Origin of the sequence: Vibrio sp. Of14-4 (assembly GCF_022347625.1) — a bacterium.
Lineage (GTDB): Bacteria > Pseudomonadota > Gammaproteobacteria > Enterobacterales > Vibrionaceae > Vibrio > Vibrio pristinus.
This window is the reverse complement of the sequence record NZ_JAKRGI010000022.1, coordinates 1-57,671: the sequence shown is the minus strand read 5'-3', so window position 1 is coordinate 57,671 and position 57,671 is coordinate 1. Positions and strand designations below refer to the sequence as shown.

At 42.0% G+C, this 57,671-nt stretch carries 52 protein-coding genes and 5 tRNA genes (1 of these 57 running past the window's edge); 35 read left to right on the top strand and 22 right to left on the bottom strand.

The window, feature by feature from the left end:
- From MHN79_RS17945 to MHN79_RS17935, 3 genes are all read right to left on the bottom strand, one after another.
- Positions 1–878 carry the 5' portion of an aerolysin family beta-barrel pore-forming toxin gene (locus MHN79_RS17945; RefSeq protein WP_239173991.1) on the bottom strand. It extends 568 nt beyond the left edge of the window, so only the first 878 of its 1,446 coding nucleotides appear in the window; its start codon is at positions 876–878; its stop codon lies off the left edge, out of view.
- Between the two features lie 204 nt (positions 879–1,082).
- Positions 1,083–1,556: a hypothetical protein gene (locus MHN79_RS17940; protein ID WP_239173989.1), complete on the bottom strand. Its 474-nt coding sequence runs from the start codon at positions 1,554–1,556 to the stop codon at positions 1,083–1,085.
- Positions 1,553–2,314 (bottom strand): winged helix-turn-helix domain-containing protein, encoded by a 762-nt coding sequence (locus MHN79_RS17935; protein WP_239173987.1) that lies wholly within the window; start codon positions 2,312–2,314, stop codon positions 1,553–1,555. Before MHN79_RS17935 ends, MHN79_RS17940 begins: the two co-directional genes overlap by 4 nt.
- Before the next feature lie 268 nt (positions 2,315–2,582).
- Between MHN79_RS17935 and MHN79_RS17930 the strand changes: the two genes are divergently transcribed.
- Positions 2,583–3,404 carry an HDOD domain-containing protein gene (locus MHN79_RS17930; RefSeq protein WP_239173985.1) on the top strand — a complete coding sequence of 274 codons (822 nt, stop codon included), beginning with the start codon at positions 2,583–2,585 and terminating at the stop codon, positions 3,402–3,404.
- Positions 3,405–3,409: 5 nt separating this feature from the next.
- Here MHN79_RS17930 and MHN79_RS17925 read toward each other — a convergent pair whose 3' ends face one another.
- Complete coding sequence (locus tag MHN79_RS17925) at positions 3,410–4,315, bottom strand: DMT family transporter (protein WP_239173983.1); 906 nt, start codon at positions 4,313–4,315, stop codon at positions 3,410–3,412.
- A 132-nt stretch (positions 4,316–4,447) separates the two neighbouring features.
- Here MHN79_RS17925 and rmuC point away from each other — a divergent pair, with 132 nt between their 5' ends.
- The 7 genes from rmuC (at position 4,448) to tatC (ending at position 10,602) form a co-directional block, all read left to right on the top strand.
- Complete coding sequence (gene rmuC / locus MHN79_RS17920; RefSeq protein WP_239173981.1) at positions 4,448–5,998, top strand: DNA recombination protein RmuC; 1,551 nt, start codon at positions 4,448–4,450, stop codon at positions 5,996–5,998.
- Between the two features lie 56 nt (positions 5,999–6,054).
- Positions 6,055–6,837: a bifunctional demethylmenaquinone methyltransferase/2-methoxy-6-polyprenyl-1,4-benzoquinol methylase UbiE gene (ubiE, locus tag MHN79_RS17915; protein WP_160932472.1), complete on the top strand. Its 783-nt coding sequence runs from the start codon at positions 6,055–6,057 to the stop codon at positions 6,835–6,837.
- Positions 6,838–6,851: 14 nt separating this feature from the next.
- Positions 6,852–7,457, top strand: coding sequence for an SCP2 domain-containing protein (locus tag MHN79_RS17910; protein ID WP_239173979.1), 606 nt, complete (start codon positions 6,852–6,854; stop codon positions 7,455–7,457).
- Positions 7,454–9,088, top strand: coding sequence for a ubiquinone biosynthesis regulatory protein kinase UbiB (gene ubiB, locus MHN79_RS17905; RefSeq protein WP_239173977.1), 1,635 nt, complete (start codon positions 7,454–7,456; stop codon positions 9,086–9,088). Before MHN79_RS17910 ends, ubiB begins: the two co-directional genes overlap by 4 nt.
- A gap of 43 nt (positions 9,089–9,131) precedes the next feature.
- Positions 9,132–9,368, top strand: a complete 237-nt coding sequence (gene tatA / locus MHN79_RS17900) for a Sec-independent protein translocase subunit TatA (protein WP_239173976.1) — start codon at positions 9,132–9,134, stop codon at positions 9,366–9,368.
- A 3-nt stretch (positions 9,369–9,371) separates the two neighbouring features.
- Complete coding sequence (tatB, locus tag MHN79_RS17895) at positions 9,372–9,800, top strand: Sec-independent protein translocase protein TatB (RefSeq protein ID WP_160932480.1); 429 nt, start codon at positions 9,372–9,374, stop codon at positions 9,798–9,800.
- A gap of 61 nt (positions 9,801–9,861) precedes the next feature.
- Positions 9,862–10,602, top strand: coding sequence for a twin-arginine translocase subunit TatC (tatC, locus tag MHN79_RS17890; protein WP_160932482.1), 741 nt, complete (start codon positions 9,862–9,864; stop codon positions 10,600–10,602).
- A 609-nt stretch (positions 10,603–11,211) separates the two neighbouring features.
- On the opposite strand, the gene MHN79_RS17885 is transcribed toward tatC, so the two are convergent.
- On the bottom strand, positions 11,212–11,973 hold the full coding sequence (locus tag MHN79_RS17885) for a TatD family hydrolase (RefSeq protein ID WP_239173975.1): 762 nt from the start codon (positions 11,971–11,973) through the stop codon (positions 11,212–11,214).
- A gap of 148 nt (positions 11,974–12,121) precedes the next feature.
- On the opposite strand from MHN79_RS17885, the gene hemB reads away from it, so the two are divergent.
- The 3 genes from hemB to polA all read left to right on the top strand — a co-directional run bounded on the left by hemB (position 12,122) and on the right by polA (position 17,099).
- On the top strand, positions 12,122–13,165 hold the full coding sequence (gene hemB, locus MHN79_RS17880; RefSeq protein ID WP_152431548.1) for a porphobilinogen synthase: 1,044 nt from the start codon (positions 12,122–12,124) through the stop codon (positions 13,163–13,165).
- A gap of 68 nt (positions 13,166–13,233) precedes the next feature.
- Entirely contained in the window at positions 13,234–13,677 is a 444-nt protein-coding gene (locus MHN79_RS17875) for a GNAT family N-acetyltransferase (protein WP_239173974.1), read from the top strand.
- Between the two features lie 629 nt (positions 13,678–14,306).
- A complete protein-coding gene (gene polA, locus MHN79_RS17870) occupies positions 14,307–17,099 on the top strand; it encodes a DNA polymerase I (RefSeq protein WP_239173973.1) in 2,793 nt (930 codons plus the stop codon).
- Between the two features lie 568 nt (positions 17,100–17,667).
- Here the strand turns inward: polA and yihA are convergent.
- Positions 17,668–18,336: a ribosome biogenesis GTP-binding protein YihA/YsxC gene (gene yihA, locus MHN79_RS17865; RefSeq protein WP_160932492.1), complete on the bottom strand. Its 669-nt coding sequence runs from the start codon at positions 18,334–18,336 to the stop codon at positions 17,668–17,670.
- 148 nt (positions 18,337–18,484) lie between these two features.
- Here yihA and MHN79_RS17860 point away from each other — a divergent pair, with 148 nt between their 5' ends.
- From MHN79_RS17860 to hemN, 5 genes are all read left to right on the top strand, one after another.
- Positions 18,485–19,102, top strand: a complete 618-nt coding sequence (locus MHN79_RS17860) for a c-type cytochrome (protein ID WP_114787692.1) — start codon at positions 18,485–18,487, stop codon at positions 19,100–19,102.
- 795 nt (positions 19,103–19,897) lie between these two features.
- Positions 19,898–20,536 carry a class I SAM-dependent methyltransferase gene (locus MHN79_RS17855; protein ID WP_239173972.1) on the top strand — a complete coding sequence of 213 codons (639 nt, stop codon included), beginning with the start codon at positions 19,898–19,900 and terminating at the stop codon, positions 20,534–20,536.
- Positions 20,536–21,102: a Der GTPase-activating protein YihI gene (gene yihI, locus MHN79_RS17850; protein ID WP_160932496.1), complete on the top strand. Its 567-nt coding sequence runs from the start codon at positions 20,536–20,538 to the stop codon at positions 21,100–21,102. The genes MHN79_RS17855 and yihI overlap by 1 nt, the downstream gene beginning before the upstream one ends.
- 8 nt (positions 21,103–21,110) lie before the next feature.
- Entirely contained in the window at positions 21,111–21,599 is a 489-nt protein-coding gene (locus MHN79_RS17845; protein WP_239173971.1) for a DUF2489 domain-containing protein, read from the top strand.
- A gap of 167 nt (positions 21,600–21,766) precedes the next feature.
- Positions 21,767–23,155 carry an oxygen-independent coproporphyrinogen III oxidase gene (gene hemN / locus MHN79_RS17840; protein ID WP_239173970.1) on the top strand — a complete coding sequence of 463 codons (1,389 nt, stop codon included), beginning with the start codon at positions 21,767–21,769 and terminating at the stop codon, positions 23,153–23,155.
- 32 nt (positions 23,156–23,187) lie between these two features.
- On the opposite strand, the gene ilvY is transcribed toward hemN, so the two are convergent.
- The gene (gene ilvY, locus MHN79_RS17835; RefSeq protein ID WP_239173969.1) at positions 23,188–24,078 is read right to left on the bottom strand and encodes an HTH-type transcriptional activator IlvY; all 891 of its coding nucleotides are present in this window, start codon (positions 24,076–24,078) and stop codon (positions 23,188–23,190) included.
- Between the two features lie 143 nt (positions 24,079–24,221).
- On the opposite strand from ilvY, the gene ilvC reads away from it, so the two are divergent.
- Entirely contained in the window at positions 24,222–25,706 is a 1,485-nt protein-coding gene (gene ilvC / locus MHN79_RS17830) for a ketol-acid reductoisomerase (RefSeq protein ID WP_239173968.1), read from the top strand.
- A gap of 151 nt (positions 25,707–25,857) precedes the next feature.
- Here ilvC and MHN79_RS17825 read toward each other — a convergent pair whose 3' ends face one another.
- The 4 genes from MHN79_RS17825 to MHN79_RS17810 form a co-directional block, all read right to left on the bottom strand.
- Entirely contained in the window at positions 25,858–26,109 is a 252-nt protein-coding gene (locus tag MHN79_RS17825; protein ID WP_160932506.1) for an accessory factor UbiK family protein, read from the bottom strand.
- Between the two features lie 132 nt (positions 26,110–26,241).
- On the bottom strand, positions 26,242–29,376 hold the full coding sequence (locus MHN79_RS17820; protein WP_239173967.1) for a multidrug efflux RND transporter permease subunit: 3,135 nt from the start codon (positions 29,374–29,376) through the stop codon (positions 26,242–26,244).
- Between the two features lie 12 nt (positions 29,377–29,388).
- Entirely contained in the window at positions 29,389–30,495 is a 1,107-nt protein-coding gene (locus tag MHN79_RS17815; RefSeq protein ID WP_239173966.1) for an efflux RND transporter periplasmic adaptor subunit, read from the bottom strand.
- A gap of 18 nt (positions 30,496–30,513) precedes the next feature.
- Positions 30,514–31,080, bottom strand: a complete 567-nt coding sequence (locus MHN79_RS17810; RefSeq protein WP_160932512.1) for a TetR/AcrR family transcriptional regulator — start codon at positions 31,078–31,080, stop codon at positions 30,514–30,516.
- Positions 31,081–31,302: 222 nt separating this feature from the next.
- Between MHN79_RS17810 and rep the strand changes: the two genes are divergently transcribed.
- The gene (gene rep, locus MHN79_RS17805) at positions 31,303–33,321 is read left to right on the top strand and encodes a DNA helicase Rep (protein ID WP_239173965.1); all 2,019 of its coding nucleotides are present in this window, start codon (positions 31,303–31,305) and stop codon (positions 33,319–33,321) included.
- Positions 33,322–33,380: 59 nt separating this feature from the next.
- Here the strand turns inward: rep and MHN79_RS17800 are convergent, their stop codons facing one another.
- Complete coding sequence (locus tag MHN79_RS17800; protein ID WP_160932516.1) at positions 33,381–33,794, bottom strand: cytochrome c5 family protein; 414 nt, start codon at positions 33,792–33,794, stop codon at positions 33,381–33,383.
- A 297-nt stretch (positions 33,795–34,091) separates the two neighbouring features.
- On the opposite strand from MHN79_RS17800, the gene MHN79_RS17795 reads away from it, so the two are divergent.
- From MHN79_RS17795 to MHN79_RS17750, 10 genes are all read left to right on the top strand, one after another.
- A tRNA-Arg gene (locus MHN79_RS17795) sits at positions 34,092–34,168 on the top strand.
- 34 nt (positions 34,169–34,202) lie between these two features.
- Positions 34,203–34,278: transfer RNA gene (locus MHN79_RS17790), tRNA-His, on the top strand.
- 4 nt (positions 34,279–34,282) lie between these two features.
- A tRNA-Pro gene (locus MHN79_RS17785) sits at positions 34,283–34,359 on the top strand.
- 48 nt (positions 34,360–34,407) lie between these two features.
- Positions 34,408–34,483 (top strand) — tRNA-His (locus MHN79_RS17780).
- Positions 34,484–34,546: 63 nt separating this feature from the next.
- A tRNA-Pro gene (locus MHN79_RS17775) sits at positions 34,547–34,623 on the top strand.
- A 388-nt stretch (positions 34,624–35,011) separates the two neighbouring features.
- The gene (locus tag MHN79_RS17770; protein WP_239173964.1) at positions 35,012–36,718 is read left to right on the top strand and encodes an ABC transporter ATP-binding protein; all 1,707 of its coding nucleotides are present in this window, start codon (positions 35,012–35,014) and stop codon (positions 36,716–36,718) included.
- 84 nt (positions 36,719–36,802) lie between these two features.
- The gene (locus MHN79_RS17765) at positions 36,803–38,356 is read left to right on the top strand and encodes an ABC transporter substrate-binding protein (protein WP_239173963.1); all 1,554 of its coding nucleotides are present in this window, start codon (positions 36,803–36,805) and stop codon (positions 38,354–38,356) included.
- A gap of 150 nt (positions 38,357–38,506) precedes the next feature.
- The gene (locus tag MHN79_RS17760) at positions 38,507–39,484 is read left to right on the top strand and encodes an ABC transporter permease (RefSeq protein ID WP_152431530.1); all 978 of its coding nucleotides are present in this window, start codon (positions 38,507–38,509) and stop codon (positions 39,482–39,484) included.
- Between the two features lie 2 nt (positions 39,485–39,486).
- Positions 39,487–40,425 (top strand): ABC transporter permease, encoded by a 939-nt coding sequence (locus MHN79_RS17755; protein WP_239173962.1) that lies wholly within the window; start codon positions 39,487–39,489, stop codon positions 40,423–40,425.
- A 156-nt stretch (positions 40,426–40,581) separates the two neighbouring features.
- Complete coding sequence (locus tag MHN79_RS17750; RefSeq protein WP_239173961.1) at positions 40,582–41,451, top strand: SPOR domain-containing protein; 870 nt, start codon at positions 40,582–40,584, stop codon at positions 41,449–41,451.
- 24 nt (positions 41,452–41,475) lie between these two features.
- Here the strand turns inward: MHN79_RS17750 and MHN79_RS17745 are convergent, their stop codons facing one another.
- Positions 41,476–42,291, bottom strand: a complete 816-nt coding sequence (locus MHN79_RS17745; RefSeq protein ID WP_239173960.1) for a chromosome partitioning protein ParA — start codon at positions 42,289–42,291, stop codon at positions 41,476–41,478.
- A gap of 106 nt (positions 42,292–42,397) precedes the next feature.
- Between MHN79_RS17745 and MHN79_RS17740 the strand changes: the two genes are divergently transcribed.
- Positions 42,398–43,294: a response regulator gene (locus MHN79_RS17740; RefSeq protein ID WP_239173959.1), complete on the top strand. Its 897-nt coding sequence runs from the start codon at positions 42,398–42,400 to the stop codon at positions 43,292–43,294.
- Positions 43,295–43,577: 283 nt separating this feature from the next.
- Positions 43,578–44,624: a hypothetical protein gene (locus tag MHN79_RS17735; RefSeq protein WP_239173958.1), complete on the top strand. Its 1,047-nt coding sequence runs from the start codon at positions 43,578–43,580 to the stop codon at positions 44,622–44,624.
- A 52-nt stretch (positions 44,625–44,676) separates the two neighbouring features.
- On the opposite strand, the gene MHN79_RS17730 is transcribed toward MHN79_RS17735, so the two are convergent.
- The gene (locus tag MHN79_RS17730; protein ID WP_239173957.1) at positions 44,677–46,572 is read right to left on the bottom strand and encodes an ATP-binding protein; all 1,896 of its coding nucleotides are present in this window, start codon (positions 46,570–46,572) and stop codon (positions 44,677–44,679) included.
- Positions 46,573–46,652: 80 nt separating this feature from the next.
- On the opposite strand from MHN79_RS17730, the gene MHN79_RS17725 reads away from it, so the two are divergent.
- Positions 46,653–47,411, top strand: a complete 759-nt coding sequence (locus tag MHN79_RS17725) for an ABC transporter substrate-binding protein (RefSeq protein WP_239173956.1) — start codon at positions 46,653–46,655, stop codon at positions 47,409–47,411.
- 225 nt (positions 47,412–47,636) lie between these two features.
- On the opposite strand, the gene MHN79_RS17720 is transcribed toward MHN79_RS17725, so the two are convergent.
- Positions 47,637–48,131: an NADAR family protein gene (locus MHN79_RS17720; protein WP_239173955.1), complete on the bottom strand. Its 495-nt coding sequence runs from the start codon at positions 48,129–48,131 to the stop codon at positions 47,637–47,639.
- Between the two features lie 442 nt (positions 48,132–48,573).
- Complete coding sequence (locus MHN79_RS17715; RefSeq protein WP_239173954.1) at positions 48,574–49,755, bottom strand: serine hydrolase domain-containing protein; 1,182 nt, start codon at positions 49,753–49,755, stop codon at positions 48,574–48,576.
- A gap of 198 nt (positions 49,756–49,953) precedes the next feature.
- Here MHN79_RS17715 and MHN79_RS17710 point away from each other — a divergent pair, with 198 nt between their 5' ends.
- Complete coding sequence (locus MHN79_RS17710; protein WP_239173953.1) at positions 49,954–50,514, top strand: GNAT family protein; 561 nt, start codon at positions 49,954–49,956, stop codon at positions 50,512–50,514.
- A gap of 221 nt (positions 50,515–50,735) precedes the next feature.
- On the opposite strand, the gene MHN79_RS17705 is transcribed toward MHN79_RS17710, so the two are convergent.
- From MHN79_RS17705 to MHN79_RS17695, 3 genes are all read right to left on the bottom strand, one after another.
- The gene (locus MHN79_RS17705; RefSeq protein ID WP_239173952.1) at positions 50,736–50,903 is read right to left on the bottom strand and encodes a hypothetical protein; all 168 of its coding nucleotides are present in this window, start codon (positions 50,901–50,903) and stop codon (positions 50,736–50,738) included.
- On the bottom strand, positions 50,890–52,410 hold the full coding sequence (locus MHN79_RS17700; RefSeq protein WP_239173951.1) for an anti-phage dCTP deaminase: 1,521 nt from the start codon (positions 52,408–52,410) through the stop codon (positions 50,890–50,892). Before MHN79_RS17700 ends, MHN79_RS17705 begins: the two co-directional genes overlap by 14 nt.
- Positions 52,411–52,535: 125 nt before the next feature.
- Positions 52,536–52,853 carry a helix-turn-helix transcriptional regulator gene (locus tag MHN79_RS17695; protein WP_239173950.1) on the bottom strand — a complete coding sequence of 106 codons (318 nt, stop codon included), beginning with the start codon at positions 52,851–52,853 and terminating at the stop codon, positions 52,536–52,538.
- 102 nt (positions 52,854–52,955) lie between these two features.
- Here MHN79_RS17695 and MHN79_RS17690 point away from each other — a divergent pair, with 102 nt between their 5' ends.
- The 3 genes from MHN79_RS17690 to MHN79_RS17680 all read left to right on the top strand — a co-directional run bounded on the left by MHN79_RS17690 (position 52,956) and on the right by MHN79_RS17680 (position 55,907).
- Positions 52,956–53,480: a hypothetical protein gene (locus MHN79_RS17690; protein ID WP_239173949.1), complete on the top strand. Its 525-nt coding sequence runs from the start codon at positions 52,956–52,958 to the stop codon at positions 53,478–53,480.
- A 151-nt stretch (positions 53,481–53,631) separates the two neighbouring features.
- Positions 53,632–55,497 carry a DEAD/DEAH box helicase family protein gene (locus tag MHN79_RS17685; protein ID WP_239173948.1) on the top strand — a complete coding sequence of 622 codons (1,866 nt, stop codon included), beginning with the start codon at positions 53,632–53,634 and terminating at the stop codon, positions 55,495–55,497.
- Entirely contained in the window at positions 55,491–55,907 is a 417-nt protein-coding gene (locus tag MHN79_RS17680; RefSeq protein ID WP_239173947.1) for a hypothetical protein, read from the top strand. Before MHN79_RS17685 ends, MHN79_RS17680 begins: the two co-directional genes overlap by 7 nt.
- A gap of 205 nt (positions 55,908–56,112) precedes the next feature.
- Here MHN79_RS17680 and MHN79_RS17675 read toward each other — a convergent pair whose 3' ends face one another.
- From MHN79_RS17675 to MHN79_RS17665, 3 genes are all read right to left on the bottom strand, one after another.
- Complete coding sequence (locus MHN79_RS17675) at positions 56,113–56,556, bottom strand: hypothetical protein (RefSeq protein WP_239173946.1); 444 nt, start codon at positions 56,554–56,556, stop codon at positions 56,113–56,115.
- 140 nt (positions 56,557–56,696) lie between these two features.
- Positions 56,697–57,302: an endonuclease NucS domain-containing protein gene (locus MHN79_RS17670; RefSeq protein WP_239173945.1), complete on the bottom strand. Its 606-nt coding sequence runs from the start codon at positions 57,300–57,302 to the stop codon at positions 56,697–56,699.
- Between the two features lie 47 nt (positions 57,303–57,349).
- Positions 57,350–57,671, bottom strand: a 322-nt coding sequence (locus tag MHN79_RS17665; RefSeq protein WP_239173944.1) for a hypothetical protein, incomplete at its 5' end; no start/stop codon positions are given.

Sequence of the window (57,671 nt, the reverse complement as noted above, 5' to 3'; positions counted from 1 at the left end):
TCTGATCCGCCATTGGTACTGGCAAAGCTTTGGTTGGATTCAAGGTTGATGGTCAGCTTAGTATCGCCAACCAGAGGCCATTTAAAGGTATTTTCGGTCGTCACTTTCTGCGCAAAACCAAAGCTGTTTGATTTTGACCAGTTTGTAGACTCGTTAACTTTTAGATCAACCACCACCTGTTGGGGGATGTCGGTATAGTTTCTCGCCACAGCAGTAATGGTTTTGACCAGCTCGCGAGATGACTCGGTGACGTCGCCATGCCAAAAATCATCTTTATTAAGGGTGTAGGCAAAATTACTTATGGTCATTTTGGTCTTTTCGTTGCATCGATATCCGTTACAGGTACCATCTTGATTGCCTTGAATTACCCAATTATCACCTTCACGCCTTATATCCATATCTTCTCCGACATATTGGCCGTGATTGCCGCCTACCCACGCATAACCTAAATAGTGTGCTAGATAGCTAAGTGGTTTAACGAAATTTTCTTGATTGGTTACAAGTCGGTACTGGATATCAAGCTCATTACCTTCGCTTATTGATCTGGATTGATAGTGAGGGATGCCAGAGATGGCTTTCTTGGGGTAGCACCAAGTCTGGTGGTTTGATAAATCCTGCTTAATTTTTCCATAGTAACCGGGGCCCATAATCACCCAGTTGTCGTCAAGTCCAGTAATTTGCCATTTGCCCATTCGAGCCACGAGATAATCCTTGTGTTGAGCTGCCTCGAACCTATTTATTGGGCGATACTCTGACCGGCAAATATCTTCACCAAGCGTATCAATAACAAGCTGATCGGGATAAATCTTTGCATGAAGACTTGTGCTTGAAAAAATGAAGATAGCAATAGAGAACAAGGGCACTTTGATGGTTGGCATGGATATTCCCCTTTATGTCTGTGACGTTGGTGAGGTTACACACTGTTGTTAACGACTTGTTAACGCTAGGATGTTTACCTTTCCATACTCAGAAATATTGAGGTATTGAAAAGAATTGAAATTTATTCCAACTTAAAATCAGATGCTTGTAGTGTTTAGATTGTTAACAAGGATAACAATATGTTGCGCGAAGTTGGATTGACTTTATTGAGCTAGTTCGCGCTTGGCCAGCAGCTTTACTCGGCCGCTGGGTTGCTCTCGGATAAGGATGTAATCTTCCGCTGTATATAAAATCTTAATATCTACCGAGTAGGGATCATTGTTGAGTAAGAGGTAGGGAGAGATGCTTGTATCATCTATGACTGGTCGTAAACTTTGTACTGACATTAAATCAAGTGTTCCGGACAGAGAGAAACCAAATTGGTCAAATGACTTAGCCTTACCAGAAAAACGAATCACTACTGGATCTTGCATCGAACTGTCTTTTAGCGAAGCAAGGTGGACGACATGATTATTTTCAATTCGGGTGATCCCGTCTGAGCGAAAGACCTTCTGGTTTTGTTGGATACGTACTTCGGTATGTTGATAGTGATTTCCCTCTACCTGATTGGACCAAGGGAGAGCGAGGACAAAAAGAAATACGATTACGGAGCAGATGAGAGTCAGATAGGGGATCATAATTGACTGTCTTCAAGAAAACCTATTATCTGGCTTGAGACTATATGTGGCTGCCCTTGAGTGTAAAAGATATTGATGGAGCGGCGACTATTTCTGTCCATTACTGATAGCTCCGCATACTGATCATTCTGTTCGAAGTACACAACACAGTGGCATTGATGCTCGGAAAGTAAGGCGAGAAGCTCAGGACTTAGATGAGTATCTGGAGTACTAATCACATCAATCATATCTATTTTTCTTATCATTAGTGAGTGCTTGCTATTTACGTTTTCCCAGTGCCAACCATAAGATTTACTAAAAGCGAGTAGGCTCGAGGAAAATAATAAGATAAAAGCTGAGAGATAGCAGATAGAGAATCTGTAATGGTGAAAAATGGTGTCATGTTGATCGTTAACTGTGACTTTAGGTGTTGATGTGTCGACAAAAGCTTTTTGTATGGTCTCTATCTGGACCGGTTTTTGCGTATCGCAAGCGATACAGTCGTTAATTAGTCTATAACCTACTTTGGGCACGGTAACTATGGGCGATTCGTTGGCACCTAACTTCAGCAGTGCATGCCGCAGTGAGCTGATACTTTTAGCAAGAGAAGTCTCGCCAACATATTGATTTCCCCATGCATGTTGAATGATGTCGCATTTCTTAACAACATTGGGAGAGTGTTGGATTAGAAGTTCCAATACTTGTGCTTCTCGATAACCGATCTTGGTGCTTTTATTACGATTGGAGAGCTTGTTACTAAGGGTATTAAATAAAATCATATCATCAAATTTAGGCAGTAACTTGAAGGTTCACTGAACACCACCAATAGAATGTTTTACTCAAGGTAAGTACATGAATGTACTTTGATCAATTAAGGAATAACTGGCTTTGAACTGACATGTATAATTTGTGTGAGTGCTATCAATTATATGAAACTATTTGCTTTTTTTTGCGCTGTGGCTTGTATGCGAGGGCTCTAGCTTATTGTTCCGTTGAGTGATTTCTGTCCTATATTAAATGAGAAAGATGTTGCTTACGGGGGATGATATGAGCTATCAAGGGCTGATTTCAAGAATCAATGAACTACCCAGAATAGAGAGTGTACTTCAAGAGCTTCTTGAGATGGTAAATAGCGATCAGATTGATTTTAGTGAGCTGGCAAAAAAGATGGCGATGGATCAAGTTTTGTTAGCTAGGGTGCTGAGAATGGCCAATTCTGCTCAGTTCGGTGGCGTCAAGGGTGTGTCGAACATCAATGATGCAATCGTGCGAATCGGTATTGGGGCCATTCGCAATTTAATATCCTCATCAATTCTGGCTTCTACCTTCCCTAAGTTGGAAACACTCAATATTAAAGATTACTGGGCCAGCACCTTTGAGGTTGCCACTATCGCTGGTGCGTTAGCGAAGGAAGTCAAAATTGACCCAAATGAAGCTTTTATCGCTGGGATACTACATAATATCGGTGAGCTTATGATTCACTCTCTTGAGCCAGAAAAAGCGTTGGAGATCAATCGGCGTGTTGAAAAGGGTAGTAATCCTATAGAGGTACAGAGAGATGTCCTTGGAGCCGATGCTCAGCAGCTTGGAGCTGCTTTAGCTGAGAGTTGGAAGTTTCCTGCCGAACTGATTGATGCGATTGCCAATGTTAATCACCCCAGCAAGGCTGTAGAGTCGAAAAGATTGGCCTGCCTAGTCTTTCTGGCTAGGGATATTCACCAAAGCTGGGATTCAATGAGCACTAAAGAGAAGCAGGGGTATTTAAAAAAACATAAGGCTGCTATAGCGTTGAACTTGGACTCTAATCTAACAGAAAAAATTGATGCAGTTAGAGGCCAAGGGAGTGAAATGGCATACCAGCTATTTTAGTACCGCTAACACGAAGGCTCGTATTGATTCTTTCTCCTAAACCTCATTTGTTGGATGACTAAGCCTGCAATAATAAGTACAAGCCCTATCAAGGTGGTTGGGTGGATGTGTTCTTTGATGATGGTTGCAAGTAGCACTAGGGAAATAAAGGGAGACGCAAAAATAAGATTACTGATCCGTGCGGTATTTTGGGTAAGCTTTAATGCACTTAGCCAGAGAACGAAGGTGATACCCATTTCAAATAAGCCCACGTATGTTGCCGCTAGCCAGCCTTGTGAAGAAATATGATTCCAATTAGCGCCCTCTATCCAGCTAATTAGTAGTGCACACGGCGTTGCGACGAGAAAGCCTAGCAAAACCGCTACTATAGGGTCGGCTTTATTTTTAGTATTGAGTATCCAGTAACCCGCCCATAATAAAGTCGATAATAGAGCCAGGCCTACTCCAAGCGGACTGTCGAAGGTCATATTTAAAATGTCACCTTTAGTCGCAATAACAATGACCCCAAAGTAGCTTAAAGCACACGCAACCCAGTCTTGCCTGCGTATTGTTTGCTTGAGAAATACAGCAGCCATAACAGTAAGTGTGATTGCCCAACTGTAATTGATCGCTTGAGCTTGTGAGGCTGGCAGCAGGTCATAGGCTTTGAACAGAATAAGGTAGTATGACAAGGGGTTAATTACCCCAAGCAATATGTAATAGAAAGGATTGGCGAGAAAAGTTGAACTAATGGAAGATAACTTTCCTTGCCAAGCGCATATTAAAGTTAATGCAAGTGTCGAAACTGTACTTGCGACAGTGAGCATTTGTATAGGTGTTAACTCTGCTAAGGTGAGTTTGAAGGCGGTGGCCACAGTCGACCATAAAAGTACAGCAGATAGTCCTAAACCGATTGCACGACGTTCGTTCATGACATTCCCTTGCCTAGATAGATACAACTCAAGGCGCTAGTCTATCGGTTTGATATTCAACCATCAAACTGGACATTTATCCAGTGGTAAAATACCATTTAACATATGGAAAATATGAGTTAACCCCTGATTATGCAGTGGATTCTAGATAATTTGACCCTAGTTATGGTCGTAATAGGTTGTACGCTTCTAAGTGGTGTTGCAGTTGGCTGGTGGGTAAAGCAGAAAATGACCTTAGGTCATCAGCTTTTAAAACAGCAAATGGAATCTGCTCGAGAATTATCAAATGAGCAGATTAGCCAGTTAAAAAAAAACCTAGAACAAGCAAATCAAGAGCTTGATCAACTTGACGCAGAACGAGATAAAGCGGCCTATGAGTTGAAGCAAGTGCATGGCCAGCATATGGCTTCGTTGGAAAAACTTCGCTATTTGGAAACACTCAAACAGGAGCGCCAGCATTACGCCACTCAGCTTGATATTTGTCGAGAGCAAAAAGCGCAACTTGAAGCACAGCTTCGAGAGCAAGATGCAAGACATCAAGAAGAAAATAAAGCCAACCAAGATAAGCTGCAACTGCTGGAGCGGGCAGAAGTTCGTCTCAAACAACAATTTGAGCAGTTAGCGCATCAACTATTTGACGCTAAAACAGCGAAAGTCGACCAGCAAAATAAACAAAGTTTGGATGCGATATTATCACCGCTGAAACTCCAGTTGGAAGGCTTTAAGAAGCAGGTTAATGACAGCTTCAACCTAGAAGCAAAAGAGCGTCATACTCTGGTTCATGAGTTAAAGAATCTTCAGCGGCTTAACGAGCAGATGGCCCGAGAAGCAGTTAACCTAACTCAAGCTCTTAAAGGTGATAACAAACAGCAAGGCAATTGGGGTGAGGTGGTTTTAGCGCGTGTGTTAGCTGAATCAGGTTTACGTGAAGGGCATGAATATCAGACGCAGGTGAGCTTACAAGATGAGTCAGGTAAACGCTTCCAGCCAGATGTTATTGTTTACTTGCCCAATAATAAGCAAGTTGTTGTTGACTCAAAAATGGCTCTGGTTGCTTACGAGCGGTATTTTAATGCCCAATCCGATGAAATGAGAGATAAAGCCTTAAGTGAGCATCTACTATCAGTAAGAACACACATTAAAGGGCTATCACAAAAGGATTATCATAAGCTTAAAGGGATAGAAACCTTAGATTATGTATTGTTGTTCGTGCCAGTAGAACCTGCTTTTCAGTTGGCCATTCAGGCTGACCCGAGTTTAGTTAAAGATGCGCTAGAGCAAAACATTATTTTGGTGAGTCCAACCACATTGTTGGTTGCCCTTCGCACGATAGACAACCTGTGGCGCAACGAGCGTCAAAACCAAAATGCACAAGTTATCGCTGACAAAGCGAGCAAACTGTATGACAAGCTACGCTTGTTTGTTGATGATATGCAAAATCTTGGTGGCGCATTAGACAAAGCAAATCAGAGTTATCAGGGAGCGATGAACAAACTTGCTAGCGGGCGAGGCAATATGATTCGACAGGCAGAAAGCTTTAAACAGCTTGGGGTTGAGGTAAAGAGGCCCATTGCCCCCAGTGTGACGAGTTTGGCAAGTTATGATGGGTTGCAGGAAAATAATTCTGGAGTTGAAAATGATTCTATCGATGAAAGACAACAAGCTGAGGATAAAGTAAACTAATCGCTCGCAGCGCTGAGGTCGTATTAATTCATAACGCTGCTCTAAGAGGAATTGTCATGACAGATACAGGCGAGAAGTTAGATACCGCTATAGAATCAAATGAAACCACGCATTTTGGCTTTAGCACGGTAGCCAAAGAGGACAAAGTCGCTAAGGTCGCGCAAGTCTTTCATTCCGTTGCTGCAAAGTATGACATCATGAATGATTTGATGTCGGTCGGGATCCATCGCTTATGGAAAAGGTTTACCATTGATTGCAGTGGGGTTCGCCCAGGGCATAAAGTGCTTGATTTAGGTGGTGGTACTGGAGATCTTACGGCGAAGTTCTCACGAATCGTCGGTGAGAAAGGGCATGTCATCCTTGCTGATATCAATAACTCAATGCTCAATGTCGGCCGTGACAAGCTTCGTGACAGTGGTGTTGTTGGTAATGTTCATTATGTTCAAGCCAACGCTGAAGAGTTACCGTTTCCAGATAATTATTTTGATGCTATCACTATTAGCTTTTGTCTTCGTAATGTAACGGACAAAGATAAAGCATTAGCATCAATGTTTCGGGTTTTAAAACCAGGTGGTCGCTTACTGGTGTTAGAGTTTTCTAAACCTGTATTTGAGCCATTGTCGAAGCTGTACGATGCGTATTCCTTCCACCTACTGCCAAAAATGGGCGAACTGGTGGCCAACGATGCAGAAAGCTACCGTTATCTTGCTGAGTCCATTCGTATGCATCCAGATCAAAATACACTCAAAGGTATGATGGAATCGGCAGGTTTTGAAAACACCAGTTACCATAACTTGACCGGGGGTATTGTTGCTCTTCATCGTGGTTACAAGTTCTGATAGGGAAAACCTTTATGCCCTTTGAAGCATTCATTACTGCTGCTGTCGAATCAAGCATGAACATCTTAGTTAACGATGATCCTGAGCTGGTACGTCGTCTTTCACGGCTAAAAGGACAGGTGATCCAAGTTCATTTAAGAGAGCTCAACAAAACCCTTACCTTTGTGTTTAGTCAGAAGATTGATGTACTTGCTGCTTACGAAGGCGAGCCAGATTGTTATCTATCACTTAACCTTGCTAGTTTATCAGAGCTACGAGAGCAATCGAACATTACTCAATTGATTAAACAAGATAAATTAACGCTTGAGGGTGATATCCAGCTAGCGCAAAAGTTTTCTCAGTTACTATCTGACTGTAAGCCAGATGTTGAAGAGTGGTTGTCGAGAATAACAGGAGATGTTGTCGCTCATAATCTAGTCCAAAGTGCCTCAGGACTTAGAGAATTTGCTACAAGGCGAGTTGAAAAACACACCAATCATCTTGCACAAGCAATCACCGAAGAATGGAAGTTAGCTCCATCGTCTTTGGAGGTGGCACATTTTTGCGATCAAGTGGATGATGTTGCGAGTTGGACCGCTCGTGTGGAAGCAAAATTGAATAAACTTATGGACAGAGTATGACTCCAGCCGAATTAAGACGTCTCTACAGAATTATCAAGGTCCAGCTTGAATATGGTTTGGATGAACTTCTTCCCGAGCATCAGCTGGCTAAAGCGCCTTTGTTTGCCAGAAAAGCCTTATTTTGGATTAAAAATCAACATAGTGATAAAGAATTGGGTGAGAGGTTGCGGCTGGCACTTCAGGAGTTGGGACCTGTTTGGATAAAATTTGGCCAGATGATGTCTACTCGGCGCGATTTGTTTCCGCCCCATATTGCTGACCCTTTAGCGCTTCTTCAAGATCAAGTCTCTCCCTTTGACGGTCACCTCGCTCAGCAGCAGATTGAGCGCGCGTTGGGCGGACCGATTGATAATTGGTTTACTGAATTTGATATTACTCCGCTTGCTTCGGCCTCTATTGCCCAAGTTCACACCGCGAGACTCAAATCAAATGATCAACAAGTGGTGTTAAAGGTCATTCGTCCCGATATTCGTCCAGTTATTGATGCGGATCTAAAACTTATGTACCGCATGGCGCGTATAGTGGCGAAAGCCTTGCCTGAGACGCGTCGCTTGAAGCCTGTGGAAGTGGTCCAAGAATATGAGAAAACTCTGCTCGATGAATTAGATCTGCAGCGTGAAGCAGCCAATGCCATTCAGCTTAGGCGAAACTTTGAAGGCAGTGAAGAATTGTATGTTCCTGAAGTTTTTACTGACTTTAGTAATAAAACTGTCATGGTTTCTGAGCGAATATATGGCATCCAAGTGTCGGATATCGATGGTTTGAAAGCTAACGGCACTAACATGAAGTTGTTAGCTGAACGTGGTGTCAGTGTGTTTTTTACCCAAGTGTTTCGAGATAGCTTTTTTCATGCAGATATGCATCCAGGAAATGTTTTTGTTAGCTTGGAGCATCCAGAGAACCCACAATGGATTGGTTTAGATTGCGGTATAGTTGGTACTCTAAATAGTGAAGATAAGCGATATTTAGCAGAGAACTTTCTGGCCTTTTTTAACCGAGACTACCGCCGTGTAGCGGAGCTTCATGTTGAATCAGGTTGGGTTCCACAAGATACGAATCTGGATGAATTCGAGAGTGCTATACGCGTGGTGTGTGAACCTATTTTTGCTAAGCCACTGTGTGATATATCATTTGGTCATGTGTTGTTGAATTTGTTCAATACCGCTCGTCGCTTCAATATGGAAGTTCAACCGCAGTTGGTTTTGTTACAAAAAACACTGCTTTATGTAGAGGGATTGGGACGTCAATTATATCCGCGACTTGATTTGTGGCAGACAGCGAAACCTTTCTTGGAAGAATGGATGATGAATCAGGTCGGCCCTAAAGCTCTGTTGAACGCAGTGAGGGACCGAGCGCCGTTTTGGGCAGAAAAATTACCTGAATTGCCCGAGTTGCTGTACGACAGCTTACGTCAGGGTAAAATGATGAACCAGCGCATGGATGAGCTGTTTGATGGTTATCGTGTGAGTAAACGTCAGCAGTTGAAAGGGAAGTTTTTATTTGGAGTAGGTGCGACATTAGTCGTATGCTCAGCAATATTGGTAAACAGCCAGTACGATCCGCTATCCTTGGTTACAGCGAGTGGTGGTGCGATTTTTTGGCTGCTTAGTTGGAGAGCCTATCGCCGTTAGGCGATAGATTTTAATTGATTTGAAATAGCCCGAGGTACAGAAAATGGGTGGTATTAGTATTTGGCAACTTCTGATTATTGCAGCTATTGTTGTGCTTTTATTTGGCACTAAGAAACTGCGCGGCATGGGAGGTGACTTGGGCAGTGCGGTGAAAGGCTTTAAGAAAGCCATGAGTGAAGACGATACGGCAAAAAAAGACGCAGATTTTGAGCCAAAGCATCTTGATCAGCAGAAAGTCGATACTGCTGCTGAGAACAAAAAAGATAAAGAGCAGGTATAACTCGTGTTTGATATCGGTTTTTGGGAGCTGATATTGATTTCAGTTGTTGGACTGGTTGTCCTTGGCCCTGAGCGATTACCTCACGCGATTCGTAGTGTCTCGCGTTTTGTCGGTGCTGCCAAAACCATGGCCAATAACGTCAAAGACGAGATCTCTCATGAGCTCAAAGTTCAGGAACTACAAGATAACTTACGCAAAGCTGAGCAGATGGGTATGGAAGATTTATCTCCGGAGCTCCAGTCCTCTGTTGATCAGCTCAAACAGGCTGCGCATGATGTTCAGCGGCCCTATACTAAAGGGCAGGGGCAGAGCGAAGGTGAGCGTGACGATCAAGTTGTAACAGTTCAAAGTCCTGATGATCTAAAGCCTTCATCAGAAAGTGATGTTGTTGGTGATACATCACCCTTGGCAAATAATAAAAAAGCCAAATAATCTACTTTTTATTAGGTATGGTCACAGCTATTTCTTATCATATTTTCCAGTAGGGGTTTTCATGCCATCTGTTGAGCAAACGCAGCCTTTGATTAGCCATCTTTTGGAGCTGCGTAGCCGTTTGCTTCGTGCACTCATCGCTGTTTTAATTGTATTTCTTGGTCTGATTTATTTTGCCAATGACATTTATGAGTTTGTCTCTGCCCCCCTTGTAGAGCGTTTGCCTCAAGGTGCTACAATGATTGCAACCGACGTTGCATCACCTTTCTTTACGCCATTAAAGTTAACTCTGATTGCCTCTATTTTTATTGCAGTGCCTTTCATCTTATATCAGGTATGGGCTTTTGTTGCCCCTGGGCTGTATAAGCATGAACGCCGGCTCATCATGCCTCTTCTGTTTTCAAGTTCATTGCTCTTCTATTGCGGCGTTGCTTTTGCGTATTTTGTGGTGTTTCCACTGGTGTTTGGCTTTTTTACGGCAATTTCATTGGGTGGGGTAGAATTTGCGACGGATATTTCCAGCTATTTAGATTTTGTTCTTGCTTTGTTTCTTGCCTTTGGCATTGCTTTTGAGGTGCCTGTAGCGATTATTTTGCTATGTTGGACTGGGGCAACCAATCCTAAAAGTTTAAGTGAAAAGCGGCCTTATATTATCGTTGGAGCTTTTGTAGTCGGTATGATGCTAACTCCGCCTGATATTATTTCTCAGACCCTACTAGCAGTGCCTATGTGCCTACTTTTCGAAGTCGGACTATTTTTTGCGAGGTTTTACTCTGGTGAAAGAAAAAATAATATGGAGTAATTATTTTATCTTCATCACATAATTACATTTAGAACAGATGTAGACCTCCTTGATACCTAATAGCTTGTGCCAAAGTGTACGTCGTGCTCTTTGAAAATGATCATGGTGATTGCACATAACTACCTCCCTAGTATACCGCTATCATACTAAACAAGTGTCATTTTGATTTAAAGGTGTTTTTTATTATTTACGTATAAGATCTCTTTTTATTTCATATGTATGAATATTTTATTTGCATCATGTTTTGAATAGTATCTACTTGCTACTTTTTTATGATGAACATTACTCTAATTTATGTCACTTAGACTTTAAATGTAAAAAGAGGCTCACAAGCTGTAAGCCTCTTAGAAATGTACACAGTAATAGTACGCCTACCTTATTTTAACCACGTCTTTGCAATGGGAGCATCTATAAATTTCCTTTACGCCGAGTAGCTTTTGCCAGAATGTTCGATGCCTTCGGCGCAAGCAACCACTGTGATAATGCATATTATGATGACTAATAATTGTTTTTCTTATCAATAGTAAATCAGTAGTGATTAAATTAAAGTATGAAAACTTTCTTATGATTATGGCGTTATTTTTTATCTACAAGTTAATTTGATTTTTTCTATAATGAAAACAATAGCTTGGAGTTGGTTGTTGTTAGTGATATAACTTCTTCATAAGTAATTTCTCGTAAATCAGCAATCTTTTTTGCCACTAATGAAATGTAGGCCGGTTCATTACGTTTGCCTCGATGGGGCACAGGGGCTAAATATGGACAGTCGGTTTCAAGCAGAACATAGCTCAGATCGAGCTCGGGGATGACTTTGTCCATACCGCCGTTTTTGAATGTACTTACTCCGCCGAGTCCGAGGTGAAAGCCGAGTCCATTGATCGCCTTCGCCTGTTCTATATTACCTCCAAAGCAATGGAAGACCCCGGAAAGTGAACCATCTTGAACTTGTTCGAGTAGCTCTAGCGTTTCTTTGATGGAGTCTCGGGTGTGGATTACTGCAGGAAGCTTCATCTCTTTGGCCCAATTCAATTGGGTCACAAATGCTTTTTCTTGCTCATTTTTATAGGTTTTGTCCCAGTAGAGGTCGATACCTATTTCTCCAACGGCAATAAAGGAATGTTTTTCAAACCAGTTATGGATTATTTTTAATGTGTTTTCATAGTCTCCATCCACATAACAAGGATGGAGTCCCATCATGGACCGACATATATTTGGATAGTTTGCTTCTGTTTGCAGCATTGGCTGGATAGATTCAAGATCTATATTGGGTAGCAAGATTTTCTCTATCCCCTGAGCAAGCGCTCTTGCCACAACCTGATCACGGTCGTCGTCAAATTCGCTGGCATAAATGTGCGCGTGAGTATCGATCATAGGTAATCTCTATAAAGCTTGATGGCAAAGAGTATACGGCAGTGTGAGCATTTGGTCATTTTTTGTATTTTTATCACTTGCTGCTAGCGTCGGCTCTCAGGAGTGATATTATGCAAATCAAGCACTTTCACCACATAAGGAGAATAGAGTGTCCGTTTCCATTCAAGGCCAGTTTCCTGGTCGTCGTATGCGTCGTATGCGTAAACATGACTTTAGTCGCCGCCTTATGGCAGAGAGTCAGATTACAGTCAGTGATCTGATTTACCCAATGTTTATCTTGATGGGTAAAGATCGTCGCGAGACCGTGGAGTCAATGCCTGGAGTAGAGCGATTATCTATTGATCTAATGCTGGAAGAGGCTCAATACCTCGCGCGATTGGGTGTTCCAGCAATCGCTCTGTTCCCTGTGGTGAATCAAGATGCTAAAAGCTTATGTGCTGCCGAAGCATATAATCCAGAGGGATTGATACAGAGAGCGGTTCGTTCTTTGAAAGAACACGTACCAGAAATTGGTGTGATTACCGATGTTGCTTTGGACCCTTTCACGACCCATGGTCAAGATGGCATTATTGACGAAGAAGGTTATGTTCAAAATGATGAGACAACAGAAGTCTTAGTCAAACAAGCTTTGTCTCATGCTCAAGCAGGTGCTGATGTTATTGCCCCATCAGATATGATGGATGGCCGTATAGGAGCCATTCGTGAAGCTTTGGAAGAAGCCGGACATATCAACACCCAAATCATGGCTTATTCAGCTAAGTATGCGTCCCATTACTACGGACCATTTCGTGACGCGGTTGGCTCAGCGAGTAATCTTAAAGGTGGCAATAAAAATAATTACCAAATGGATCCGGCAAATAGCGATGAAGCTGTCCATGAAGTGGCCATGGATATCAATGAAGGCGCTGATATGGTAATGGTTAAACCAGGAATGCCTTATCTTGATGTTGTACGGCGTGTAAAATCTGAGCTTGGTATTCCTACATTTGCCTATCAGGTGTCAGGTGAATATGCCATGCACAAGGCAGCGTTCTTAAATGGTTGGCTAAAAGAACGTGAAACGGTCATGGAGTCACTGCTTTGTTTTAAACGAGCGGGTGCTGATGGAATCCTGACTTACTTTGCCAAAGATGTCGCTGAATGGCTGGCAAGAGATAATGCTGAATCGGCGAAGTTTTTACAATCATCGTAATAGAATTAATGGTCCCTACAAAGCTGGCTGACGTTTGTTAGCCAGCTTTTGTTTTTTTGGAGGCATAAATGGGAATTGAATATCGCATCGGAACACTCGAGGAATGTGTTGAGGTGATACAGAGTATTGATGAATTTGAGCACAAGGAATCGAGTGAGAGTTTAGCCTGTCGTTTGAGGGATAAGAAGTATCTCATTCAAGTTGCGGAAGAAAACCATCAATTACTTGGCTTTAAGATTGGCTATGAATTGGATAGAGATACTTTTTATAGTTGGTTAGGAGGACTAATTCCATCCGCCCGAAAAAAAGGAGTGGCGCAAAAACTTCTGGAACACCAAGAAGCTTGGGTGCGAAAGAACAAGTACTCACAGCTCAGGGTTAAATCTCGAAATCAATTCCCCAAGATGCTGAACCTATTGATAAAAAATGGATATCTAGTTGAAAATTTTGAAAAAAAGTCACCTTTAACTGAGTCTAGGATCCATTTTATTAAGCAAATATTAGCGTGTTAAAAAATAAATGAGATTTTTTCTCATTTAGCCCTTGACGTTTTAAATGAGAATAATTATTATTTATATCGTCTTAGGGAATAAGAGAGGTTCAGCGAAATCTAGCCTTTTAAGGATATGAATTCCATCGAACCTGCGCTCATTCAATTTGACACGACATTGCTCACATTGCTTCCAGTGTAATTTATAGCTTTATGATAAAGCGTATTGTTCAACTAGGTATGCTTTAACTAATTTTTGCTAGGCGACATCTAACCGATGTCGCTTTTTTTATATTTGGCGTTTGATAATTATCGGTTTGCGCAAAATATCACTATGGTAAATCTCCTATTGATCTGAGTGAAAGGATACCGATAGTCTTTTCCACAATGCAGGATCTTTTTTCGATCGAGGCTTAATATGTAGATCTTGTATTTTTTCTTTTTAGATCAGTTAAATATAATCATTAGTGTCATTTTTGTTACTGTTTGATGTTGAAATGTATAAATACTATAAACAGACTTATCCACAGGAGGCTTGTTGCAGCGCGCGAGTTTGTTAACAGATCCAAGGGATATGTGATCAGTTAACATGGATCCACTGAGGCAGTCATGGCATTCTTAGCAGGTATTTTTTTCTTGGATGCTTAAACTATGGCTCGTATTCCTGATAACCCGCTGATCTTAATTGACGGCTCTTCCTATCTTTATCGCGCATTTCATGCCTACCCAGACACTATGACTAATGGCGAGATACCTACCAATGCTGTCTATGGTGTAGTGAATATGCTGCGCAGTATGATGCGCCAGTTTGCTTCAGAACGCATTGCCGTAGTATTTGATGCCAAAGGAAAGACGTTCCGTGATGACATGTATTCTGAGTATAAGGCCAATCGTCCGCCTATGCCTGACGATCTAAGATGCCAAATCGAACCTCTTTATAACGTTATTAGGGCTATGGGCTTACCTTTAATCTGTGTACCAGGCGTCGAGGCTGATGATGTGATTGGTACGCTTGCTTCAAAAGCTTCTCAAGCAGGAATGCCAGTTTTGATCAGTACTGGTGACAAAGATATGGCTCAGCTAGTTGATAAGAATGTCACGTTAATCAACACCATGACTAATGTTGTGTTGGATCGTGAAGGGGTCATTGAAAAATTTGGTATCCCACCAGAGTTAATTATTGATTATTTGGCACTCATGGGTGATAAGGTGGACAATATTCCCGGAGTCCCAGGTGTCGGTGATAAAACTGCGACTGCGCTGCTGCAAGGCATTGGAGGGTTGACTAAGCTCTATGATAATCTTGAGCAGATCGCTGGTCTTGGTTTTCGAGGCTCTAAAACCATGGCCAAGAAGTTGGTTGATAACAAAGACAATGCGTTTTTATCTTATGAACTAGCGACGATAAAATTAGATGTGGAGCTTGAAAACTCATACGATGCTCTACTTAAATCCCAGCCAAATACAGATGAACTGACCAAGCTATATGGCCAGTTGGTGTTTAAATCTTGGTTAAATGAAATCTTGGACGGTGGCAATGGCGCTGTCGTAGCAGATGAAAAATCGGGTTCTTCTTCGGCTGGAAATGCTCGTGCTGCGAGTGATGTGGAGAACTTGGCAGTTACGATTGATCGCAGTGGCTATCAAACCATACTGGATCAAGATACTTTTTATACTTGGCTTGCCAAACTTGAAGCCTCCGATGTTTTTGCCTTTGACACAGAGACAGACAGCCTAGATTACATGGCTGCCAATCTAGTTGGTGTCTCATTTGCGATTGAAGAGGGGCTTGCAGCTTATGTTCCTCTGGCCCATGACTATCTTGATGCCCCAGAGCAACTGGATCGCAGTTGGGTGCTTGATAAACTTAAACCAATTTTAGAGGATGACTCTCAATCTAAGGTTGGTCAAAACCTTAAATATGATGCCAGTGTACTAGCGCGCTATAACATTGAAATGAAAGGGATCAAGCATGACACTATGCTTGCTTCTTACGTGTACAACAGTGTCGGCGGCAAACATGATATGGATAGTTTGGCGTTACGCTTTCTACAGCACAATTGCATTTCTTTTGAGCAGATTGCGGGTAAGGGAAAGAAACAGCTTACTTTTAATCAGATTGAATTAGAGCAAGCGTCTCCATACGCAGCTGAGGATGCGGATGTAACACTCCGCTTGCATAACCGCTTGACTGAAAGCATCAATCAAGATGACAAACTTAGGGGGATTTATGAGGAGATTGAAGTACCTCTTGTCCCTGTGTTGTCCCGAATGGAAAGAACAGGTGTATTGATTGACTCCGTCAAACTCGCCGAGCAATCTAAAGAGATCACTTTGCGCCTTGATGAATTGGAGCAACAGGCGTTTGAAGTCGCCGAGCAAGAGTTCAATATGAACTCGCCAAAGCAGTTGCAAGTTATCTTATTTGAAAAAATGGGTTTACCCGTTATCAAGAAGACGCCTTCTGGTACTCCGTCTACCAACGAAGAAGTCTTGCAGGAACTGGCACTCGACTACCCACTGCCTAAGTTGATTTTAGAATATCGAGGTTTGGCCAAACTCAAATCGACTTACACGGATAAACTGCCCAAGATGATCAATTCACAGACGGGCCGTGTTCATACTTCCTACCATCAAGCCGTCACTGCTACAGGTCGATTATCGTCGACAGACCCTAACTTACAAAACATTCCCATACGCAATGAGCAAGGGCGCCGTATCCGTCAGGCATTTATCGCTTCGCCAGGGTATAAGATAATGGCTGTCGACTACTCTCAGATTGAGCTGCGCATTATGGCCCACTTGTCAGGTGATAAAGCTTTATTGGATGCTTTCAAGCAGGGTAAGGATATTCACTCAGCGACAGCCGCTGAAATCATAGGTGTTGATATTGACCAGGTTTCTGCAGAGCAACGCCGGCGCGCGAAGGCAGTGAACTTTGGTCTGATTTATGGCATGAGTGCTTTTGGACTGGCAAAACAACTTGGTATTGCGCGTAACGAAGCCCAGCAATATATGGATACTTATTTTGAGCGCTACCCAGGGGTAATGCAGTATATGGAAGACACACGTAGTGCGGCGGCAGAGAAAGGTTATGTTGAGACACTTCTTGGTCGCAGGCTGTATTTGCCCGAAATAAAGTCGCGCAACGGTATCCGCCGTAAAGCAGCAGAGCGAGCAGCGATCAACGCACCTATGCAAGGTACTGCGGCCGATATAATTAAAAAGGCCATGTTATTGGTTGATGAGTGGATTGAGAAGCATGGGGAGGGCCGAGTTAAGTTGCTTATGCAAGTTCACGATGAATTAGTTTTTGAAGTTAAAGAATCAGTTTTGACTGAAATTGAAAGTAAAGTACAAGAGCTGATGGGATCTGCAGCAAGCCTGAACGTTCCTTTGGTGGCGGAAGCAGGCCATGGTGACAATTGGGATCAAGCCCACTGATAAAAATACTATTAATATCATGCAAATAAGGCAAGCCAGTAATTAATACTGGCTTTTTTATTATTTGAAGCTTTTCATTTTAATTTTTTGTCTATGTAGCTAAATAAAAAAATACTGAAAATAACTTACAAAAATGGTTTTAATTTATGACCAATTGTTGTACATTACCAGGCGTAGGGTACAGAGGTAAGATGTTCTATCTTTTAGACCTTTTGTTTCACGTTATTGGATTAGGCTGATTCAGCCGCCCCAGCCAGTGTTTGGCTGGGGCGTTTTTTATTGTGCCTAAATAAAATCTTTGCCCTATATGCTATTCAGTTATCTACAGCACTTATGGGTGTCATCTATTTAGTAACCCAAACTAAATTTGTAATAAAGCTTCATTTTATATCTTCTAAGAGGTATCGATAGGTACTGATCGTCTTCAATACTAAGCCAACGAGTAACTAATGTTTGGGTCGTACTAACGCCATTGAACGGATAGAAAAAGGTAGAGGTATTTAGCGACCCTACCATAGAGCAAGGTCGCTGAGGTTAGACCTAAATAAATTCAGATCTATTTTTCTGGTTAGCTATCTTGGTGGGGAGCGGAGTCTTCTTGCTCATCTTGATCTATTTCTATTTGCTCCGCTAAAGCAGGTGCAAACCATTGATCAAGTTTATTGCGTAATGTATCCACACCTATGCCTTTTAGTGAAGAAAAGGCAGCCACGCTCACATCTCCTCCAAAGCCTACCGCCTCATTTTTAATTTTCAAAACCTGAGCTTTGCGCGCACCACTTTTTAGTTTATCTGCTTTAGTCAAAAGCACCTGCACAGGAATGCCGCTATCTACTGCCCAATAGATCAACTGTTGGTCGAGGTCTTTCATCGGGTGGCGAATATCCATCAATACTACAAGTCCCTTTAAACATTGACGTTTTTGTAGGTATTCTCCCAAAGATTTTTGCCATTTTTTCTTCATTTCAAGCGGGACTTGAGCAAAGCCATAACCCGGAAGATCAACAATATGGCAACCTTCTGTCACTTTAAAAAGGTTGATTAATTGTGTCCGGCCTGGTGTTTTACTGGTTTTTGCTAAACTTTTCTGGTTGGTTAATCGATTTAATGAACTCGATTTACCTGCATTGGAGCGTCCTGCGAACGCAACTTCGATACCTTCATCCTCAGGCAGATGACGAATATCAGGTGCGCTGGTGATGAAATGGGTGTTTTGATAATGAATTTTTACGTTCACTGTTAACTCCATCTCGACTTTGTGTCGTCGATTGATTACTTTTATATGAAAGTGTGTAAAATAACCGTGCTCGGCATAAGGTCGCCTATTGTACCATGAGTGGCAACGCAGAGTGGTACTGGAAGCTTGATAATTATAATGGAATGTCATGAATAAATTAGCGCTAATCTTGAGTCTTTTAGCCAGCTGCTCTGTATGGGCTCAAGGCAGTATCGAAGCTGGAAAAGGAAAATCTCAAACTTGTGTTGCTTGCCATGGTGCTGACGGCAACAGTCAACTCGCAATGTATCCTAAGATTGCTGGTCAACATGCTAAATATATCGAGAAGCAGCTTAGAGAGTTTAAGCTAGGTATGACCAGCAACGGTAAGCAAGGACGTTATGACCCTGTCATGAGTGGAATGGCCATGCCTCTATCTGAACAGGACATGAAGGACCTTGCGGCCTACTACTCGTCGTTACCGATTTCGAATAATACCACTCCAGAAAACGTTGTGCAAAAGGGTAAAGCCTTATACACAGCAGGTGATGCTGAACGCGGTCTTACCGCCTGTATCGCTTGTCACGGCCCTCGCGGGAATGGTACTGAGCTTTCAGGTTTCCCTAAAATTTCTGGTCAGCATGCTGACTACATCAAGGCTCAGTTAGAAAAATTCCGTGACGGTAATCGTGCTAATGATATGAATGGCATGATGCGTGACATAGCTAAGAAACTGACTGATGAAGACATAGATACTTTGTCGAAATATGTTGGTGGCCTGCATTAACACTGATTTATTTGCACGAGCAATTATGGTTTTGAAAAGCCCAGACACTTGTCTGGGCTTTTTCATATGAGTGATATCACATCGCTCAATGTGCGTGGGCTAGTTATCTGTCTCATAATGCTGTGAGATATTAGCGTTCATTGCTATCATCTTTTTCTATAGAACAAATATAAGTGTTTGAAACTTAATGTTTTATATATTTTCCTCTATAGGCGGGTGTTTTTTTTCTTCATCTAGATTGCGTTAATTTTGTTAGAAGTTAGAGTAATCAAATCAGCTGAGCATTCACCTGTATCACTCAGGAAGTGTAGTAAGCAGGAAGCCTACATGATAGGGATGATCGCTTTGTCTGAGGGTTTAGACAATGAAAAGGATCAGGCTAAGGAAAAGCCCAGAGACAGGAAGTAAAAGGATGATTAAAATTCACTAGGATGGTGAAAAACAACATCTTTAGCAAGGAAAGCGTTAATAACAAATGGACATTTAACGCAAGTTTATCACTGCGTATTATTGCCGCACGGCAAGCTTAGAGAGCGATAGGTATTTCCTATCGCTTTTTTATTTCAACCAGATATATAGTGTCTAAAACTCAAAATGATTTGCCAGTGTAGCTTGGATACATCATACAATCTGGGAGTCTACCAACTCAGCGCTTTATTATAACGAGCACTCTAAACCCCAGAAGCTGCTTTACTCGCGGTGAATTTTTTCACAACTGATGATTATTTGCCCAATAATACTCCACTCTGGCGTCAGTTTCTGGTATGTTTCGCATCCCTGTTTGAGGATGCCATCATGAATTACTGCCCACTTTGCCATAGTTCCGCACTCTTGGATTATTATCAGGATAAACGTCGTGTTTATCTTCAGTGTCAAGAATGTGAACTAGTCTATGTGGACCCTGGACAAAGATTGGATGCAAAAGCGGAAAAAGCCCACTACGATCTGCATGAGAACGATCCAAATGATGATGGCTACCGTAACTTCTTATCAAGGATCGCCGATCCTATGCTAGAGCGCATAAAGCCTAGCTCAGAAGGGCTAGATTTTGGCTGTGGCCCTGGCCCGACGTTATCTTTGATGTTAGGAGAGCAGGGGCATAAAATGTCTTTGTACGACCTTTATTATTACCCTAGCTCTGAGGTATTGGCGCGTACTTATGATTTTGTGACTGCCACGGAAGTGATTGAGCATCTCTATCATCCAGATAAAGTATGGCAGCAATGGTTAAATTTAGTTAAGCCTGGTGGCTGGATTGGCCTGATGACCAAGATGGTTATCGATGTTAAAGCGTTTGCAAAATGGCACTATAAAAATGATCCAACTCATGTGGTCTTTTTTAGCCGCAATACGTTTAAGTATCTGGCTGAGCGGGATAAGCTCAAACTCGAATTTGTTGGAAATGATGTAATTCTACTGAGGAAACCCCAGTAATGAGCCGTAGTAAAAAAGTAAAATCAGGTGGTAATGGCGATCTGATTGTGGTGCGTAACCGGACCCAAGCTGATGTTGAAGGGCGGTTGCGTAAGAAAGATAAAAAGCGCAAAGGATTAAAAACCGGAAATCGTAATTCAGAAGCGAAAAAGCAAGCTCATACCTCGTCTGGTCAAGCAAGTGATCCGCGTTTGGGCAGCAAAAAGAAAATTCCATTGGTAGTGGAAACGGTAAAAAAAGCGACCAAGGCACAGCGCCGTCTAGATGCAGAGCAAGAATTAGACATGTTGGAAAATGATGCCCAGCTAAATGTTTTGCTTGACCGTCTTGATAACGGTGAAAGCCTAGGTGCTGGTCTACAGAAGTACGTTGATGAAAAACTTGCTCGTATCGAAGTACTGATGAAACAGTTGGGCATTTATGTCGAAGATGATTCCGAGGATGAAAACTTAACTTTGGGAGATGATGTCTCCTCTGCTGAGAAGAAAACGACTAAGCAATCGTCATCTGATGACGAGTTACTCTCGCAGTTTGAAGATCTCGATCTGAATCAGTTTAAAGGGTAGAGCGTTTGATGAATGTAACCTTATTAGCCATAGTCGGTGGAGTCATTATTTTCGCCTTAGCGTCTTATGCCGGTTACCTTCTGCTCCAATTAAAGAAGCAAAAGGAATTGCAGCAGCAGCATGCAAAATTAGCCATTGATAAGCGCAATGCTAATATTTTCGAAAACGTACGTATTTTATGTATGGCTGGTATTCAGGGCCAATGTGATTTGTCGGAAATAAGTATCCGTGTGTACAACATTATGGATTATGTGCAGGGAGAAGAACGTGTTGATTTTGATAAAGAATTTCCGGCAACGTCAGAGCTCTATCATTTGGTAAAAGATATGGCTCGCGGCGATGATAGGCAGCAACTGGCTAAAAAAGAGCGTATGAAGCAAAACCTTGAACGCCACAAGGCCGAGTCACGTCTAGAACAAGCTGTTATAGAGGAACTAAAACAGCTACAAGAGAAAGTTCAACCACTCAACAACCAAATTAATATTCAGATGGTATAGCAAGGCAGTGTGTTTTTGGGTAAGTGATCGACTTATCAGTTCTAACTATTACTGCCTTATAAATACCAAGCTTGCCTTTGTTCTTCAAATGTATGTGGCAGAATAAGCGGAGTATTAGCGCGGTTACTCACACCGCCTGCGTATGATTTTACAAACGGAAGAACACCATGTCTCAGCCAGTCGCCGCAAGCCAACAAATAGTTTGGGATCAAGCCGTACTTGATAAGTATAATTACGCTGGTCCTCGTTATACGTCTTATCCCACAGCGCTAGAGCTTCACGAGGCGTTTACTATTGCTGATTACGACATGGCTTGTACTGAGTATCCAGAGCGACCATTATCTCTATATATCCACATTCCGTTTTGTCACAAGCTTTGTTATTACTGTGGGTGTAATAAAGTCATCACACGCCACGTCCATAAAGCCGATCAATATCTGGATGTTCTTGAGCAAGAAATTCTTACACGAGCCTCACTACTGCAAGGGCGTAGAGTGACCCAGCTTCATTTAGGCGGTGGAACCCCCACTTTTCTTAGTAAGCAGCAAATTAGCCGCTTGATGAACACCTTAAGGGCTGAGTTTTGTTTCGAAGATGACGCTGAAATCAGTATTGAGGTGGACCCTAGGGAAATCGAGCTGGATACACTCGATCATCTTTGTCATGAGGGATTCAACCGTTTAAGTATTGGTGTTCAAGATTTTGACAAGCAAGTTCAACAGTTGGTGAATCGTGAGCAAGATGAAGGTTTTATTTTTGCTTTGGTCGAGCGGGCGAAAGCGCTTGGTTTCCGTTCAACAAACTTAGACCTTATTTATGGTCTGCCAAAACAGACACGAGAGCGCTTTGCTAACACATTGGCTCAAGTGTTAGACCTGCAACCAGGCCGTTTGTCTATATTTAACTACGCTCACATGCCACAACTGTTTGCCGCTCAGCGTAAAATTAAAGATGAAGACTTACCCAAAGCTCAAGAAAAGATGGCTATTCTTCAAGATACTATCTCGACCTTAACCAAGGCAGGTTATCAGTATATCGGTATGGACCATTTTGCCAAGCCCGACGATGAGCTGGCTGTTGCTCAGCGTCATGGTGTTTTGCATCGTAACTTCCAAGGTTATACCACACAGGGGGAATGCGATCTCGTGGGCTTTGGCGTTTCGGCGATTTCCATGGTTGGAAATGCTTATGCTCAGAATCAAAAGGATTTAAAGACCTATTATGAGCAAGTGCTTTCTCAGCGACATGCACTTTGGAAAGGATTATCTCTTGATAGTGATGACTTACTACGCCGTGAAGTGATTAAGCAGCTAATTTGTAACTTCAGACTTGATGTCAGCACAATTGAGTCGGAGTTTGGTATCCGGTTTAGTGAATACTTTAAAGATGATATTAAATTGCTACAAACCTTCATTGACGATGAACTGGTTGAGATGACGGAAAAGGAGCTACTGGTCACTCTTCGTGGACGACTTCTTATTCGCAATATTTGTATGTGTTTTGACAAATACTTGCGCATCAAGGCGCGTCAGCAGCAATTTTCCAGAGTCATATGATTTACCCTATCTGGAGACTTCGTTGATAAAAGCTAGGAAACAATATAAGTGCTTTGCGCGACTTCCCACAAAGCTTTAACCAGAGGGTTGTCCCACTGGGAACGCTTGCAACATACCCCAAGCTTGAACGGTTTGATTGAAGCGACTTTTAGCCTGTGAATCTTTTCTTTAACCGGACTGTTATTGATAACCACATCAGGGGCAATGCCCACGCCACAACCTAACGCAACCATACTGACAATGGCTTCATGCCCTGAAACATGAGCGTAGATATTTGGTTTTATTTTCATTGATTTAAACCAAGTGTTGGCCCGTTCTCTTGCTGTACCTGATTCTGGGACAATAAAGGGTATCTGGGTCCAGTCTGGCTTAGCTTCTTGCAAAGCTTGAGTAAAACTACTGATACCCGCGGGCGCGATAACAGACAATGGAATTTCACTTATCGTTTCAAACTTTAGTTTGGCTGGCAGTTGGTCAGGCTGCGCTGAAATAGCGACGTCAACTTCATCGCTTAGTACTTTGTCTATTGCTTGCGCAGGATCCCCCGTTGATAATTTAAACTCGATAAAAGGATGTCGCAGGCGAAACTCAGACAGTAGCTCGGGAAGATGACTATAACTGGCGGTGACAGAACAAAATAAACGAATCTCGCCTTTGAGTTCCTGCTCCTCATCTTGCAATTGAGAGTAAAAGCTTTGCCACTCCGTTATTATTTTCAGCGCGACAGGCATCAATTTCTTTGCAGCAGGGGTAAGCTCGACGCTGCGGTTATCACGTACAAACAGCTCCTGCCCTGTCTCTGACTCTAGCTTTTGTATCTGTCTGCTAAGGGCTGAGGGACTGACATGCATGGCTGAAGCCGTTTTGGCAAAGCTTTTACTATCACACAAGTGAATAAAGAGTTGTAAGTGCTTTATGTTCATAAATAGCTGGTTCCATGTTGCAAATTTTGCAATAACTACTTGTGAATATATCACTTTAAGCAAGCTTGTGTCTGTTTTAGTATCGAGATATTCGGTGATTAGGGACCGACCAAAGCGGATATATCTTTAAAGGAGAGCCCGACATGGCTAACTATTTCAATACACTAAACTTACGAGAGCAGCTAGATCAGCTTGGCCGCTGCCGTTTCATGGATCGCAGTGAGTTTGCAACAGAAGCTGATTACCTAAAAGGTAAGAAAGTGGTCATTGTTGGCTGTGGTGCTCAAGGCCTAAACCAAGGCCTAAATATGCGTGATTCAGGTTTGGATGTGTCTTACGCATTGCGTCAAGCTGCTATCGATGAGCAGCGTCAATCGTTTAAAAATGCTCAAGAAAATGGTTTTGAAGTAGGTAGCTACGAAACGCTTATACCTCAAGCTGACTTAGTGGTTAACCTAACGCCTGATAAGCAACACACCAATGTGGTAGAAACGGTTATGCCACTAATGAAAGAAGGCGCAGCACTTGGTTACTCGCACGGTTTTAACATAGTTGAAGAGGGCATGCAGATCCGTAAGGATTTAACCGTTGTTATGGTCGCGCCTAAATGTCCAGGTACCGAGGTTCGTGAAGAGTACAAACGTGGTTTTGGTGTTCCTACCTTGATTGCAGTACACCCAGAAAATGACCCTAAGGGCGAAGGTTGGGATATTGCCAAAGCATGGGCAGCTGGGACTGGTGGCCATCGAGCAGGCTGTCTAGAGTCTTCATTTGTTGCTGAAGTTAAATCTGATCTTGTGGGTGAGCAAACTATCCTGTGTGGTATGTTGCAAGCGGGCTCAATTGTTAGCTATGAGAAAATGGTAGCGGAAGGTATTGACCCAAGCTTTGCAGGTAAATTGATCCAGTACGGTTGGGAAACCATCACTGAAGCGCTTAAATTTGGCGGTATTACACATATGATGGATCGCCTATCAAATCCGGCAAAAGTTAAAGCATTTGAGCTTTCTGAAGAGCTGAAAGAGCTTATGCGCCCTCTTTACAATAAGCATATGGACGATGTTATTACTGGGCATTTCTCTAGCACTATGATGGCTGACTGGGATAATGATGATGCAAACCTACTTGGTTGGCGTGCTGAAACTGGTGAGACTGCGTTTGAAAACTATCCAGCTAGTGATGTAGAGATCGCTGAGCAAGAGTACTTTGATAAAGGAATTTTGCTAGTTGCTATGGTTCGTGCAGGTGTTGAGCTTGCATTCGAAGCTATGACAGCGTCTGGTATTATTGATGAGTCCGCATACTACGAGTCACTACACGAGCTGCCACTTATTGCGAACACAGTAGCGCGTAAGCGTCTGTACGAAATGAACGTTGTTATCTCAGATACGGCAGAATATGGTAACTACCTGTTTGCTAATGTCGCAACACCTTTGTTGCGCGAGAAGTTCATGCCATCAATTAACACAGATGTGATTGGTAAAGGTTTGAGTGAGACCTCAAATCAAGTCGATAATGCGACTCTGATTGCTGTGAATGAAACCATCCGCAATCACCCAGTAGAATACATTGGTGAAGAACTGCGCGGTTACATGACGGACATGAAACGTATCGCTGTGGGCGGTTAATTCATCTTATGAAAAGGCGCATAAACTGCGCCTGATATAGACTCCAGACAGACTGGAGCAATAAATACAAGATAATACACAACATCTAACGCAAAAGGCTTGGTCGATTGAGACCAAGCCTTTTTATTGTATATGAAACGCTCTCGTGCGCTTATTTCTCTGCTAGTTTATCTTCTAGCTCGGAAAGCTTTTGTTCCATCGCGGTCAGCTTCTCGCGGGTACGCATAAGAACTTGAGTCTGTACATCAAATTCTTCACGGCTCACCACATCTAGCTTGTTTAGCTGGCCTTGAATCACCTGGCGAATTTTCTGGTCGACATCAGCACCTAACTCTTTTACAGGAGTAGGCATGGAGTCATGAATTTGTTTCGCGATCTGCTCTAATTTCTTGGGGTCAAACATGTCAAAAGCTCCTTTACGTTTGTTTCTATTTTACGTAATTGGCTAAAGAAAGTCGCTATGAGAGCGTCAGTTATTGGCGTAAAGAATAAAAAAGGCCACCTCAAAGGGCGGCCTTAGTTTCATATTGTAGGGCTATTTTTTATCAGCCAGTTGGCGATGCGCGGCTTTTGCTTCATCGATTCGAGCCAACTTCTCTAAGTCCTTGTCTTCTACAAAAACCGGAAGCGGTTTATGTTTTTCGGCAAGGTAGCTGTATATTACAGGCAGAACAAATAGGGTAAACAAAGTACCTATCGCCAGCCCTGCAACAATAACAATGCCAATACTAAAGCGCTGGGCTGCTCCTGCTCCTGATGCGTACATTAGAGGGATTAGGCCCGCGATCATGGCTGCCGTGGTCATTAGGATTGGGCGCAGACGAACTTTGGCCGCCGCCATCACTGCGTCCATTTTACCTAACTTGTTATGCAGCTGTTCTTCTTTAGCGACCTCACAGATCAATATACCATGTTTGGTAATCAAGCCCACTAGGGTTATTAGCCCGACCTGAGAATAGATATTCATTGAAGTTAAGTCAAAAGGTACTCCCCAAGCAAGAGCAACAAGGGCTCCACAAATAGCGAGAGGCACGGATACCATAATAACCAGCGGGTCTTTTAGCGATTCAAATTGAATTGCTAAGACTAAGAAGATGATCGCTAATGCCAAACCAAAGGTGGCATAAAGGGCACTGCCTTCAGTAACAAACTGGCGAGATTCACCCATATAATCGTAGTTATAACCACTTGGTAATTTCGTGCTTGCTGTTTGCTCAAACCAAGTTACGGCATCTCCCATAGTCGTACCAGGAGCAATAGCTGCACTAATTGTTGCTGAGTTTAACTGGTTAAAGTGAGGCAAGGAGCGCGGTTCGGCCACCACATCAATAGTTATTAAATTACTAAGAGGGAGCGCTTTACCATCTGCGCCTTTAACATAGTAGTTTTTCATTGATTCTGGATTAAGGCGCCACTTACGCTCTACCTGAGGAATCACTTCATAAGAGCGACCATTGAGATCGATACGATTAACATAACCATCAGACATCATAGTGCTTAACGTGGTACCAATATCTTGCATGGTTACCCCATAGGCGCCGGCTTTATCCTTATCAATCTTGATCTTCATCGTCGCTGAATCATAGTTAAGATCGAGATCGGAGTAGACGAATATGGGCGTTGAGTTGACCTCAGTCAGGATGTCTGTCGCTACAGTAAATAAGCTTTCAAATGCATTCGGTGTAGTTATAACAAACTGAACTGGTAATCCAGAGCCTGCTCCTGGTAGCTCAGGAATTGGGAAGGCAACCACAGACATGCCCGGTACTTCTTTAACTAGCTCACTCACTCGTTTTACTATTTCGGCTTGTCCAGCTTCACGTTGACTCCATGGAACTAGAGAAGCGATACCAAGTGCCTGATTTGAGCTAGGCACACCGGTAAAGACCTGTGCATAGGCAACTTCTTTTTGATCCGATAGAATAGTATTGACCTCATTCATTGTATTTTGCATGAAGTCGAGGTTCGCATTTGAGGGCGCTGTACCCATTAGCATGAGTACACCTTTATCTTCCGATGGCGCAAGTTCACTAGGAACGAGCTTAAATAGCAAAGGTAAGCTGGCAAAAACAATCACCGCAAAGCCAATGACTACAGGACGATGGAGCATTACAGCGCTGAGCATTTTCTCATAGCGTAGCGTCATATTGTCGAGAACATGGTGAACTTTTTGCTCAAACTTGCTTGGTACTGCATTTGCTTTCAGCATTTTAGAACACATCATGGGTGATAAGGTTAACGCTATGATGCCTGATACAAATACCGAACCTGCCAGTGTTAAAGCAAACTCTTTGAACAAGGAGCCTGTAATGCCTCCCATAAGCGCTATTGGTGCATAGACCGCGCCTAGAGTTAAGGTCATAGCAATAACCGGGACCGCGATTTCCCTTGTTCCTATGATGGCTGCTCTAAACGGTGATTCACCAAGTTTTATATGTCTATCGACGTTTTCTAGAACTACTATAGCATCATCAACCACCAAACCTATCGCAAGAACCATGGCTAGTAGCGTCATTAAGTTCCATGAAAAGCCCATGGCTTGCATCACCATAGCCACACCAATCAATGACAATGGGATGGTGATGATGGGAATTAAAACAGCGCGGAAAGAGCCTAAAAACAGAGTAATTACCACAAGTACAATTAATGCGGCTTCAGCGATAGTGTGAATAACTTCATTAATCGATTCATTGATGGCAATGGTTGAGTCATACATCACATTCATCTTGATGTTGCTCGGCAGATCTTTTTCTAGCTGAGGAAGCATCTTATGTACATCAGCAGCAATATTGATTGGGTTAGCTGTTGGCGCTGCGTTAATCGCGGCGACCACTGCTTCTTGACCATTGGCGCTGGCGCGATAGGTATCATGGCTCTTTTCAAGTGTTACCTTGGCGATATCCCCCAAACGAGTAACCTTGCCCCTATCAGAACTTACCACCAAGTTTCTCAGCTCTTCCTCATTAGAAACTTGAGTGTCTGCGCTGCCGTTGTAAAGAACAAACTCACCGACCGCCTGGCCCGCTGCTGATTGGTAGTTGTTGGCATCCAAAACCCCCATCACATCATTTGCGGTTAAGCCAAAAGCTGCCATCTTAGCTGGGTCAAGCCAGACACGCAGCGCATATTTAAGGCCGCCGTAAAGGTCTATTTTTGAAACGCCATTAACGGTAAAAAGCTGCGGATTAACCACTCGCTCAAGATAATCAGTGATCTGACTCGATGACAGCTCATCACTGGTAAAGCCAATATACAAAACCGCAGTCGTTGAACCTGTTGACATGGTTACAGTAGGGTCTTCTGCTTCTTTCGGCAGCTGAGAGCGGACCGAGTTGGTTTTGGCCAAAATATCAGACAGGGCTGAATTTGGGTCAGTATTTAACTTCATGGTGACGGTAATAGTAGAAGTACCGAGTTCAGAAGATGAAGTCATGTAATCGATATTATCAGCTTGAGCTACGGCTTGCTCCAAAGGCTGAGTAATAAAGCCTTGAATCAAATCAGCACTCGCTCCGTAGTAGCTGGTTGTTACCGTGACTACAGTGTTGGTCATTTCAGGGTATTCGCGTACTTGCATTTTGAACACGGCTTGCAAACCAAGCAGCGCGATCAAAAAGCTGACTGATACCGCTAAAACTGGACGTTTAATAAAAACATCAGTAAAGCGCATGAGGCCTCCAGATTAGAGCATAGGTGTTTCGGTTGGTGGAGTCGTGGCATCGCTTTCTACTACACGAACTTTTGCATCGTTACTAAGGCGTACTTGACCTGATGTGACCACCATGTCGCCTGGTTTAACGCCCTCTAGAATATGAGCAATGTCTCTTACTCGTTCACCGACTTTAACCACTTGCTGTTTGACGCGTTTTACTCCATCTTGCTCGGAGATTATGTATACATTGTCACCATAGAGAGTAAAGGTGATAGCGGTTTGAGGTAGGGTGACTTGGTTTTCCATGGTTGGCAGTATGATGTTAGCCCTAGCAAACATACCGCTGCGCAGTTTCCCATCACTATTTGGAATGTCTGCTTGCACTTGAATCAAGCCACTTTGTACGCTAACCGCAGGCTCTATAGCCGTAATTGAACCTTGAAAAGGAATATCTGGGTAGGCATCAACAAAGATATCGACTTGTTGTTCTAGGCTAATACGTGAAATATCGGTTTGCGGCACAGTAAAGCGCAGGCGCATGACACTGGTATCCTCGAGGCGAACAATATCTGTACCCGTTTGCAGGTATTGCCCTAGATAAACATTACGAATGCCGACTACGCCAGCAAAAGGTGCTTTGATTTCGCGTCGGTCGATAGTGGCCTTAAGGCTATCGATATCAGATTTTAGTGAGAAAAAGTTTGCTTCAGCATCATCGAGGGTTTCTTTTGATACTGAGCCTTTTTTGTAAAGGCCTTGATAGCGCTTATATTTGGCTTGTGCGGCTGGTAATTTCGCTTCGGCGCTTTTAAGGTCAGCTTTTTCGACTGATGAATCTAGCATCACCAAAGGTTGGCCTTCTTCGACATTAGTGCCTGATTCAAAAGTAATTTTATCAATCACGCCCGCTGATTCATTGGCAACTGTGACGCCTTGGTTAGGCTCGATAAAGCCAATAGCTTCGATAACAGGTACCCAGTCGACTGCTTGAACTTGAGTGGCAGTAACGGGGAACTCTTGCTCTGGTCGATTGGCCAGAAACTCTTCTATCTTGTGTTGTCTAAATAGGTTAACGCCTATCACGCTACCAAAGAGTAGTGTTGCGATAAGCAGCATATAAAAAGTCCACTTTTTCATTCTTATTAGAACTCCAAATTAGTGTTTGATAATCGCATCCCAACTAGCTTCAATGGCCGCTTCAATGGCTGCTTGATCCAATTGGTAATATCCAAGAGCTTGCTTGCGTGCCAAAGTGACACTGACTTCTAGACTCAGTGCTGCCAACACTGGGTTATCTAGAGGCTTAAACAGCCCTTGTTCTCGACCTTGTGTAAAAAATTTATCCACTTTGCTAAACATTTTTCGCTCAATTTCCTTAGTTTCATGATTGCGCATGCAAGGCAAGGAATCGTATTGCGCTCGATTCTTCAAGTTATCTATGTTGGTTCGTGAGAGATCGAAAATGTTTAGCCACATAGTTCGAAATCGTTCCTTGAGTGGCATAGCGTTATCAACGCCACGTTGAACAACTTCAGCATTTCGTTGTACTACCGCTAGTCTTACTTGTAGCAATAAATCTTCCTTGTCAGAGAAATAGCGGTATATCGTTCCTGCTGCAACGCCAGCTTCCTTGGCCAATTTATGCATCGAGAAGCCCTGAAAACCTGATTCAGCGATCAGGTCTTCGGCGGCATCTATGATTTGCTGTCTTTTATCTACCATAGAACTAGATCCAGACACTTACATATAGTGGGTGAATGAACGTTCATTCATTATAGCTTAAAATACCATCCAATATGCAACAAATCTTCTTATAATTTATGAAAAAACGTTCAATTAACTTTTTTGATAAAGATTTAGCTTTGGGTAAGCGATTCCTAATCATAGCAATATTCTTATTGCACGATTATGATATAGCTTTTGATTTACACTCCTGAGATGGCCATGAAACTTAACCCCAACCAAGATGAAGCCGTGAAATACGTGTCTGGCCCATGTTTAGTCCTTGCTGGGGCAGGCTCAGGTAAGACGCGAGTGATCACTAATAAAATTGCTTATCTAGTTAAGCAGTGTGGTTACAAAGCGCGTAATATTGCTGCGGTTACTTTCACCAATAAAGCCGCCCGTGAAATGAAAGAGCGTGTAGCGCAAACGCTGGGCAAAAATGAATCTAAAGGGTTAATGGTTTCAACCTTTCATACTTTAGGCTTAAACATCATTAAGCGTGAGTATAAAGCGCTCGGTCTTAAGCCTGGTTTCTCCTTATTTGATGACCAAGATCAGTTGGCGCTTTTAAAAGAGCTGACGGAAAAGCAGATTGATGGTGATAAAGATTTATTGCGTCAGTTGCTCAGTACCATCTCAAATTGGAAAAATGATATGTTGACACCAGAGCAGGTGATAAAGCGTGCTCAAGGTGAGCAGCAGCAACTCTTTGCCGATTGTTTTTCGATGTACCATAAGCAGATGAAAGCTTATAACGCGCTCGATTTTGATGATCTAATTTTGCTTCCCGTACTATTGATGAAAACCAATCAAGAGGTGTGCCAACGATGGCAAAATCGCATTCGTTATCTCTTAGTTGATGAATATCAAGATACCAACACCAGTCAGTACGAACTGGTCAAGTTGATTGTCGGTGAAAGAGGGCGGCTAACAGTGGTTGGTGATGACGATCAGTCGATTTACTCATGGCGCGGAGCCAAGCCTCAGAACTTGGTTTTACTGGGCCAAGATTATCCTAAACTCAAGCTTATTAAGCTTGAGCAAAACTATCGCTCTACCAGTCGCATTCTGCGGGCAGCCAATATCTTGATTGCTAACAACCCGCACGTGTATGAAAAGTCCTTGTTCTCTGAAATTCCAGATGGAGAAAAGCTCAAAGTTCTATTAGCCAAAGATGAAGAGCACGAGGCAGAGCGGGTTACAGGGGAGCTTATCGCACATAAGTTCCTAAATCGCACCGAATATAGAGATTATGCAATTCTTTATCGGGGTAATCATCAATCACGGCTGATTGAAAAATCGTTAATGCAAAACCGTGTACCCTATAAGCTCTCTGGAGGTACCTCATTTTTTGCCCGTGCGGAAATAAAAGATATCATGGCTTACCTCAGGGTCTTGGTTAATCCGGATGATGATAATGCCTTTCTGCGCATTGTGAATACGCCGCGACGAGAGATAGGTCCTGTGACCTTAGAGAAGCTGGGCAGTTATGCCAATATGCGTGGTAAAAGCTTATTTGAAGCCAGTTTTGAGATTGGTCTAGAGCAACACTTATCTGGTCGAGGATTAGAAAACTTGCGCCGTTTTACTCACTGGTTGGTTAAGATTGCTGACCAATCTGAGCGCGGTGATAAAGTGGAGGCGGTGCGCTCCTTGGTTCGTGATATTAATTACGAAGACTGGTTATATGAGACATCCACTAGTGCTAAAGCTGCTGAGATGCGAATGAAAAATGTATCAGATTTATACTCATGGATAGTGTCTGACTTAGAAGGTGATAATTACGATCAAGAAGAAAAAAGCTTGAAAGAAGTGGTTCAGCGTCTCACTTTACGTGACATGATGGAGCGTGGTGAGGAAGAAGAAAATACGGATGCGGTGCAATTGATGACATTGCATGCGTCAAAAGGACTTGAGTTCCCATATGTCTATCTAATTGGCTCTGAAGAAGGTATTTTGCCCCACCAAACCAGTATCGATGAAGACAACATAGAGGAAGAGCGCCGCCTAATGTATGTTGGCATTACTCGTGCTCAGCGTGAATTGACTTTCACCATGTGTAAAGAGCGCAGGCAGTTTGGAGAGCTAATAAAACCGACCCAAAGCCGATTCCTTGATGAGCTTCCTTTTGATGACGTGGAATGGGAAGTAAACAAAAAGCCTCAATCTCAGGAAGAAAGAATGGCAAAAGGCCAGGCGCATATCGCTAACCTCAGAGCAATGTTCAATAACAAGTAGTTTAGCTAACCACTATCTGAAGGCTTAGCTTGAGCTAAGCCTCATTTATACTTGCTGAACTATAGGCCTTTAATCATATGTTCAATGGCCGCTACAATCTCATCATCAGAGCAGTCCATACATGTTCCTTTGGCTGGCATAGCATTGAAACCATTGATGGCATGGTTTTTAAGTACATCTTTACCCTGAGCAATACGAGGTGCCCAATCATCGGCATTGCCCGTTTTTGGTGCGCCGCTAACGCCAGATGAATGGCAGGCAGTACAAAAGGTGCCATAGACACTCGCGCCATCACGTGGGCCAGTTGGCTCAGCTTTGACGGGTTCTGCACCAGCAAGGTAAACATTGCCAACAGGTTTAACGCGTTCTGCTATCGCATCGTAGTCTTCTTGGCTGATTTTTGCTGCAAAAGAGGCGCTGGAAAAAGTAATAGCAGCTACCATAGCGGTTAAGATTTTTCGAGACATATCCATTTAACTCACTTTACATTCCTAACGGCAAGTTCGTGCTCACCTATATTATTAGATTATTAGAGTGTGGTTTGATTTGCAGCGTTTTGCTGAGAAATCAATGTAAATATTAAGTGATTATATCCCGATAACCTGTTGCAATAAACAGCAAGAGGCATGCATCTATATGGTTATATAAGCGGAAATAGGGGTTTATCACACTTTAATTGCCCAAAAAGACATCAAACGAGAAAAAAACTTTAAAAAGTACTAGACGACATAGTGTGATATACGTATTATTCCACTCCGCCGATAGGGCATGCGCCCGTAGCTCAGCTGGATAGAGCGTTGGCCTCCGGAGCCAAAGGTCGAAGGTTCGAATCCTTTCGGGCGCGCCATTGCCGGAGGGGCATTATCGGTAAAAATATAGTGGTGGCTATAGCTCAGTTGGTAGAGCCCCGGATTGTGATTCCGGTTGTCGCGAGTTCAAGTCTCGTTAGCCACCCCATTCTCGGTGAATAGCGCAGCTTGGTAGCGCATCTGGTTTGGGACCAGAGGGTCGGGGGTTCGAATCCCTCTTCACCGACCACTATCTCGTTTATGGCTTAATTTAAGCGGTAGACATAAAAATACTGCGGTGGCTATAGCTCAGTTGGTAGAGCCCCGGATTGTGATTCCGGTTGTCGCGAGTTCAAGTCTCGTTAGCCACCCCATTAATTCCTCAGCGTACTTCGCTGAGATGAGAGAAAATACGATATTTTCTTGATGAAAAATTTCGGTGAATAGCGCAGCTTGGTAGCGCATCTGGTTTGGGACCAGAGGGTCGGGGGTTCGAATCCCTCTTCACCGACCACATTGAAAAGCCTGCTAAATAGCAGGCTTTTTTCTTATCTGAACTTTATAGCTGTTAGCCAGCTTGAATGCATATATACCCCCTCTCTGAATACAGACCTCTCCAGTTAATCGATAAACTATTTCTAATTTTTGTGACTTTTAAATTTGTAACTATAAGCAATATATTGCATATATGTTTCTATTATTTGAGTATTATTGGCTTAAAATGGGCGTTTTAATGGTTTAAATGTTGCACTTTTGTGAGTTTTTTGCCAAATTGATGAGCTTGTAAATTGTCAGGTCAATAATCTTGGTTGAGTGATAAGCTAAACAGGGTTGATTGGCTGACTTGAATGGATTCAATCTCAGACAGGGCAGGAAGCTGCCGGAGCATTAGAGGTCTGGTAATGTCACTTTTAGAAGTTAAGAACCTTCGTATTGAGTACCCATCACGCCATGGTGTACATGCTGCTGTTAAATCGTTGTCGTTCAATATAGAGCGCGGTGAAATAGTCGGTGTTGTTGGTGAATCTGGTGCTGGAAAATCGACAGTTGGTAATGCTGTTATCGATCTACTCAGCCCTCCAGGGCGTATCGCGAGTGGTGACGTTTATTTAGATGGTGAACTAATATCTGGTTTGTCAGCCGAAGAGATGCGACAAGTTAGAGGCTCTAAAATAGGATTTATTTTTCAAGATCCTATGACATCTTTAAACCCCCTGTTTACCGTAGAACAGCAGTTAACTGAAACCATCCACGCTAACATGAATGTCTCAGAAGACGAAGCTTATCAGAGAGCTTTGTCCTTGATGCAGCAAGTGGGTATTCCTCAACCAGAGAATCGTCTTAAACAGTATCCGCATCAGTTTTCGGGCGGAATGCGTCAGCGTGTTGTGATTGCTATTGCTCTAGCTGGTGAGCCAGACCTTATTATTGCGGATGAGCCAACCACAGCATTAGATGTCTCGATCCAAGACCAAATTCTCGACCTCATTCGTGATTTGTGCATAAAGAATAATGTTGGATGCATGTTGGTAACGCACGATATGGGAGTGGTATCGAATGTAACTGATCGCGTTGCAGTTATGTATCGTGGTGACTTAGTCGAATTTGGTGAAACTAAGAAAGTATTGGGCGATCCGGATCACTCATACACGCGAAGTCTCATTTCTGCAGTGCCGCGCTCCGATGCAAAGCTTGAGCGTTTTCCTCTTGTTAACTACATAGAACAAGCACAAGAAATGGAACCTCTTGATGTCAAAAATCATTGGCTTGGCCAAAGTCAGGATCATCGTGAATACAGCGGCTCATTACTAAAAGTAGAAAATGTAAATCTACGTTTTGTGACCAAAGATTCATTATTTGAAAGCCGCCGCGAATATGTTCAGGCCTCTAATAATGTAAGTTTTGAGGTTTATGAGGGAGAAACTTTTGGTCTAGTTGGAGAGTCTGGTTCAGGCAAGTCGACCATTGCGCGCGTGATTGCCGGATTGTATCAACCTAACTCAGGTAAGGTGACTTTTGAAGGTATTGACTTAACGTCTTTGAAATCGGAGAAAGAGCGCCGCCCTATGCGTCGTCAGATGCAGATGGTATTTCAAAATCCGTATACATCGATGAACCCTCGTATGAAGATTTTCGATATTATTGCTGAGCCTATTCGCTTTCATAAGTTAACTGAGAATGAAAACCAAACTAGGCAGATCGTCAACGATCTTCTTGATCACGTTGGATTGGGTAAGATGGCGGGTGTGAAATATCCACATGAGTTCTCTGGTGGACAACGCCAACGTATTTCCATCGCTCGAGCACTTGCGACTCGTCCAAGACTTTTGATTTGTGATGAGCCAACTTCAGCACTTGATGTGTCCGTGCAAGCTCAGATATTGAACTTACTTAAAGATTTGCAAGATGAGCTTAATCTCACCATGTTGTTCATTAGTCATGACTTGCCCGTTATTCGTCAGATGTGTGATCGCGTAGGTGTAATGCAAATGGGCACCTTACTCGAAGTTGCTCCGACTGAGCAGCTGTTTAATTCGCCACAGCATGAATACAGTAAACAACTTATTTCCTTAATGCCGGAATTTACGGGGTTAAGAGAAGCAATATAACAGGCATAAGCCGAAACATAATTTAAATTAGTTAAACAGACAATACACATTACTAGGGATTAATCCCGCATAAGGAGTTATGCAATGAAAACCATGAAAAGCAAACTTGCCATGGCTTTAATGGCAGCTGGCTTGAGCTTTAGTGCAGTAGCCGCAGATATCACCGTTGGGTATGCTTCTGATCCCGTCTCGTTAGACCCTCATGAGCAGCTATCTGGTGGCACTTTACAAATGTCTCACATGGTGTTTGACCCACTGGTGCGCTTTACGCAGGAGATGAAATTTGAGCCTCGTTTAGCAGAGTCTTGGGAGCGAGTAGATAACGAAACCATGCGTTTCCATCTTCGCAAAGGGGTTAAGTTCCACTCAGGGAACGCGTTTACGGCCGATGATGTCGTATGGACGTTTAATCGCCTCAAAGATTCAGCGGACTTTAAGGGTATTTTTGCACCTCTTGTAGCATTAAATAAAGTTGATGACTACACCGTAGAGATCAAAACTGATGGCACTTATCCTCTGATTGAAAATGTTGCTACTTATATCTTCCCTATGGACAGTAAGTTCTATACAGGCAAAACCAAGGATGGCAAGGATAAGTCTGAGATGGTCAAACATGGCAACTCTTACGCTTCGACACACGCATCTGGTACAGGCCCATTCATTATTACCTCACGCGAACAAGGTGTAAAAGTTGAATTCGAACGCTTTGAAGGCTACTGGGACAAAGAGTCAAAAGGTAATGTTGATAAACTAACTCTGGTGCCAATCAAAGAAGATGCCACTCGTGTTGCAGCGCTACTTTCTGGTGATGTCGATATGATTGCACCTGTAGCTCCCAATGATTACAAGCGAATTCAAAGTGCTAATGGCGTTGACCTCTATACTATGCCGGGCACTCGGGTGATCACCTTCCAGATGAACCAAAACAGCAACCCAGCGCTTAAAGATGTTCGCGTTCGCCAAGCGATTGTTTATGCGATAAATAACCAAGGCATAGTGAAAAAAATTATGAAGGGTGCAGGAACACCAGCTGCACAGCAAAGCCCAGTAGGTTACGCAGGTTATAATGATAGCCTTAAACCTCGTTATGATCTGAAAAAAGCTAAGGCGTTGATGAAAGAAGCTGGGTACGAAAAAGGCTTTTCACTGACCATGATGGCGCCGAATAACCGTTACGTGAATGATGCCAAAATTGCTCAAGCTGCAGCTGCGATGTTATCCAAAATCGGTATCAAGGTTGATCTGAAAACCATGCCCAAAGCCCAATACTGGCCTGAATTTGATAAGTGTTCGGCAGATATGATGATGATAGGCTGGCATCCAGATACCGAAGATTCGGCTAACTTCACTGAGTTTCTTGCTATGACTCGCAATAGTGAAACGGGCAAAGGACAGTATAACTGTGGACATTATGGTAACGCAGAGGTTGATAAGCTGGTTAATCTATCGAATACCGAGACTGATTTAGGTAAACGTGGTGAAATGCTTAAGCAGGTAGAAGCGACACTTTACGATGAGGCTGCATTTGTTCCTTTGCATTGGGAGGACCCTTCATGGGCTGCGAAGAGCAATGTCAAAATTGGCCCAATCGTCAACGGTATGGATCAGCCTTACTTTGGCGATCTTGTTGTTAAGTAGAGTGTTTTAATTTATCCAAGTGTTTAATATTAATAACTTGGAAACTTAAGGTGTGAACTTTATTTTGAATAAGTGAGCACCTTTTTAATATTCAAGGTGCAGGGCAGTGGAACTGCGTATTGAAATCTATGGAAAGTAAAGGGGCAAGGAATGTTTTCGTTTCTGGTCAAGCGCCTATTTCAGGCACTGATAGTGATGTTTGTGATCAGTTTAGTGGCGTTTGCCATTCAGGATAATCTGGGTGACCCATTACGCGAGCTTGTGGGGCAGTCGGTTTCAGAGGCTGAACGTCAGGCTCTGCGTGATGAATTAGGCCTTAACGATCCTTTCATAACCAAATACACTCGTTTTGTCGGCTCTGCGCTTCATGGGGACTTAGGTACATCCTACTTCTTCAAGCGCCCAGCCGTTGACGTTATTTTAGATAAATTGGTGGCGACACTAGAATTAGTGTTTGGTGCCACGCTTATCATTATTGCCTGCTCCATTCCTTTGGGAGTGTACTCGGCGATTCATCCTAAAAGCATTTTCACCAAAGCAGTAATGGCATTTAGTAGTGTGGGCATCTCTATTCCCGTGTTTCTGACAGCCATCATGCTAATGTATGTTTTCTCGATAGAACTTGGCTGGTTGCCTTCATTTGGTCGCGGCGAAACAGTGAATTTGCTTGGCTGGGAATCGGGGTACTTCACTCTTGATGGGCTTGCGCATCTTGTGCTGCCGTGTATCTCTCTTGCCTCAATCATGTTGCCGCTTTTTATCCGCTTGGTGCGTTCAGAGATGCTCGAAGTGTTGAGCTCAGAGTATATTAAGTTTGCCAAGGCAAAAGGATTAGCACTGAACAAGATATACTATCAGCATGCGTTAAAAAACACCATGCTACCAGTATTGACGGTGGGTGGCGTGCAAATTGGTACTATGGTGGCTTATACGATTCTCACCGAAACCGTCTTTCAATGGCCCGGTACAGGCTTTCTTTTTTTAGAGGCGATTAACCGTGTTGATACTCCACTTATTACCGCTTACGTGATTTTTGTTGGCCTAATATTTGTGATTACCAACACCATAGTCGATTTGTTGTACGGGATCATTAATCCTACCGTGAACCTTACTGGAAAAGGAGCATAATCATGAGCCAAACTGCAACTGCTCCTTCTCGATGGGAGCGCTTTAAGCAATCAGATTTCTTGTACTACTTCAAACGCGATAAAGTGGCAATGACAAGCTTTACCGTGTTTATGCTAATGTTGGTTATGGCGATAGCTGCACCGATATTATCACCGACCAATCCCTATGATTTATCATCGATTGACATCATGGACTCAGAGCTTCCTCCTTCTTGGATGGATGAAGGCGATGAGCGCTTTGTTTTGGGAACCGATGAGCAAGGGCGAGATATTTTATCTACCATATTATACGGTTCGCGGCTTTCTCTGACTATCGGCTTTTTGGCGGTTGGTTTGCAGTTGGTACTCGGCATTATTATAGGCTTGTCTGCGGGTTATTTTGGCGGTCGGATTGATAGTTTATTGATGCGCTTTGCCGATATTCAGTTGTCATTTTCGACCATGATGGTGGCCATCATAGTCTCCGCTATTTTTAAAGCCAGTTTTGGTAGTGACTTTTATAGCCAATATGCAGTGGTTATGTTGGTGGTGATTATTGGTGTAGCCGAATGGCCTCAGTATGCTCGAACGATCCGCGCGTCAGTATTGGCCGAAAAGAAAAAAGAATATGTGGAAGCTGCCAGAGTGATGGGTTTTAAGGCGCCACGTATTATGTTTCGTCACATTCTGCCGAATTGCTTGTCACCCATTCTGGTTATCTCGACAGTACAGGTGGCAAACGCCATTATGTCAGAAGCGGCTTTATCTTTCCTTGGCCTTGGTTTGCCTGTCGATCAACCATCGTTAGGGGCCCTAATCAGCATAGGCTTTCACTATATTTTTTCAGGAGCTTGGTGGATTACTGCGTTTCCTGGCGTTGTTTTAGTGACGCTAGTATTGGTAATTAATTTATTAGGTGACTGGCTCAGGGATGTATTCAATCCTAAAATCTATAAAGGCTAAGCTAACCTTCGGATTTTATTATATAATTGTCATCCAACTAAGAGTCGTAGCAAGTTACGGCTCTTTTTTTGCATCAGGTTTTGAATATTGGCAGGCTCTCTCTAGTGATGCCAAATGATTGGATAGGAAATTTAAGGTTGGAATGAGGATGTAAGAATGGTTGTAAAATCCAAACTTTCTGTGGTTGTACTCATAAACCTTACTGTGTTGGGCTTAACCTTGCCTGATAAGGCTTACACACAGGAATTTTTGTGTAATGCAAGACAAGTATCAAATAGTAGTCTTCCCTTGTTGGAGAGCGATTGTCCGATAGGCAAAGGGATGTGGGGGAAAAGAAGACCCAAACCCGACGCATCTTACTTTTGGATTCAGTGCGGCATCTATAGTGAGCCACTGAGCTTAACTGAAGCGAAACGTATTTATCCCAGTATTACAGCAGATGTTTGGGCTAAACCTGAGGGTGATGCATACCGATGTCTTGTCGGGCCATATAAAAATTTCGCTAATGCAAAACAAGATTTGGCTAGAGTGAAACGTCTGCCGGATTACGGTCAAGCGTTTATTCGCCAGGTATCAAAAGGTTCAGCTCAGAGAACTAATACACCACCGACGACCAAAGAAATATCAACAAAATCGCAGCCTAAGCTTGATGCAGGTTCGACTAATCAGCCAGTAGTGGCTCATGAACGAAAAGAGAGTATGGCGATTCGCCATAAAATAGTGATTAATGGTGTTGAATATACTGTGCCATATTCACTGCTCAGCAATGACCAGTTTTATATGGAGCATGAGCTACCCTGGAACCGAATGAGCTACGATATGGCGTATAAGACTTGTGATCAAATGGGGATGCGCCTTGCCAGTAATAGTGAATGGCAATCTTTGTTGAAAGCTAATGTGATGATGAAGGACAAGTGGCCAATGCATTTACCTTATTGGGGGGAAAAAAAAATAGGCCTTTTTTATACCGGTAAGGTGAAGTCACTCAAAGGTTCCTCGTTACTCAATGTTATGTGTGTCAAGTAGATTTGATATAAGGGCCGGGATAAATTATTGGTCCTTTTTCTCCTCAGCTTTTTTTTCTGACTCTTCAAGTAAATCGAGGTATTTCTTTTCGACGAACTCTTTTTCTTTAGTGACATGATGCAATTGTTGTTGGATAGCTTCGAGCTCTTCATTAGACGGGCCTGATCCACCTTCTGGCTGTTCGCTGATTTTCTTCTTGTAGTTCTCAATAATATTGAGTAATTGTTGTCTTTCTTGGTGATACTCCTTCTCCATTTTATTAAAGCCACCAGATTCACTGACCTGCATATATTCTTTCTCCAGTTGTTCAAACTGCTTTTCGAGTTGCTCTTTTTCTTGTCGCAAGCTGTCAACCGTATCTGATTGCTTGTCGAGTTTATTTTTGGCTTTTCTTAACCCTTCCATGCTCCGATCAAGGTCTCCTTTAAGCTTGCGAATAAGCTGATGAGATTTGGATAGCTGCTGATTAAGGTCATCAATGGACTCTTGTTCATCGGCGGTGAGGCTGATTTGACTGGCAGCCTTGATCTGTGAAACTTGAGCCTCCAGTGCTTTTTGAATGATGATGAGGTCGTTTAAAGTGTCATTGTTTTCAGTGGTATAATTGAGAGCGTTTTCAACCGACTCTTGGCACAGTTCGTAGGTTTGACCATCCATTGTTGGACTTGAGCCAGATTGAGGGCCATGAACCACATCACGGGCGAATTGGCGAAACTCTCGGATCATGAGCAGCAAAATGACGAACCAGACCAGCAAGATTAACAGCCCAACATCGACTGCAAGGGCAAACAGACTCTCAGTAGTTATTAACGGAGTCGTGAGAAGCGCGGTTAAATCCATGAACTCATTCTATGTTTTGCGATAACTATAGGGTGTAAGTTTAGTTGTCGTCAGAAATTGTGCCTATAATTTAATATAATCATCCAGCTAGAGCAGAATACTTTTTGTGAAAATCCTGATTGTCGATGACAGTAAAGCGACGTTAGAGATAGTCCGACGAGCATTAGAAAAGTTTGGCTATCGTCGTTTATCCATCCAAAAAGAGGACAGTGCAGTCGGTGCGCTTAATAGAGTAAAGGAATGGCAACCTGAGATTGTTCTTACCGACTGGCATATGCCTGATATGACAGGACTCACTCTCATTCAAGAGATAAAAAAGCTCGATCTAGGCACCAAAATGGGCATGATTACCACTGTCGATGACCAAGTCCAAATAAACCAAGCCAAATCCGCGGGAGCAAGTTTTGTCTTATCAAAACCTTTCGTTGATAAAGACCTTCATCGTAAGCTGCTGCCTTTAGTACAAGGAGCAGAAGAAAGTGAACGCACACTAGAAAATATTAATGATGTGCAAAAGGAATTGGCCTTACCCAAGCTCGCTCAGCTCGAGAAGCTAATGAAGCGTGAAATTGGCGCTCGCCTCACGCTTAGCAATATCCGTAAGCAATCTTTCGATGAAAGTAAAATCCCTTGTTTGCTTGCTATGTACGAAGATGGTGACACCCAGAGAACTCGTGCGGTCGCAATATTAGATATTTACGCGATATGTATATTGTCGCGATCTAATTCGAAAATAAGTAAAGACGACTTGCAACAAGCAATCCATAGTAAGTTGGTGAGCAAAGATATTTTAGATACTTGTCACAAAGTGCTGGATAAGTCAGCGCTTGCCTTTCTCGACAGTGCTTCGCGTAAAAGCTTGCGCCTCAAAAGTGTTAGCTTTATTCCGTCTGCCTTTGAGAAGCTTGAGGCTCTGTACAGTAAAGAGCAAGATAAAAGGGTCGACTTCTCCTGTCAGTTTGAAGACTTGGCTCAAGGTAAAATCACGCTAATTGGTTTTTAACCATAACAGTTAGTAATTGAGTCTAATCGCAGAAAAACCTACCTCCTACTGTTGTCACTTCATGTTTGAACTCACTCCCTTTTCTCGTTGAATATGCCCATTACTGAGCTGAAAAATATAAATCATTCAGGCCTATGATTTGATGTTTTTTCCGTGTATTTCCCCATAATTCGTTTCTGTTTTTATCACTAAATCATTAATTTTTCGTTCGATTTTATCGGCAAAATGAGATGGCGAAGGCATATCATTTTTTGCCATTGGCATGATGAGGAACGGACAACCAATGAGAAACGATAACTACAAAAAGAATCTAATATTGCTGGCCATGATGGGAGCCTTTGTCTCTGGGGTTACTGGGTGCAGTGATGACGATGAGGACAAACAAGCATTGGAGTTTTCATCTGACGTTGAGATGCCAATAAGCGGCCTGGCTGCGGGAGATGCGGCAGAAAATGGTGAACGGTACGACTATAGTACCTTGGCGGTATTTGACTGGAAAAACTATGGTGATCAAACTCCAAAACCAAGATTTGGTGTTGTTGAGCGCCATGGTTATTCTGCCACTGTTGTGCCGCTTGATCAAAGCATCGTTAACTGGCCAGATGAGGCTAGAGGTAATGATTTAGAAGCTATTTGCCAGATAGATGATACTTACTATCTGGCTGCAGAAAGTGGTTATTACCACGATAAAGAAGCGGACACTTACCAGTATGGTCGCTTATTCCTTGTTGAACGCGACCCAACGCAAGGTGGTCTGTATTCAGGGCTATCTTTGGCAGCAACCTATCAGCTAACTTATGATGGCAACCAATCAGCCTATGAAGATAAAAGCTTCGAAGGTTTAGCCTGTGCACCATCTGATAGCGATGATGGTAGCTATAATATTTTGTTAGGAGATAGGGAGTCAGGCGACCTTTATTGGGACAAAATAAATCCTATGGATGACATTACTTCAAACAAAGCTCAAGTGTTAGATTTACAGCCAGCAGGTCGCATACAGGCATCAGTTGATTGGGGTACAAACCGCAATATCTCGGAACTATTTTATAGTTCTTCAGGACATTTATACGGTGTTGCTTCCTTTGATCCAGATGACAGTCCAGAAAGTCCACGAGCAACTATGTACAAAAGCACAGATACATTCTCTTTGGAAAACGATGCATTTATGCAAGCTCTAACAGGTTTGGCTAATATTGATGTTGAAGCAGTTCACACTTTCCCTAATCACAAAATTGAGGGGATCACGGCTTACGGAACAACGGGTGGCATGTTCTATGGCTCTGACGATGATACTAGTGCGAATGAATATGGCTTAGTTAAGGTTCAGTAATCACTCTTAGTCGTATATTCCAGCCAGTAGGCTTGCCTGCTGGCTGTGTTATTTAGCTTGTGATGTTCAGCGAATTATCCATAGCCGCAGGCATATGTTCGCGTAGCGTTTTTTCTATCGTGTCGACGTTGACAGGCTTTGAAATAAAACCACTCATTCCCGCATCAAAGCACAGCTGTTTGTCTTCTTCTAGCACGTTGGCCGTTACGGCAATGATTGGCACTTGACGACCCCAGTTGGACATTTTTCTAATATGTTGAGTTGCTGTAAGTCCATCCATTACTGGCATATGGCAATCCATGAATACTATTTGGTAGTCATGCAGTTTGAAAAGGTCCAGCGCGATTTGACCGTTCTCAGCCACATCACAGCTTAGGTTGAGCCGCTCGAGCAATCTTGTTATCACCACCTGATTCACCGAATTATCTTCTACAACTAATACTTGTGCTTTCGATGATACTGGCTTGTCTTGATTATTCTCAATTGGCTTTGTTAGTACTTTTACTCTGGTTTGCTTGTCTGTTTCGTTTTGTGAGGTGATAACTTTTAGACTGCTAGATTGAGAAGGAAGTGGTAACTCTACGGAAAAGCGACTACCAAGCCCGACTTCACTCGATACTTGTATGTTTCCACCCATCAACTCGGTCAGCTCTTTGGAAATCGCAAGCCCGAGCCCTGTGCCGCCATATTGCCGTGTTGTACTCCCATCGGCTTGATGGAATTTATCAAAGATAACATCGAGTTTGTCTGCTTCGATACCAATCCCCGTATCACTGACAGCAATCTTTAAACCTGATGGTGGATAGCTGACATTGATTCTAACGAACCCAACCTGAGTGAATTTGATCGCATTACTCACAAGGTTATTGAGGATCTGTTTGACGTGAATGGGGTCTCCTAACAGGGTTTGGGGGACATTGGGTTCAATATCAACCATCATTTGTAAGTGCTTACTATTCGCTTTAACCTCATTAATTCTATGAATATCATCAATGAGTTGATGAATATCAAAAGGTATAGTCTCTAACTCAATACGACCCGCTTCAATTTTAGAAATATCGAGAATATCGTTGATTATGGTCAGCATATCTTCTGAGGACTGCTGAATCATCTTCAGGTATTTCATCTGGGATTGATTTAAATCTAAGTCTTCCATTAGCGCTGCAATACCGATAATGCCGTTCATTGGGGTACGAATTTCATGGCTCATGTTGGCCAAGAATTCACTCTTACGACGGTTAGCGGTTTCGGCATCTTCTTTCGCACTTATTAGCTCTTGGTGATAGGCGTCTAGGCGAAAGTTTGAACTATTAAAGTTCTCAGCCAGATGAGATATTTCGTCTTTAAACATACGAGGGTAGAGAGTAACATTCTGAAGTGAATGATCTTTTTTTACACTTGCTACGGCTTCCGCTATCATACTGATAGGTTTCATTATAACTATCCAAATGAAGCTCAGCAGTGCGACTAGCAACACAAGGATGCGAACAACTTCTGCTGCCAATATATGAAAAAATTGCACCCAGAGGTCATCGTAGATAGGAGTCAGATCCGACTGAATGACGAGTCTTCCTAGAGAGTAACTTTTATTCCCTAACTCGTACTCCAAAGGCCAAGTGACGGAAATAGCATCATGTGATTTGTGGCCTTTTTCAATAATGGATTCGTTACCACTGTAAAGGTGAACATAGTCGACTTTTGGCAAGTTGATTAGGCCTTCTAGCTGAGCGTTCAATAAACCTCTATCTTCGACCCAAAGGCTGGTACGAAGGCTTGCAAGCTGGCTGGTTTTTAGGTTGTCGAGAGTTAGATGCAGGTTATCAATGTCTCTCTGCAACTGTTGATATAGATTGTAGCTGGTGCCTACCAAAGCCAGTACTAGGCTAAAGAAGGCAACCGCGTAAACCACTTGTTTACCAATGCTAAGATATCGGCGTTCTTTATTCAAAATATGCAACTACACTCTTACTTGATGTTCGCTAATGTAAATATAGTTTTAATTATTCAATAATAAAATGGGGATCGATAATGAACTGGAAATTTCAACTCATATCAGTTGTTTTGTTTATGCTGAACACGTCTTTGGCCAATGCAAACAAGATCGACTACTACGTCATTGCAGAGCAAGCCAGACCATTTCAGATTGAAACTAAAGGCGCTGACCATTCTGGCATAGTGACAGATATCGTTAAAGAAGTGTTCAAAGATAGTGACCACCAGCTCAATTATCACACTTATCCGTTTAATCGTATGATTTCTATCCTCTCCTCACAAGACCAAGGTAATTGGATTACTTACGGCAGCCCTAATTGGGGGAAAGTTCAGTCGGAGAATTTATCGGAAGAACCCATCTATACCGTGCGACATAATTTGTTATTTAGCAGTAAGAAGCCGATTGATTATACCAAGGCATCTGACCTGAATGGCAAAGTGGTCGTATTACTGATGGGGTTTGATTATCCAGAACTTCAGCCCTATTTTGCAAGTGGGGAAGTACAAGAAATGCGAGTTAAAAATTATCAGTCGGCATTTCGAGTGGTTGACCGTCACCCCGGAGAAATGGTGTTTGTTGAAATGGGTTCCAGAATTATCTACAACCAAAACCAACTTAATCTTGATAAAAGCCTTTATGCTCAGCAAGGGTTCAATGACGTGATACCTGATTACTCTGTGTACTTGGCTTTATCACCCACCATGGACAAAGAAGTTCAAGACTATATTAATAAGCGTCTAAAAGTGCTGAAAAAACAGGGTAAAATTGACGAAATCATTAAGAAGTATATTTAACGACGAGTTCTTTGTTCTTGCTGGTGAACAAAGGTTAATAGCGGGAATCGCAGCAACTATTCCCGCATAGCTTTGAATCATCATAGATATATAAAACACTGGCTAATTTTATATAAGCCAGCGAAGAGGCGATAGCTTGTTTTTGTGACAAAACAACAGAGCAAACATGTTAATTGCTCGCGCATAAAATCTGTATCTCGGCAGTAAGTGTATATTTTAAATGGACTATCGAGTTGAAAGTTGTGCTTTATCAACCAAGTGAATCGGACTATATGGTTCTTGTAGACTCAATTTTTCTCTAACTGCCATAAGAATTTTGCCAAGTTGGTTTTCGCCCTTTCCGTTGCCACCATCCCCCCAAAAACTATCTTTGTGCGAGTGCTCGGTTATGGTCACATCACCGGTTTCAAGTAATAGAAATGCTAAGGTTGGATTTTGCTTAAATTTCTCTTCGACAATAAAGCGCATGACATCTAATCGAACGTTATTCCAGTCTTCCCTGACGTACTCGCAGTATTGGCGGCTCAAAGAGAAGGCGATATCAGGTGTAGCGCAATTTTGAATTATCTCTATGATTGTTTTATCTGTGAATTTTTGTGCTTGATAGTAATGTTCACTGGTTTTCCATATTGTGCCGTTGATGTTAATCGGAGCACTGAAAAAGTTAGATAGAAATCCGTAGGCATCATTAGGTTCGTAAAAATGAATGTTTCTATTCATAGAAACTCCTGACGTTTTGTGTGTCTTGTTTCATACAAGATCGTAGTTGATTTATTGATAGCTGTGTAACTCTTGTGTGGTTTTAATCCAATAAAAGCAGTAGTGGCTTAATGGTATGTAGATAAACTTTCATAACTTTCCAAGATCAATCAATGGAACTTATAGGATTGGAGTACAGGTAATATTCACATAATAAATAAGTGTATTTATATCGTTTGGCAAATGTAATGTCGATAATAAATAGGCAGGATTAAGTAAAGATGATGATATTTAACATTAGTTTATCATTGCCTTATGGTTTTAGAGTCTTGCTGGATTTAACGCTTAGTAAATCAGCCGCCAGATCTTCGCATCTGGCGACGTTCAAACAGTCATGAGTCTTCGAAGATCCTTTTTTAGGTTTTGATTTCCCTGTTATCGATATGAGACATCAACGGATAATTCAGTTTACCATCCAAGCATCTTTGAGCTTGCCACTGATCGGCCAATGATACGCTTTCGAGATAGAGTAAATTAAGTCTTGAGCCAACTCTCTTCCATTATCCGAATTTGTCATGACGACAGCGCCTTGCCCTGTGTTTGGTAGGCCGACTAACCAACCCTGATATCCAGCATTTTGCCCCAGCTTCATGAAATGAAGCTCATCACCTTTGCCTTCTACAACATACCCCAACCCATATGGAGTGTTTGCTTGTTTTGATAAAGACTGCTTGGCAAGACTAGGGCTAATGATTTGTGTTGGATCGCCTTTGTAGGCTTTATTGATGGATACGATAAATTTGGCTAAGTCCGTTGGTGTACTCCATAAACCAGCTGCTGCATATTCGGGAGCAATCCTCCATTTATACTTAAAGCCTGTGCCGTTTTTATCGGTTGCCTCGGCAACATTAGTAACAGCTGGCTGAAGATAGCTGGTATTTGCCATTCGCAAAGGTCCAAATACATATTTAGCAGCACTTTCTTGACTGGTCATTGTTGTAATTCGGTCAGTAATTAACTGGATAACTTGGTATCCGCCACCAGAGTAGTCGTATTTACTGCCAGGGTTGTGGGCTAACTTAACAGGTGGATTATTTGCTGGTGTGGTGCCGTTTAATGTGTCTAATAGGCTTGGAAGTGGCTCCTGCGGCGAGTAACCATAGTAGCCACCCACATCAAGACCTGATGACATACTTAATAATGTCCGTAATGTGACTGCATCAGTGTTGTAGCCATTAGGGTTAGGTATTTGCCAATCACCTAACAAGGGAGCTATTTTTTCATCAAGTGTGATCCGCTTTTGATCGACAAGCTTTAGAGCGGTCACTGCTGCTACCGACTTAGACATGGAGCCTGCTTGAAATAAGGTATCTTTATCTACCTGTCTAGTATAATTAGCATTAATGTAGCCTATGGCTTCTGACCACACGATTTCATCGTTATCTACCACAGCAAAGCTTATTGCGGGGACTTTGTAATGTGACATGGCAGATTTAAGATCAACGTTCTTAATCTTGCTACCAACTTGAATGCTTATATTGTGTAATACTTGCGCCTTCTCGCTGTTATTCTCTGAATAAGCATAACAAGATAATAATAAGCCTAATATAATGCCTGAATTGGCTACTTTGCTAAAATTCCTCAAACTTTCTCCCTTTTCATATAAAAGCCATGCTGACATTAATCATATAAAAAACAAGCATATAATTAAATTTTAATTTGTTTTTAATATGTATAAAGGTGAAATGTTGATGAGTCATGGTTTTCTAGCTTGGTTGTTTTGTTTGTGTCTACAACTTGCTATTGTCTGTTTACTATTTCTCGATACATACGAAGGAAAAAGATGTTTACTTTACAAGTTGAACAGGGCCTAGAGCTGGCATTAGTTGAAGCGAACTTTGCTCCTTGCTACCTAGATATTGTTTCGAAGCAGAGAGAATATTTAAGCCAATGGTTATCTTGGCCTGTCCATGCTGAGAACGAAGCGTTTTTTCTAAACTTCATCAAGCGTTCCCTACATGATTATGCTGATGGAAAGTCTCTAGTATGTGCCATGGTTTATCAAAGTAAGCTGGTCGGTAATATCAGCTTTAATTCCATAGATAAAGATCTTGCCAAGGTAGAGATAGGTTATTGGTTAAGCCAAGATTATCAAGGAAAGGGCATAGTAACCAAATCAGGGTCTAGAATGATTGAGCTTGCATTTCACGATTATGACATGCAAAAAATTCAAATCTCAGCGGCGACCGACAACCAGCCAAGTCGGAATGTTTGCTCACGACTCGGATTTACATTAGAAGGTGTCTTAACCAGAGCAGTAAATGTCAATGGTCGTATCCTTGATCATGCCGTGTATGGTTTAAGTCGAGAAGCTTGGAAAACGGGCCTAGGGTTAGCGCAATAGAAAGGCCAGATCTCAATCTGGCCCTTGTTTGGTATCAATGAGATTGGGTTATCTCATAGTAAGGATATACCCTTTACATATAATTCTGGAATGTTTCTGGAAATGAATACAGTATAGGCTTTGATAAGGATTTCCAGAAAGTTTGAAAAATTGAACAGAAATCGGACATAAAAAAGTCTGGAAATTATATTTTCCAGACTTTTAATGTTCTAAAGAAACGATTAATACGCTACTGCAGATTCTTTAGGCGCGTCTTTGTGTAGTCGGGTGGCGGATGAGTTTGACTGTTTTACGTTAGTGCCAGATTGTTCCTGTTTCCAAGCTGGCCAAGACTCTACTCGATTCTTAGATTTGCTTAGGTGTGCAACTAATGTGCTATTTGGACTCATTATATATACTCCGGTAATCACTCACTGCAGAGGCGGCTGCCGTCTCTCTTTCAATGTAAGAAGTGGATAGCATCTGCATACGCAAGACCGCATCACACTCTTTCCATTTTACTGCTTCCCCGTTAGGGTCTTTCCTTTTGATAGGGTAGCCTGCCCCTAAATTTGTAGAAAATAGATCGAAAAATGATCTGGGACCAACTCCGACAAAAGGTTCGAATCTTACACTTTCTTTACCATCTAATTCTAGTGTTATTGAGTCAGAATGAAAGTCTAAAGCTTTACTTTTCGGATACGGCTCAACATAGACAACTCTTTTGATTCCTGATGCCACAATATGCTTAGCACAGTTGTGGCAAGGAAACGTAGTACAGTAGAGCTCTGCATCCTTTGTGCTGATATCACTCCTTGCGCAAGCTAATATTGCTTCCATCTCTGCATGAACAACACGACCGTATTCGGTAATATCTTTTATTCTTGAGGAGTTAAGTAACTTTCTTAACGGTTCTTTATGTTCATCGTCAGGCAAAGTATCTAGTATATCGTTTATGATCATCTTCTTTTCGCGAGTATTTGAATCATATCCTCTTTTCCAGTCTCGACCATTTTCTTTATCGATGATTTTCTCACCTTCGGGATCATAATCTGGCCAGTACAAGCCTCCTCCTGCTTGAGGAATATCATTAGCGCCAGTTGAAATTATATTCTTGTTTTTAGTCATAACAGCCCCTACTTGGCGAGATAGGTCAGCTGATCTTAAAGAAGAAGAAAACGCCATGAACATAGCAAACTCGTCAAACGTCGGAGTTACAAAGGGCTTTCCAAACACAAGGTCAAGAGTTCTCCAAATATCATATTGTGCTTTGTCTCTGTTGGAGCCATAATCTATGAAAAAGTCTGAGAGATGATAGGTGTCCCTTGTATGCTGGCCGTGCTTATCTGATTCATCAGCATCCCTTTTAATTAGAATATTGGCTTCATCTTCAGACATGTTTTTGTTTCTCATTAAGAAGTTACGACGCCGGGCTTCACTTGAGTGGATACCAATCAAGAAAAAGCCTCTAGAGTAAATAGTGCGAAGCTTCTGTACTTCTTCAGGGTGCTTTAGAGAGCTAATAATGAATGCTTTTCGCTTTAAAGGTTCAGGATCATTACCTTTGGAATTTGCTTCCCTTATACAGCTGATTTGTGATGCAGCAGCTAATGCAAGAATAGAGTTATCACCACTCTTTTTTCGAATAGTGTTGCCAGCTGACATTAAAGCATCTGCTTTTTCATAATGATTGAGTGTAGAGGGAATGTCTTCAAATAGACTTATTATATCTGTTGAGATGCGGACTTCTTCAGTTGTGTAATTGAATGTTTCAAGACGCTCTTTGATGATTTGTTTAATTGCTGTTAGCTCTGTACCCACAGCTCCAACTAACCCAATTACTATTTCTGAATCTGAATAATTTCCATTTAGATGTTCTTCATGGAGAACATTTTCATCAGTTTCTTTAGATACCATAGCCCAGACACGTTAATATTGAATTTGTTGAATATGTTACCAACTTTGTCGGTATGTGGCTTATTTTGTGTTTAGATGTGAGAAGTGGGCTAGGTGCTGATGATTATGGGTGGAAATGGAGGGAGCTAACCTTTATCAATTTCTATCTTTAATGACTCTATAAGAGCCTTTTTTTCTTCATTTGGAAGCTTACTGATCAGAACAGTTAGCTCTGCTGAATCTGCATCCTCACAGAAAAAGTAACTCAAAGGCACACCAAGCTCATCCGCGATCAATTTCAGCGTTTGCACATCTGGTGTATGTTTCCCTTTTTCGTATTGGTTCATTCTTGGACTCGCAGAGCTTTCATCCATACCTATTTGCACTCCCAAGGCTTTCTGAGAGAGTTTTGCTTTTTTACGCGCTTCTTTGAGGCGTAATGGGATGGGATTTTGGAATGACACTTATAGTTCATATCTTAAAGCTCAACATAACTAAGATTTTCTTAGTTTTACTGATTTCTGTATACTAAGCAATCCTTAGTATTTGGTTGGTGTAATTAATACATGAAACGTTCTATAAAAATCAGTCTAGTAATGCACAAGTTGTTGATTGAAAAAAGAATGGATGGTTTTTCTGTTATAGAAGCCAGGGACGCTTTATTAAACCTTGAGGGTGGTATGTCAAACCCTGAAGAAGCTCGGAAGAAGGTTTACCGTCAGCTATGGCAATATAAACAAAGGGGTTGGCTTCGAACTGAAGGTGAAGGAAGAAACAAAAGGTACTTTCAAACCGAACAATTTCGAGGTATTGAAGTGCTACCAAGAAGAAAAACTGAACTTGAATATTCAATAAAGGAGTCTACGTCGGATTATTCTGTGTTATTTCGAGAAAGTAACGAATGCAAAGGTGAATTGGAGATCGTACTTGGTGAAATTTATGAATATCAATCATTGAGATGCCGCTTCCCTGAGCTTGAGAGCCGACTATCTCCATTACTACAGCAAGCAAAAGAACGTTCAGCTCACCTACTTGGAAAGGTGAATGGATTAGCTAATGTTCTTAAAGTTATTGATGAAAGAAATCAATAACTTTAGATGTTTGAATTGTTTGGCTAGGAATAGAGTATTTTTTACGGCAAATGAGTGATTAAGATTTACCTTCTCAAAGGTTGATCATTGTTTGCGCATTTTTCTTGTTGAATAATGGGGCATATAAACTGTATGCATAAAAAGGTTTCTCATGTCCTATTTCTTAAATACTCCCGTCAATATTGAAGCAAATCAAAAACTACGTAGTCCTCAAATAGAGGCTTATCTAAAGATTCAAAACTATTTTTCAGAGAATCCTCATGGCGAGGCTTTAGTTGTTTTACCAACAGGGACTGGGAAAAGTGGTTTGATATCTGTAGCCCCTTATGGATTATGCAGTGGCAGAGTTTTAATCATAACCCCTGGCTTAGTAACTAAACAAAGCATTCAAAAAACACAGGAAGTTTTGGATGATAACTTTTGGGTGAACCTTGATGTTATTTTTAATCCTGCACATTTGCCGATAGTATCCGAATATAGTAGTGAATTATCTGATGAACACTTGTTTGAGAGCAACATTGTGTACTCCAATATACAAAGACTCTCAAGCAGCAGGAAGACGGGGTTGTTGAATAGACCTATCGTTGATCATGATTTTTTTGACATGATTATTGTTGATGAAGCTCATCACGCTCCGGCGGGAACTTGGCAAGAGGTTTTAAACTACTTTCCTAGAGCGAAGAAATTGCATGTAACGGGTACCCCGTATCGAGGTGATAATCAGCCTATACCTGGAGATAGAATCCATGAAACCCCCTTGTCTGAAGTGATGAGAGATCGTTATGTAAAGTGGTTGAGAAAGGAAACTGTTAATGCCCATAACTTGTATTTTACAGTTGCAGATAAACCTGGAGCTGCATTAACAAAAGATGAAGTGCTGCAATTCAAAGATAAAGAATGGTTGGAGAAAAGTGTCGCTTTATCTAAAGAGTGCTCGTTAGATGTAATAGATAACAGCATCTCGAGACTCAACGACCTAAAAATGGCTAGCCCAAATGTTCCTCATAAAATTCTTGCTATTGGTTGTAGTATTAGGCACGCAGAGGATTTACTGAAATGGTATAAAGACAAAGGGTTAGATAGCGTTATTGTTCATAGTGACATGGCCCAGGAAGAAATTGATGCCTCTTTTATAAAAATCAATAAACATGAATGCCAAGTTGTCATTTCTGTAAATATGCTTATGGAAGGGTACGATCATCACTATTTAACTGTTTTAGCTATGTTTAGACCCTACCGAAGCATTAATGCTTTTGCTCAAGTGATAGGAAGAGTCTTGAGAGCTATCCCAGAAGAAGAAATCACAGCATTTGAAATCGATAACAATGCGGTTGTTATCTATCATGAGGAGACTGGACTTAACTTCATGTGGGATAAGTTTCAGAAAGAAGTAGATAGAGCAAAGCAGCAACGGGTAAGAGATTATTCTGAATTGAGTCGGGAGTACTCAGAAAGAGAGCATAGCTTAGCTGGTATTGTAACTGATGAATCTTTTATTAGCGATCAAGATTCTTATCTGAGTGATTTGGATTTTAACTTACTCTTCGAACAAAAACGTGCAGAAGTTAAAGAAAAAGTATCTAAAACATTAGATGCTTTAAAAACTGCTGGGATAGAGGGTGATCATCTTGAAGTCATAAAGAATCAGTTGATTGAAACTGAAATTGGTAAAATTTCTGATGCTGAAATCGATCCGGCTTTAATCGAAAAGCGGCCTGATATAGCTAGAAAGCAGATGAGAAAGCTTCTAACTAAAAAGATTCAGGATGAAGTGGCCAATGTGCTGAGTGATTGTGGTTTTGATGAGAAATCATTTGAACTTGCCCCTAGTTTTGTGAGTATAATCCCATATATTAAATTAGATACGCCGAATGATGGTCTTTTAGTTCGTTATGTAAATTTGAAGTTGGCAAGCAAATTTGGACCAGTTAACGGTCGAGATAACAAAGCTTTGCTACAATCATTAGACTTAGTACCGAAGCTTATGGACGAGCTCAGGAAGATGTTGTCATGTTAAGTAAGAAAGCGAAAGCACTAACAGATAAGCTAATCGCTACTTATCTGTCAAAAGGTATTCGACCTAGCGATATAGCTGATACTATTTTTGAGGATAACTATTTAGATTTAAGAATTTCTAAAAAAAACAGACAGCTCATTATGACTTTCACTTTTGAAGAGCTCGATGATCTTGAACATCAAGTTATCAATAGTATGCGTTACACATATGATGAACAACAGCTACTGGTGAAAGTGGAGCAAAAAGTTGGCAGAGGACGTTACAAAGTTCAGTGGGATAGACATGAAGATCTAACCAGTATTTTAACTGAACTCCTAAGCTTATTCCCTGCTGGGGCTCCTAGGGAGCGAGTTATATCAACTCTTCCCAAAGATTTGAGAGCGTATACTATTAGTCAATTAGCGGCTTAATATGAAAAAGAAGCTTAGGCTTCTTTTTTTGTATCTGAGTTGTACGGAAGCATGCGATCTGACAGATTTGATGCTGAAGAGTGTCCTAGTCGTACATACTGCTCTTGGTGCCACCAAAATCGCTTCTGGACATTTTCGTGTTTGGATTTTTCAGAGTTGGTGAGTAGTCGGATAAGTTCAGGTAGGCCACAAGGAGAGATTGAGCCTATTTTTTAACTTTAATTGCTTGATGTTCTGGAAACAGTTGGTTCACAAAATCAGCACATGACGATATGTGAAGCAAACAATCACCGACTAGCATTGAAGAACCATGTGCCTGTGAGTTTCTGAGATTAGCCATGACTTTAACCATTGACTTGCACCATGCATTGTCAGAGCTTGGGTCTTCTATATGACGAAAACCTGAGTCTTTAATCCATCGTTGAGATACTGCGTGGTTCAATAGAGCTTTGAACATCATTCTCTTTTTAGGGACAACTCGAAGCCTGAGTGCGTGCTCTATGATTGTATATGTTTTTAGGTGAACTTCGGGGGCTAATGCATAGAAAAAGTAGGAATAGAGTGCCATGTTTTTAGCCACATTAAACTGTCCTTTGATTTCGTCAGGAACTTCATCGTTCAGAACTTCATTCGAAAGGTACTTATGCATTCCTCTCAAACTGAGCACGGAGCCGCAGACGACTCCCATCCGTTGAGGTTTTTTTCCATCTGCGTTAATTCTTCTAAACTTTTAAATTCTTCCATGTATGACTGTGAAGTGATACGCAACGCTTCGCTCTTAGACGCTTGTTACGTAACAACTTCCAAGTTGAACGATATTTGGTATTTCACTAACTTAACATTACTGATCGCTTTCACACCAAACACTACCCTTTTGTCAAAATCAGAAGCAATAAGAATGCCTCTGATATTGGATGTATCTGATGATTCAGAAAGACAGCCTATATAGCCTAACAATTGCCCTAAAGCAGCATCTTTCGCTTTACCTGCTTTTAGCTCTATGACAACTAATTGACCTGTTTTATCTTTGGCAAGAATATCTATGCGTCCAGCATCAAGCACATACTCAATGCCACCTTCTACGATTGATAAACCATCCTCGATATCCTGAATATTTCTGGCTAGGTAAGAGTGAAGATCCTTTTCCAGAGACAGACTAGCTTCTATTGATCCCTGAACATCGTTTTCTTCATTAATGGTGTCAGTCATAGTGAACCCTGGGACATCAATTTCTCCGCGCTTGACTTTTGATTTATACCAAGCGTAATGTGTTTTTTGCCATTTACTAGTTGGGAAGTTTTCTAAAACCAGAGCTGTTAATTTTTCAAAGGACGGAAATACCCCTTCTGTTGCACAGATATCTATCACTAGTTCTTTTATTGTTGAATACTCCACGATTGTCTCCTTGTAGAAAGCCTCTGTCATAGAAGGCTTTCTGACAGCTACTGTGCTAGCTTAAATATAATAAAGACAAGAGTCAGCACCACACTTGCATATACTGTTGCAAAGTGATTTTTGTATGAGTTTACTTCTTGCTCTTCATTCTCTACATCTGAGATGGTTCCAAACCTGACCATCTTTTTTCCTTTAGCGTAAGCTCTAAGGTGGAGTTCTGAGTGTAAGAAAGAGAACGCAAAAAGCACAAGAATCGGTAGCGAGCTTTGAACTCCATTCAAAACCAAACTGATAATCAGCAGGACTACCGTTGCGGCCAATGTCATGTTAAGTCTGGCTTCAATGTTGTTATTGTCTGGGAAAACTTTC

Bases quoted from the DNA above. Each gene is read 5' to 3' on its own strand.
- MHN79_RS17910 (WP_239173979.1), top strand. From the start codon at position 6,852: ATGCCCTTTGAAGCATTCATTACTGCTGCTGTCGAATCAAGCATGAAC.
- MHN79_RS17680 (WP_239173947.1), top strand. From the start codon at position 55,491: ATGTTAAGTAAGAAAGCGAAAGCACTAACAGATAAGCTAATCGCTACT.
- MHN79_RS17765 (WP_239173963.1), top strand. From the start codon at position 36,803: ATGAAAACCATGAAAAGCAAACTTGCCATGGCTTTAATGGCAGCTGGC.
- MHN79_RS17825 (WP_160932506.1), bottom strand. From the start codon at position 26,109: ATGTTTGACCCCAAGAAATTAGAGCAGATCGCGAAACAAATTCATGAC.
- MHN79_RS17705 (WP_239173952.1), bottom strand. From the start codon at position 50,903: ATGAGTCCAAATAGCACATTAGTTGCACACCTAAGCAAATCTAAGAAT.
- MHN79_RS17800 (WP_160932516.1), bottom strand. From the start codon at position 33,794: ATGGATATGTCTCGAAAAATCTTAACCGCTATGGTAGCTGCTATTACT.
- MHN79_RS17735 (WP_239173958.1), top strand. From the start codon at position 43,578: ATGAGAAACGATAACTACAAAAAGAATCTAATATTGCTGGCCATGATG.
- MHN79_RS17745 (WP_239173960.1), bottom strand. From the start codon at position 42,291: ATGGATTTAACCGCGCTTCTCACGACTCCGTTAATAACTACTGAGAGT.
- tatC (WP_160932482.1), top strand. From the start codon at position 9,862: ATGCCATCTGTTGAGCAAACGCAGCCTTTGATTAGCCATCTTTTGGAG.
- MHN79_RS17885 (WP_239173975.1), bottom strand. From the start codon at position 11,973: ATGATCGATACTCACGCGCACATTTATGCCAGCGAATTTGACGACGAC.
- MHN79_RS17750 (WP_239173961.1), top strand. From the start codon at position 40,582: ATGGTTGTAAAATCCAAACTTTCTGTGGTTGTACTCATAAACCTTACT.
- ilvY (WP_239173969.1), bottom strand. From the start codon at position 24,078: ATGAACATAAAGCACTTACAACTCTTTATTCACTTGTGTGATAGTAAA.
- MHN79_RS17700 (WP_239173951.1), bottom strand. From the start codon at position 52,410: ATGGTATCTAAAGAAACTGATGAAAATGTTCTCCATGAAGAACATCTA.
- MHN79_RS17755 (WP_239173962.1), top strand. From the start codon at position 39,487: ATGAGCCAAACTGCAACTGCTCCTTCTCGATGGGAGCGCTTTAAGCAA.
- MHN79_RS17845 (WP_239173971.1), top strand. From the start codon at position 21,111: ATGAATGTAACCTTATTAGCCATAGTCGGTGGAGTCATTATTTTCGCC.
- rmuC (WP_239173981.1), top strand. From the start codon at position 4,448: ATGCAGTGGATTCTAGATAATTTGACCCTAGTTATGGTCGTAATAGGT.
- tatA (WP_239173976.1), top strand. From the start codon at position 9,132: ATGGGTGGTATTAGTATTTGGCAACTTCTGATTATTGCAGCTATTGTT.
- MHN79_RS17710 (WP_239173953.1), top strand. From the start codon at position 49,954: ATGTTTACTTTACAAGTTGAACAGGGCCTAGAGCTGGCATTAGTTGAA.
- MHN79_RS17875 (WP_239173974.1), top strand. From the start codon at position 13,234: ATGGGAATTGAATATCGCATCGGAACACTCGAGGAATGTGTTGAGGTG.
- MHN79_RS17860 (WP_114787692.1), top strand. From the start codon at position 18,485: ATGAATAAATTAGCGCTAATCTTGAGTCTTTTAGCCAGCTGCTCTGTA.
- ubiB (WP_239173977.1), top strand. From the start codon at position 7,454: ATGACTCCAGCCGAATTAAGACGTCTCTACAGAATTATCAAGGTCCAG.
- rep (WP_239173965.1), top strand. From the start codon at position 31,303: ATGAAACTTAACCCCAACCAAGATGAAGCCGTGAAATACGTGTCTGGC.
- MHN79_RS17685 (WP_239173948.1), top strand. From the start codon at position 53,632: ATGTCCTATTTCTTAAATACTCCCGTCAATATTGAAGCAAATCAAAAA.
- hemN (WP_239173970.1), top strand. From the start codon at position 21,767: ATGTCTCAGCCAGTCGCCGCAAGCCAACAAATAGTTTGGGATCAAGCC.
- MHN79_RS17725 (WP_239173956.1), top strand. From the start codon at position 46,653: ATGAACTGGAAATTTCAACTCATATCAGTTGTTTTGTTTATGCTGAAC.
- MHN79_RS17675 (WP_239173946.1), bottom strand. From the start codon at position 56,556: ATGCATAAGTACCTTTCGAATGAAGTTCTGAACGATGAAGTTCCTGAC.
- MHN79_RS17925 (WP_239173983.1), bottom strand. From the start codon at position 4,315: ATGAACGAACGTCGTGCAATCGGTTTAGGACTATCTGCTGTACTTTTA.
- ubiE (WP_160932472.1), top strand. From the start codon at position 6,055: ATGACAGATACAGGCGAGAAGTTAGATACCGCTATAGAATCAAATGAA.
- MHN79_RS17760 (WP_152431530.1), top strand. From the start codon at position 38,507: ATGTTTTCGTTTCTGGTCAAGCGCCTATTTCAGGCACTGATAGTGATG.
- MHN79_RS17720 (WP_239173955.1), bottom strand. From the start codon at position 48,131: ATGAATAGAAACATTCATTTTTACGAACCTAATGATGCCTACGGATTT.
- polA (WP_239173973.1), top strand. From the start codon at position 14,307: ATGGCTCGTATTCCTGATAACCCGCTGATCTTAATTGACGGCTCTTCC.
- MHN79_RS17855 (WP_239173972.1), top strand. From the start codon at position 19,898: ATGAATTACTGCCCACTTTGCCATAGTTCCGCACTCTTGGATTATTAT.
- MHN79_RS17690 (WP_239173949.1), top strand. From the start codon at position 52,956: ATGAAACGTTCTATAAAAATCAGTCTAGTAATGCACAAGTTGTTGATT.
- MHN79_RS17820 (WP_239173967.1), bottom strand. From the start codon at position 29,376: ATGCGCTTTACTGATGTTTTTATTAAACGTCCAGTTTTAGCGGTATCA.
- yihI (WP_160932496.1), top strand. From the start codon at position 20,536: ATGAGCCGTAGTAAAAAAGTAAAATCAGGTGGTAATGGCGATCTGATT.
- MHN79_RS17930 (WP_239173985.1), top strand. From the start codon at position 2,583: ATGAGCTATCAAGGGCTGATTTCAAGAATCAATGAACTACCCAGAATA.
- MHN79_RS17815 (WP_239173966.1), bottom strand. From the start codon at position 30,495: ATGAAAAAGTGGACTTTTTATATGCTGCTTATCGCAACACTACTCTTT.
- ilvC (WP_239173968.1), top strand. From the start codon at position 24,222: ATGGCTAACTATTTCAATACACTAAACTTACGAGAGCAGCTAGATCAG.
- MHN79_RS17940 (WP_239173989.1), bottom strand. From the start codon at position 1,556: ATGATCCCCTATCTGACTCTCATCTGCTCCGTAATCGTATTTCTTTTT.
- MHN79_RS17810 (WP_160932512.1), bottom strand. From the start codon at position 31,080: ATGGTAGATAAAAGACAGCAAATCATAGATGCCGCCGAAGACCTGATC.
- MHN79_RS17935 (WP_239173987.1), bottom strand. From the start codon at position 2,314: ATGATTTTATTTAATACCCTTAGTAACAAGCTCTCCAATCGTAATAAA.
- MHN79_RS17770 (WP_239173964.1), top strand. From the start codon at position 35,012: ATGTCACTTTTAGAAGTTAAGAACCTTCGTATTGAGTACCCATCACGC.